The following is a 54740-nucleotide window of genomic DNA, read 5'->3' as shown; positions in this document are numbered from 1 at the left end:
CCTGCGCGATGCCATCGCCCGCGCGGAGAAGCGCATCGAACGCCTGGAGCGCAACCTGGTGCGCTGAACGGCACGGCGCCTTGGCGAAAAAAAAGCAGCTCTGACGAGCTGCTTCTTGGCTTCCGCGCGGGGGCGGAAGATCAGTGTGCGCGCTTGCGCAGCTTCTGGATCGCAGCGAGCTGGGCGATGGCTTCGGCAAGCTCGGCCTGGGCCTTGGCGTAGTCGAGTTGCGAGGTCTTGTTGGCCATGGCCTCTTCGGCCAGCTTCTTGGCTTCCAGGGCCTTCGCTTCGTCGAGGTCGCGGCCACGGATTGCGGTATCGGCAAGCACCGTCACCAGTCCGGGTTGAACCTCGAGAATGCCGCCAGCGACGAAGACCAGTTCGTCTTCGGTCTGGTTGGGCACCTTGACCCGCACCGCACCGGGCTTGATCCGGGTCATCAGCGGCATGTGCCCGGGCAGGATGCCCAGTTCACCCGCTTCGCCCGGCAACGCGACGAACTCCGCCAGCCCGGAAAAGATCTGCTCTTCCGCGCTCACGATGTCTACATGTACCGTCATTGCCATAGTGGTGTCCTCTTCATGCCTGCGCGGCGGCGAACCGCCGCGCAGTGGGCGGCATTACTGCAGCTTCTTGGCCTTCTCGATGGCCTCGTCGATGCTGCCGACCATGTAGAACGCCTGCTCGGGCAGACTGTCGAGTTCGCCGTCGACGATCATCTTGAAGCCCTTGATGGTGTCCTTCAGCGACACGTACTTGCCCGGCGAACCGGTGAACACCTCGGCAACGTGGAAGGGCTGCGACAGGAAGCGCTGGATCTTCCGTGCGCGGGCCACCGCCAGCTTGTCGTCCGGGGACAGTTCGTCCATGCCGAGAATGGCGATGATGTCGCGCAGTTCCTTGTACTTCTGCAGGGTCTGCTGCACCGCACGGGCGACGTTGTAGTGCTCTTCACCGACGATCAGCGGATCGAGCTGACGGCTGGTGGAGTCGAGCGGATCGACCGCGGGGTAGATACCCAGCGCAGCGATGTCACGCGACAGCACGACGGTGGAGTCGAGGTGGAGGAAGGTGGTCGCCGGCGACGGGTCGGTCAAGTCATCCGCGGGCACATACACGGCCTGGATGGAGGTGATCGAGCCCACCTTGGTGGAGGTGATGCGCTCCTGCAGACGGCCCATTTCTTCCGCCAGGGTCGGCTGGTAGCCCACCGCGGACGGCATACGACCCAGCAGCGCGGACACTTCGGTACCGGCCAGGGTGTAGCGGTAGATGTTATCCACGAAGAACAGGATGTCGCGGCCTTCGTCGCGGAAGCGCTCGGCCATGGTCAGGCCGGTCAGCGCCACGCGCAGACGGTTGCCCGGGGGTTCGTTCATCTGACCGAACACCATCGCGACCTTGTCGAGAACGTTGGAGTCCTTCATCTCGTGGTAGAAGTCGTTGCCCTCACGGGTACGCTCACCCACACCAGCGAACACCGACAGACCGGAGTGCTGCTTGGCGATGTTGTTGATCAGCTCCATCATGTTCACGGTCTTGCCCACGCCGGCGCCGCCGAACAGGCCGACCTTGCCGCCCTTGGCGAACGGGCAGATCAGGTCGATAACCTTGATGCCGGTTTCGAGCAGCTCCACCGAGGGGGAGAGTTCGTCGAACTTCGGGGCCTTCTGGTGGATGGCGCGCAGTTCGTCGGTCTCGATCGGACCGGCTTCGTCGATCGGACGACCCAGCACGTCCATGATGCGGCCCAGCGTACCGTGGCCGACCGGCACGGAAATCGGCTTGCCGGTACCGGAAACCTTCATGCCGCGGCGCAGGCCGTCGGAAGAACCCAGCGCGATGGTACGCACCACGCCGTCGCCGAGCTGCTGCTGGACCTCGAAGGTCAGGCCAGCTTCGGCGAAGGAGTCGGCGCTGTCCTCAAGCTTGAGCGCGTCATACACCTTGGGCATGGCTTCGCGGGGGAACTGGATATCCACCACGGCGCCGATGCACTGAACGATCGTTCCTTGACTCATCGTCGTTTCCTTAAATCAATAATCCGTTACACCGCAGCAGCGCCGCCGACGATTTCCGACAGCTCCTTGGTGATCGCAGCCTGACGGGTCTTGTTGTAGACCAGCTGCAGCTCACCAATGACGTTCTTGGCATTGTCGGAAGCGGCTTTCATCGCCACCATGCGCGCACTCTGTTCAGAAGCCATGTTCTCGGCGACGGCCTGATAGACCAGCGCTTCGACGTATCGCACCAGCATCTCGTCGATGACCACCTGCGGATCGGGTTCGTAGAGGTAATCCCACGAACCTTCCGGGGTGCCGAGGCGGTCGCCGGTCAGCGGCAACAGCTGTTCGAGCACCGGTTCCTGCTTCATCGTGTTGATGAAGCGGGTGTAGGCGATGTAGACCGCATCGATTTCGTCGTTCTGGAAGGCGTCGAGCATGATCTTCACCGGCCCGATGAGCTTTTCCAGATGGGGCGTGTCGCCCAGATGCACGACGTGCGAGATGACTTTCGCACCCACGCGCTGCATGAAGCCGAAACCCTTGTTGCCGATGCAGCAGGCACGGACTTCGGTGGCACCGGCAGCCTCCCACTCCTTCATCGCGTTGATGGCAACGCGCTGAATGTTGGTGTTGAGGCCACCGCACAGACCCTTGTCGGTGGTGACGAGGATCAGGCCGACGCGCTTGACCTGGCCCTTGCGGGCCAGGAAGGGGTGCTGGTAGTCGGTGACATTGGCCTGAGACAGGTTTGCAGCGAGCTGACGGATCTTGTCGGCATAGGGACGGGCCGAACGCATCCGATCCTGCGCCTTGCGCATCTTGGACGCGGCGACCATTTCCATCGCCTTGGTGATCTTGCGCGTGTTCTGCACGCTCTTGATCTTGGTACGGATTTCCTTACCGCTAGCCATATTCCGTCTCCGTCCGCGGCCTTAGGACCAGGTCTTCTTGAACTCGGCGATCGAGGCAGCCAGAGCCTTCTCGCCGTCGGCGTCGAGCTCCTTCTTGTCCATGATCGAAGAGACCAGGTCGGCGTTCTTGGTCTTCACGTGCGCCAGCAGCGCCCCTTCGAAGGCCAGCACGCGCGCCACATCGACGTCGTCGAAATGCCCGTTGTTCACCGCGTACAGGACGACGGCCATCTCGGCGATGGACATCGGTGCGTACTGGGCCTGCTTCATCAGCTCGGTAACACGACGGCCGCGTTCGAGCTGCTTGCGGGTGGCGTCGTCGAGGTCGGAAGCAAACTGCGCGAAGGCAGCCAGTTCGCGGTACTGCGCGAGGTCGGTACGGATACCGCCGGAGAGCTTCTTGACGACCTTGGTCTGCGCTGCACCACCGACGCGCGACACCGAGATACCGGCGTTGATCGCGGGACGGATACCGGCGTTGAAGAGGTCGGTTTCCAGGAAGATCTGACCGTCGGTGATCGAGATCACGTTGGTCGGCACGAAGGCGGAGACGTCACCAGCCTGGGTTTCGATGACCGGCAGGGCGGTCAGGGAACCGGTCTTGCCCTTCACTTCGCCGTTGGTGAACTTCTCGACGTAGTCGGCGTTCACACGAGCGGCGCGCTCGAGCAGGCGGGAGTGCAGGTAGAAAACGTCGCCCGGGTAGGCTTCACGGCCCGGCGGACGGCGCAGCAGCAGGGAAACCTGACGGTAGGCCCAGGCCTGCTTGGTGAGATCGTCATAAACGATCAGCGCGTCCATGCCGCGGTCGCGGAAGTACTCGCCCATGGTGCAGCCGGCGTAGGCGGCCAGGTACTGCATGGCGGCGGATTCCGACGCGGTGGCGGCGACGACGATGGTGTATTCCATCGCGCCGTTCTCTTCCAGCTTGCGCACGACGTTGGCGACGGTCGAGGCCTTCTGGCCGATGGCCACGTACACGCAGTACATGTCCTGGCCTTTCTGGTTGATGATCGCATCGACAGCGACGGCGGTCTTGCCGGTCTGGCGGTCGCCGATGATCAGCTCGCGCTGGCCACGGCCGATCGGCACCATGGAGTCGACCGACTTCAGACCGGTCTGCACCGGCTGGGAGACGGACTGACGGGCGATGACGCCCGGCGCGACCTTCTCGATCTTGTCGGTGAGCTTGGCGTTGATCGGGCCCTTGCCGTCGATCGGCTGACCCAGGGCGTTCACGACGCGGCCGATCAGCTCGGGGCCGACGGGCACTTCGAGAATGCGGCCGGTGGCCTTGACGCTGTCGCCTTCGGTGATGTGCTCGTATTCACCGAGCACCACGGCACCGACGGAGTCGCGCTCGAGGTTGAGCGCCATGCCGAAGGTGTTGCCGGGGAATTCCAGCATTTCGCCCTGCATGACGTCGGCCAGACCGTGGATGCGGCAGATACCGTCGGTGACGGACACTACCGTACCCTCGTTGCGCGACGTGGCGGCGAGCTGCAGGTTCTGGATCCGGCTCTTAATCAGATCACTGATTTCAGAGGGGTTGAGTTGCATGTATGTATGCTCCTAGTTCTTTAGCGCAGCGGCCATGTTCGCGAGCTTGCCGCGGACCGAGGCGTCGATCACTTCGTCGCCGACGGCGATGCGGACCCCACCGATGAGCTCGGGGTCGATACTGACCTGCACATTGAGCTTGGCCTTGAAGCGGGCTTCGAGGTCGCTCTTGAGCGTGGCCAGGGTGGCATCGTCAAGCGGGAAGGCGGAGGCGATGTAGGCCTCCAGGACACCTTCGTGTTCGTTCTTGAGATCAACGAACAGGTCACGGATCTCCGGAAGCAGCTGCAGGCGTTCGTTGGCCACGAGGACGCGAACGAAGTTCTGCAGTTCGGCGGACAGTCCGTCCCCGCCCAGTTCGAGGGTCAGCTTGATGAGCTGATCATCGGTGAGCTTGGGATCGGCGATGCATGCCCGCATCTGCGGATCGGCGACCACGACGGCCAGCCGATCCAGTGCTTCCGACCAAGGCCCCAGCGCACCTGCCCCACGGGCCAGCTCGAAGGCGGCATCCGCATAGGGGCGCGCGATGGTGACGTTCTCGGCCATGACTTATTGCAGTTCCTGTTTCAGGTTGGCAAGCAGATCGGCGTGGGCCTGGGCGTTGATTTCCTTGCGCAGGATGCGCTCGGCACCGGCCACGGCAAGTGCGGCGACGTTTTCGCGCAGCGCTTCCTTGGCGCGCTGGGCAGCGGCACCGGCTTCGGCTTCGGCATCTTCACGGGCCTTGGCGATGATGCGGGCGGCTTCGGCGCGGGCTTCCTCGACCAGGCCGGCGGCCTGACGTTCAGCCACTGCACGAGTGTCACCGGCGGATTCGCGGGCCTTGCGCAGTTCTTCGACGACCTTCTTCTCGGCGAGAGCGAGGTCGGCCTTGGCCTTGTCCGCAGCCGCGAGCCCGTCCGCGATCTTCTTCGCGCGCTCGTCGAGTGACTTCATGATCGGCGGCCACACGAATTTCATCGTGAACCAGCCGAGAATGAAGAACACAACGAGCTGAGCAATCAGGGTTGCGTTCAGATTCACTGTTCTGTTCCCTCGGTTAGGTTAAGAGGACGAACCGAACCGATCAGAGCTGGAACGGGTTGGCGAAGGCGAACATCATTGCGATACCGACACCGATCAGGAACGCGGCGTCGATCAGACCGGCGAGCAGGAACATCTTGGTTTGCAGCGCGTTCATCAGCTCAGGCTGACGGGCGGAAGCTTCGAGGTACTTGGAGCCCATGATGCCGATACCGATACAAGCACCGATAGCACCCAGACCGATGATCAGACCGGAAGCAAGCGCAACAAAACCCAGAACGTTTTCCATGACGACTCCTTGAGGTAGAGATTGAAGCTAAGTTGAAAAAACAGGTACGACTATATCGAACGACTGATTAGTGGCTCTCGTGAGCCTGGCCCACATACACCAGGGTCAGCATCATGAAGATGAAGGCCTGGAGCACGATGATCAGGATGTGGAAGATGGCCCAGATGGAGCCGGCGATCAGGTGGCCGACGAAGCCGAACACCGTGGCGGTGCCGCCGAGCAGGGCAATGAGGATGAACAGCAGTTCGCCGGCGTACAGGTTGCCGAACAGTCGCATGCCGTGGGAGACGGTCTTGGCGACGAATTCGATGATCTGCATGGCGAAGTTGACCGGCCACAGCAGCGGGTGGGCACCGAAGGGCGCGGTGAAGAGCTCATGCACCCAGCCGCCGAAACCCTTGATCTTGACGTTGTAGTACAGGCACAGCAGCAGCACGCCGGCGGACATGCCGAGGGTGATATTGAGGTCGGCGGTGGGCACCACGCGCATGTAGGCGTCGCCCGGCTGCTCGACGAAGCCCATCGCAGCCACCGACTCGCCCCACAGCATCGGGAGCAGATCCACCGGAATCAGATCCATGAAGTTCATCAGGAAGATCCAGATAAACACGGTGAGCGCGAGCGGGGCGACGAACTTGCGCGACTCGGCGCTATGGACGATGCCCTTGGCCTGGTCGGCGACCATCTCGACCATCAGCTCGACGAAGCCCTGGAAGCGCCCGGGGACGCCGGAGGTGGCCTTGCGGGCGGCAGACCACAGGATGAAGATGGTCAGCAGACCGAGAGCGATGGACCAGAACATCGAGTCGATGTTGATCACACTCCAGTCGATGACCGCCTCCTGGGCGTGACCGGTGGTATTGAAATGCGTCAGGTGGTGAATGACGTATTCGGATGCAGTGGGAGCGTTTCCAGCCATGATCAGGTCTTTACCAAAAATGCAAACAAGTTCGCCTTCAGCGTCAGTACCAGCGCGATCAACAGAGCGCCCCAGTGGGCGTCCGGATACAGCACCAGCACCAACACCAGCAATCCCACGATCGACAGAACCTTGACCAGTTCGCCGACAACAAAAGCCGTGACATGGGAAGCGGACTGCCGGCGCGCCAGGGCCGCCAGACGCAGCGCGAACAGCCAGCTCGGAACCACCACCGCGAGCCCGCCCAATGCTGCGGAAACCGCGCCGCGCACCCCGAAAAAAACGGCCGCAATGGCCGTTGCCAGAAGGGTTGCGCCCAGCTGCAGGAAAACCGCCTTGTGCATGTGAGCCGCTCCGGTGCGCCGCTGCGCCGCGCTACCGCTTCCAAAATCCCGGCAATACTAGGGGTTAACCGTAACAAAGTCAAACCGCCGATGCGGTGCAGCAAAGCACCTTCCGGCTCTCATGCGTCTTATATATGAGACACGCTTGTACACTCAGCCGCGCAGCCGCGCCAGCAGGCCATCGAGCTGGTCGAGGGTGCCGAAACGGATGCCGAGCTCACCGGCTCCCTTGCGGTTGGCACGGATCTTCACGGTGGCGCCGAGAAGGTCGGCGAGCTCTTCTTCGAGGCGCAGCAGATCGCGGTCCGGAGCCGGAGCAGCCTTGTGCTTGCGCGGATCAAGGGTCTGCTGCACGAGACGCTCGGTGTCGCGCACCGACAGGCCGCGCGCCGCCACCTGGTTGGCGAGCTGGATCTGGTTGGCACCATCGAGCGGCAGCAGCGCACGGGCGTGGCCCATGTCGATGTCGCCAGCCATCAGCAACTCCTGCACCGGGCTGGCGAGATTGAGCAGGCGCAGCAGGTTGGAGGCGGCCGGGCGCGAGCGCCCCACCGCGTCGGCCGCCTGCTGGTGGGTCATGCCGAACTCGTCGATCAGGCGCTGGATGCCACCGGCCTCTTCGAGCGGATTGAGATCCTCGCGCTGGATGTTCTCGATCAGCGACATCGCCAGCGCGGCCTCGTCGGGGATCTCGCGCACCAGGCAGGGCACTTCGTCCAGTCCGGCAATGCGCGAGGCGCGCCAGCGCCGTTCGCCGGCGATGATCTCGTAGCGCGGCGCACCGTCGAGCGGCGCCAGCGGGCGCACGAGGATGGGCTGCATCACCCCCTGGGCCTTGATCGACGCCGCCAGCTCCTCCAGCGAACCAGGATCCATGCGCGTGCGCGGCTGGTACTTGCCGGGCTGCAGCAGTTCGGCGCGCAGGGTCTGCAGTTCGCCCTGTTCGGCGTCTTCGTCGCGGTTGGCGGCCAGCAGTGCATCGAGGCCGCGGCCCAGGCCCTTGAGTTTCGGTGGCGTCATGGCGATATGGCTGTGTTGTCTAGAGCGTTCTGACGCGCTCGATCATCTCGTCGGCGAAGGCCATGTAGGCCTGCGCGCCCTTGGCGGACTTGTCGAACACCACGCCGGGAATGCCGTGGCTGGGCGCTTCGGCCAGGCGCACGTTGCGCGGCACGATGGCGCGGAAGACCTTGTCGCCGAAGTGGCCTTCGAGCTGGGCGGAGACCTGCTGCTGCAGGGTCATGCGCGGATCGAACATGACGCGCAGCAGGCCGATGATCTTGAGGTCGCGGTTGAGGTTGGCGTGCACCTTCTTGATGGTGTTCACCAGGTCGGAGAGGCCTTCCAGTGCGTAGTACTCGCACTGCATCGGGATGATCACCCCGTGCGCGGCGCACAGGCCGTTCAGGGTGAGCATGGAGAGCGAGGGCGGGCAGTCGATGAGGACGAAGTCGTAGTCGTCGTCGAAGGCCTTCAGCGCATCACGCAGGCGGTTCTCGCGGCGTTCGAGATCGACCAGTTCGACCTCGGCGCCGGCGAGGTCGCGGTTGGCGGGCAGGATGTCGAAGCCACCGCTGGGCGAGGTGGCGCGCGCCTGCTCCAGACCGGCGAGGCCCACCAGCAGGTGGTACACCGACTTCTCCAGCGCGCGCTTGTCCACCCCGCTGCCCATGGTGGCATTGCCCTGCGGATCGAGATCCACCAGCAGGGTGCGCTGCCCGGCCTGGTGCAGCGCGGCGGCCAGGTTCACGCAGGTGGTGGTCTTGCCCACCCCGCCTTTCTGGTTGGCGACACAGAAGATGCGAGCCATTCAGTCCCTTTCCACAGTGATCAGGTGGCGCTCGGCGCCCAGCCCCGGTACGTTCAGGCGATCGCTGCGCGCCACATGCCATCCGGCTGGCAGACGGGCGATCTCGTCGTCAGGATACACGCCCTTCATGGCAAACAGGCGGCCAGCGGGTGCGGCAAGGTGGCCGGCGAGCTCGACGAACAGCGCCAGCTCGGAGAAGGCGCGCGAGATCACGCCGTCGAAGGGCTGCGCGGAGTGGAGCTTTTCGACGCGCGCGTTGAGCGGCTCGAAGTTGCCCAGCGCCAGTTCGATCTTCGCCTGCTGCTGGAAGCTGGCCTTCTTGTTGACCGTCTCCACCGAAGTGACCGCCAGATCGGGGCGCGCGATGGCCAGCGGAATGCCGGGCAGGCCGCCGCCCGAGCCGATGTCCGCCAGGCTGCGCACGCCCTCCAGATGGGGCAGCACCGCCAGCGAATCGAGCAGGTGATGGGTGATCACCTCCTGCGGCGCGCGGATGGCGGTGAGGTTGTAGACCTTGTTCCACTTCAGCAGCAGCTCGCCGAAGGCGATCAGGCTGGCCTGCGTGGCCGGCGGCAGATCGAGGCCCAGCGCCTGCAGGCCGTCGCTGAGCAGGCTGCGATAGGGGGCGAGCGCGCTCATGCCGACCTGCGCCCTTCGCCAGCGCGCGCCGCCAGGTCGCGGCGCTTCAGCCACACCAGCAGCAGCGAGATCGCCGCCGGGGTCACGCCCTGGATGCGCCCCGCCTGGCCGATGGTCTCGGGCTTGTGGGCATTGAGCTTCTGCTGCACTTCCTTCGACAGGCCGCGCACCTCGGCGTAGTCGAGTCCGGCCGGCAGAAGGGTGGCTTCGGCCTGCAACTGCTTGGCCACCTCGTCCTGCTGGCGGTCGATGTAGCCCTGATACTTGGCGGCGATCTCGATCTGCTCGATGACCTGCGCATCGGTCTCCGGCGCATCCGGCGCGCCGGGCAGGCTCATCAGGCTGGCGTAGCTGGTCTGCGGGCGGCGCAGCAGCTCGAAGTAGCGCTGCTCGCGCTCCAGCGCCTTGCCCAGCACGCGCTCCTGCTCGGCGGCGGGGATCTGCTCGGGACGCGCCCAGGCGGCCTTCAGCTGCGCACTGCCGCGTTCGATGGCTGCGCGCTTGGCGCAGAAAGCCGCCCAGCGCACATCATCCACCAGGCCCAGCTCGCGGCCCTTCTCGGTCAGGCGCAGGTCGGCATTGTCCTCGCGCAGTTGCAGGCGGTACTCGGCACGCGAGGTGAACATGCGGTAGGGCTCGGCCACCCCGCGGGTGATCAGGTCATCGACGAGCACCCCCAGGTAGGCCTCGTCGCGGCGCGGGCACCAGGGTTCGCGGCCCTGCACCTGCAGCGCGGCGTTGGCACCGGCGAGCAGGCCCTGCGCGGCGGCTTCCTCGTAGCCGGTGGTGCCGTTGATCTGCCCGGCGAAGAAGAGCCCCTTGATCGACTTGGTCTCCAGCGAGCTCTTCAGGTTGCGCGGGTCGAAGTAGTCGTACTCGATGGCGTAGCCGGGGCGCAGGATGTGGGCGCTCTCCAGCCCGCGGATGGAGCGCACGATCTCCAGCTGCACGTCGAAGGGCAGCGAGGTAGAAATCCCGTTGGGGTAGATCTCGTGCGTCTCCAGGCCTTCCGGCTCGAGGAAGATGTTGTGGCTGTCCTTGTCGGCAAAGCGATGGATCTTGTCCTCGATGGACGGGCAGTAGCGCGGCCCCACGCCCTCGATCACCCCGGAGTACATCGGCGAGCGGTCGAGGTTGGCGCGGATCACGTCATGGGTGCGTTCGTTGGTCTGTGTCATCCAGCACGGCAGCTGGCGCGGGTGCTGGGCGGCCGAGCCGAGGAAGCTGAACACCGGCACCGGGTCATCGCCCGGCTGCACGGTCATCACCGAGAAGTCGATGGTGCGCGCATCCAGGCGCGGCGGCGTGCCGGTCTTCAAGCGGCCCTGCGGCAACGCCAGTTCCTTCAGGCGCGCGCCGAGCGAGATCGCCGGCGGATCGCCGGCGCGCCCGGCGGAGTAATTCTCCATGCCGACATGGATCAGGCCGTTGAGGAAGGTGCCCGCGGTCAGCACCACCGTCGGCGCCTCGAAGCGCAGGCCGATCTGGGTGACCACGCCGGTGACGCGCTCGCCGGCCACGGTGAGGTCGTCCACCGCCTGCTGGAACAGCCACAGGTTTTCCTGGTTCTCCAGACGGCGGCGGATCGCCGCCTTGTACAGCACGCGGTCGGCCTGGGCGCGGGTGGCGCGCACTGCCGGGCCCTTGGAGGCGTTGAGGATGCGGAACTGGATGCCGCCCTCGTCGGTGGCCGCGGCCATCGCGCCGCCCAGCGCATCGACTTCCTTGACCAGATGGCCCTTGCCGATGCCGCCGATCGACGGGTTGCAGCTCATCGCCCCCAGGGTCTCGATGTTGTGGGTGAGCAGCAGGGTGCGCGCGCCCATGCGCGCCGCGGCGAGCGCGGCCTCGGTCCCGGCGTGGCCGCCGCCGACCACGATGACATCGAAACGGGTGGGGTAGAGCATGGGGCGCTCCGCACTGCAGGGCTGGGGAAGGCGGGGGATTCTACGCCCTCACCGCACGAAAGCCTAGCGCGAAATCACCGTGTTCCACGAATTTCCCATTTCCAAACATCGGGTTAAGCGTTCAGCTCAAGCCGTCTCGACCACCGTCACCTCACCGTCGGCGTCGCTGATCTCGGCACGCAACAGGCTGCCGTCTTCGCTGTAGTGGTAGCGGTGGGCCAGTTCGACTTCGTCATAGACCCGCTTCTCGAAGCCCAGCAGAGTGCCGGCGGCATCGAACTCGCCGCGGAAGTAGGTGTTGCGGTTGGCGATCTCTGCGGCGCCGAGCTCGGCGGTGAGGCGGAAGGGCAGCTTCACGCCGCTGTAGGTGTTGAAGTAGCGGATGGTGACGGGGCTGGTCATCAAAGGGTCTCCGGTTGCGCTGCTGCGGTCAGTGCCGGGGCGATCTGCGCCACCCAGCGCTGCAGGCGTTCATCGGTGAGCAGGCTCTGCGAACGCTGGTCGATGATCAGGCCGACGAAGCGGCCATCGACCAGCGCCGGGCTGTGCTCGAACTGGTAGCCGTCCTGCGGCCATTGGCCGACCACGTCCGCTCCACCCGCGACTGCCCAGCGGTAGAGGTGAATCAGCGAATGAGCGAAACGGTCGGGATACTTCTCCTGGTCACCGAGGCCGAACAGGGCGATGCGCTTGCCACTAAGGCTGCGCCCGGCGACCTGAGGCATGAACTCGTGCCAGCTCGGTTCGGCGATGCGAGTGTTGAGGCCGGGCAGTTCATCGATGCCGTAGGCCGGCGTACCGAGGATCAGGGCGTCGTACTGCAGCAGCTCGTCGGCGCTGCAGCGGTTGATGTTCACCGGTTTGGCCGCGGCAGCGCCGAGCAGCTTTGCGAGCTTCTTGGCGATCAGCCGGGTGGTGCCGGAATCGGTGCCGAAGAAGATGCCGATCTGAGTCATGAAGGTTCCTGTCGTGTGTCGCCGTAGTGGCTGCATCCGGTGAAGCACGCCTCATGCCACCGCAGCAAGCGCGCTCCCGCGCGGGGTCACGGGCGTCGGCGACGGGGGAGATGCGACATGGTTGGCGCCCAGGGCGCAATCACGACAGTCCGCGGACCTTCACACCGCGGCTTGAACCGGCGCTTGCGGCTTCACCCGCAACGCGCTGATGACGCCGACCACCAGCAGGGCGATGCCGGCCAGGGTCAGCGACGCAGGCCACTGGCCGCGCAGGATGAAGGCGTAGGCCAGGGCGGCGAGAGTCTCGAAGACGATCAGTTGGCCGACCAGGGCGGTAGGCAGGCGCTGGCTGGCCTGGTTCCAGCACAGCGTGCCGAGCCAGGAGGCGAGCAGGCCGATGGCGAACATCAGACCGATGAAGAAGGCCGGCCGCGGGCCGAAGGGCATGCTGAAGTCGGCCCCGCTCACCGCCATGCCGCCCCACAGCACGCTGTAGCCGGCCAAGGCCAGCGGCAGCGTGGCCACACCCTGGGCGGTGGCCCACACCCGCGGACTGCGTCCGGGATGGGCACGCAGCCAGTCGGCGTTGCGCAGCGGATACCAGGTCCAGCACGCCACTGCGGCGACAGCGAGCACGGCGCCAAGGAGGTAGCGGCCACGGTCGGCGCTCTCGTCGGCATGCAGGGCGGCCAGTTCGACCTGGTTCACGCAGGCGATGCCGGCAGCGATGAGCACCAGCGAGGGCGCCAGGCGCAACCACGGCAGATGCCCGTCGCGACCGCCATCGCGCAGGTTGGCGCAAACCGCGATGACCACCGGCAGGGTGCCGATGATCATCGTCGGCAAGGGTCCGCCGGCCCGCTGGATGGCGCTGGCAAGGAAGAGGTAGTAAAGCAGGTTGCCGATCGCGGCCAGCTTGAGGGCCTCGATCCAGTCGGCACGGCTGAGCTGCGCCAGCCCGCGGCGGTCCATCCACGCCAGCGGCAGGGCGATGAGCCCGAAGGCGAGGTAGCGCGCGACCGATTGCAGGGCGCCGGGGTATTCCGGCAGCAGCAGGGGGCCGACGAACACCAGCCCCCACAACAGCCCGGCGGCCAGTGCGTAAAGGGTTCCGATCCACATGGTCGGCGGAGTGTCGCATGGCGCGCCGCGGGGCGCCACAGCGCAACTCAGAGGCGCCCGGCAACGGTCTCCGGCGGCGGCGTGAAGCGCAGGTGGCCGACGTATTCGAGGGCCTGGTGAATGCGCACCGAGGGTACGTCGCCCTCACGCATGTGAAGGATGTCCGCCGGACTGATCAGGCGCGGATCGGCAGCGGTAAGGGGCAGTTCGGCGCGGCGGTAGGCTTCCAGCACCAGCTGCGAGCAGAAGAAGCGGTCGTTGCGCACCGCGCCGAGCTGGATCGCCGCCAGCCCGCGGATGCAGGCGTCACGCAGGGCGGTGGGCGCGAGGGGCAGTTCGCACAGGCGCCGCTGCACGGAAAAGGGCGCCTGCAGGACCACGCCCATGGCGTTGTAGCGGCTGCCGACCTGGGCACGGGCAAAATCGCGCAGACGCGCGGCGTGATCCGCTTCGATGGCGGGGTGGCGGAAGGCCACCACCGTGGATTCCTCGTCGATGAAGCGCGCCACCGTGCGCACCTGGACCCCGGAACCAACGGCCTCGACGATCTCGCCGTCACCGATGTAGAGCGCCGCATGGCTGACCGGGGCAAGGGTGAACACGCGGATGCCGATCGACGCCGTGCCCTTGGTGGCGGAAAGGATGATGTCGCCGGGACGCAGCTCATCGGCAGCAATGCTCACCCCGCCATTGCCGGGTGCGAGCAGCAAGGCGCTCTGTATCTGCAGGCGGGGGGCGCCACCGTCGCCATCGCGTTGCACCTGGGTGGCACAGGCGCCGAGCACGAGCGCCAGGGCGGCGAGCGCCAGGCGCCAGGGACGACGGAGAGGAGAGGTGCGCAGCATCGATGCGGTCGAAAGAGAACGGACAATCCCGACATCCTACACCAGTCATGCACTTGTACTGGTCAACCACCCAGCGGCAAGGCGGTGTGGTCCACCACGCGGCGCAGCACGAAGCTGGAATGTACGCCGGTAACGCCGGGGATGCGGGTGATGCGCTGGAGCAGCAGTTCCTGGTAGGCGTCCATGTCGGCGACCACTACCTTGAGTTGGTAGTCAGCGTCCTGCCCGGTGATCAGCAGACATTCGAGCACCTCGGGGATGGCGCCCACCTCGGCCTCGAAGTGGTCGAAGCGGTCGGGCGTGTGGCGGTCCATGGAGATGTGGATCAGCGCCATCAGCGCGAGTCCGAGCTTGCGGGCATCGAGGAGGGCGCGATAGCCAGTGATGAGGCCGGACTCTTCCAGCGTGCGCACCCGCCGCAGGCAGGACGACGGCGACAGCGCGATGCGCTCGGCGAGATCCTGGTTGCTGATGCGGCCATCGTGCTGCAGCACGGCGAGGATCTGGCGGTCGTAGCGGTCGAGCTGGATGGTACTGGCCATGGCAATGGGCAATCGTGAACGAATATTGCGCCGTACTCTACATCACTGCACACATATGCCGCAATCCGTCGTATTGAACCACAATAACGCAATCATTTGCCGCACTTGGCCGCGTAACATGGCATCCATTCCCGCAGCCTTCGCGCTGCCCTGCCGAATCCCGGAGTGCCGCCATGATGTTGTCCGACCCGTCCGCCAAGTACCGCCCCTTCCCCGCCATCGCGCTCGCCGACCGCCAGTGGCCGAACAAGCTCATCGAGCGTCCGCCGGTATGGATGAGCACCGACCTGCGCGACGGCAACCAGGCGCTGTTCGAGCCGATGAACGTGGAACGCAAGATGCGCATGTTCCGCACCGTGTGCGCGATCGGCTTCAAGGAAATCGAGGTCGGCTTCCCCTCCGCCTCGCAGACCGACTTCGACTTCGTGCGCCAGCTCATCGAAGGCGGCCACGTCCCCGAAGACGTCACCATCCAGGTGCTCACCCAGGCGCGCGAGGACCTCATCCGCCGCACCATGGAATCGGTACGCGGCGCGCGGCGCGCCATCGTGCACGTCTATAACGCCACCTCGCCGACCTTCCGCGAAGTGGTGTTCAACATGGACAAGCCGCAGGTGGTCGCGCTGGCGGTGTCCGCGGTGCGCCTGATCAAGCAGATCGGCGAAGAGATGCGCGCCGAATGCGGCACCGAGATCGCCCTCGAATACAGCCCGGAGACCTTCTCCGCCACCGAGCTCGAGTTCGCCAGGGAAGTGTGCGACGCGGTGACCGCCGAATGGGGCGCCACGCCGGCCGACAAGGTCATCCTCAACCTCCCGGCCACGGTGGAAGTGTCCACCCCCAACGTCTACGCCGACCAGGTCGAGTGGATGCACCGCAATCTCGCGCGGCGCGACAGCGTGGTGCTCTCGCTCCACCCGCACAACGACCGCGGCACCGGCGTGGCTGCCGCCGAGCTCGGCATGATGGCCGGCGCCGACCGCGTGGAAGGCTGTCTGTTCGGCAACGGCGAGCGCACCGGCAACGTGGACATCGTCACCCTCGCGCTCAACCTGTACACCCAGGGCATCCACCCCGGGCTCGATTTCTCCGACATCAACGCGGTGGCGCGTACCGTCGAGTACTGCAACCAGTTGCCCATCCACCCCCGCCACCCCTATGTGGGGGATCTCGTGTTCACGGCCTTCTCCGGCTCCCACCAGGACGCCATCAAGAAGGGTTTCGCCGCTCAAAAGGCTGGCGCGCCGTGGAACGTACCCTATCTCCCGATCGACCCCGCCGACGTCGGCCGCAGCTACGATTCGGTGATCCGCGTGAACAGCCAGTCCGGCAAGGGCGGCATCGCCTACCTGCTGGAGACCGAGTACGGCATCGTCATGCCGCGCCGCCTGCAGGTGGAGTTCTCGCGCGAGGTGCAGAAGGTCACCGACGCCACCGGCACCGAGATGAGCGCGGCGGCGATCTGGGATCTGTTCAACGCCACCTATCTGGATAGCGTGGAACCGGTGCGCTACGTCGAGCACCACCTCTTCGAGCACGGCGCAGCACAGGGCATCCGCCTGGTGGTGGAGATCGACGGCACCCGCCACCTGCTGGTGGGTGAAGGCAACGGGCCGATCGACGCCGCGGTGCACGCGCTGCAGGGCGCCGGCATCCACATCACCGTGCGCAGCTACGAGGAACGCTCGCTCGCCCCCAGCCACGACGCCGGCGAGGCGCGCGCCTGCGCCTTCCTGGAGCTCACCGCGGAAGGGCGCGGCGACTGCTACGGCGTGGGGCTGGACGGCAACATCGTCACCGCGTCGATCCGCGCCATCGTCAGCGGGGTGAATCGCCTCGACCTGCAACTCGGTGCCGGCGAGCGCACGCTGGCGGCGTGAGCGGCACGCCCGCCCCGTCCCGCGGCGGGCCTCGCCGCTCAGCGCAGGTGTACGTACAGACCCGGCACCGGCCGATCCTGGTCATGGCGGATGGGCGCGGAGTACATGGCGCTGACGGTGAAGCCGTGCGCCTCGGCAAGGCTGCGCAGGTAGTCGGGGGCATGGGTGTAGCGCAGCTTGGGCAGCAGGCGCACCCCGCTGCCCGCCTCGCCGGCCTCGACGGTGAACGCAAAGCGCCCACCGGGGCGCAGGATGCGGCGCACGCCGGCAAACACCGTTGCCAGCTCACCAACGTAGATGAACACGTCTGCCGCCACCACGCAGTCGTAGTGCCGTGCGCTGGCTTCCAGATGCTCGGCAAGCTCGGCATGCCAGAGCTCACGGTAATGGCCGCTACCGCGCGCGCGCGCGATCATCTCGGCGGAAACGTCGACCCCGTCGACGGCAGTGGCCACGCCCTGCAACTGCCTGCCGCACAGTCCGGTACCGCAACCCAGGTCGAGCACTTCGCCGGGCGCGGCCTCGTCAAGCAGGGGGCGCAGCAGGGTTTCGAAGCCCTGGTAGCGCAATTGGCCAACGAGGTGATCCTCGAAATCCTCCGCGTAGGCGTCGAACAGGGATTCCACGTAACGCCGCGGCGGTGGCGCAGCCTCCTGCCCGGCGGCATCGCGCACCGCGGCCAGATAGAAGGCGTTGAGATCGGCATCGCCGCCCAGCGCGAGGGCCTTCTCGAAGGACGCCGCGGCCTCGTCGAAGCGCTGCAGTTCGCGCAGGATGCTGCCGCGCTCGGTCCACGCCGCCGCCAGTGCAGGGTCGAGTGCCAGCGCACGCTCATAGGCGGCCAACGCCGCCGGCAGATCGCCCTCGCGGTGCAGGCATTCGGCATGCAGCACACAGGGCTCGACACGCTGCGGGCTGCGCGCCAGACCTTCGCCAAGGGCCTGCGCCGCTGCCGCCCAGTGACCCAGCGCATGACGGGCGCCGCCCAGGGCGAACCAAGCATCGTCGTAGTCGGCATCGCCGGCCACCGCGGCTTCCAGTGCCGCGACGGCTTCTTCCATGCGACCAAGGCGGAACAGCGTGATGCCGAGGTTGCCGAGCACCGACGGGCGCCCCGGCGCCAGCGCCAGAGCTGCGGCGAAGCGCTCACGCGCGGCATCCAGGCGGCCGCCCTCGAAATGCTCGATGCCTTCGACGAACAGGCTGCGTGCTTGCTCCAGGCTTGCGTCCATGAACTCCTCGATCCGGTTGTCTGTGCGATGGCGCGCAAGGATAGCGCTTTTCCCGCTGTACCCTACAGATCGAGCTGCAGTGCGGCCAGGCGGGCGTAGAGGCCGCCACGGGCGCGCAGATCCGCCGGCGTGCCGGTCTCGACGATGCGCCCCTGCTCCATCACCACGATACGGTCGACCTGCTGCACGGTGGCCAGGCGGTGGGCGATGATCAGCGTGGTGCGCCCCTGCATGGCCGCCGCGAGGCCGCGCTGCACGAGGATCTCGGACTCTGCGTCGAGCGCGCTGGTGGCTTCGTCGAGCAGCAGCACGCGGGCGCGCTTGAGGATCGCGCGCGCAATGGCGATGCGCTGGCGCTGCCCGCCTGAGAGCCGCGTGCCGCGCTCGCCAAGGAAGGTGCCGTAGCCTTCCGGCAGGCGGGCGATGAACTCGTCGGCGGCCGCCGCGCGCGCCGCGGCGAACACCTCTTCATCGCTCGCCGCGGGGCGGCCATAGCGGATGTTCTCCAGCGCGCTGGCGGAGAAGATCACCGCATCCTGCGGCACGATGGCGATCTCGCCGCGCAGTTCATGCAGGGCCAGCTCGCGCACGTCCTGGCCGTTGATCAGGATACGTCCGGCGGACACGTCGTAGTAGCGCAGCAGGAGCTGGAACAGCGTGGTCTTGCCCGCCCCCGAGGGCCCCACCAGCGCCACCCGCTCGCCGGGCGCGATGTCCAGGTCGATGTCGTCCAGCGCGCGCTGCGCGGGACGCGCCGGGTAGGCGAAGCTCACCGCCTCGAAACGCAGTGCCGCCTGGTCCGCCGCGACGGCCGCCTGCGGGCGCGCCGCCTCGCGGATCGCCGGCGCGGCGTGGAGCAGCTCCAGGAGGCGCTCGCTGGCGCCGCCGGCGCGCATGATGTCGCCCCACACCTCGGCCAGCGTGCCCACCCCGCCGGCCACCAGCGCGGCGTACAGCACGAAGGCGGCCAGCTCGCCGCCGCTCAGGCTGCCGGCGCGCACCTGCTGGGCGCCCACCCAGAGCACGAAGAGGATGCTGCCCATCACCGCCGTGATCACCAGCACGGTGAGCAGCGCGCGCACGCGGGTGCGGCGGATCGCGGTGCGGAAGCCGGTTTCGCTGCGCTCGGCGAAGCGCCGCGCCTCCGCCGCCTCCTGGGTGAAGGCCTGCACCGTGGGCATGGCGTTGAGGATCTCGCCGGCCAGCGCGGAGGCGTCCGCGATGCGGTCCTGCGATTCGCGCGACAGGCGCCGCACGCGCCGCCCGATGGCCAGTATCGGCAGGGTGAGCAACACCATCAGGCCGAGGTTGAGCGCGAAGAGCTGGAAGCTGGTGAGCGCCAGCATCACCATCCCGCCCACACTCTGGAACAGGCTGCGCAGGCCCATCGACAGCGAGCTGCCGACCACCGTCTGCACCAGCGTGGTGTCACCCGACAGGCGCGACAGCACCTCGCCGGTCTGCAGGGTCTCGAAGAATTGCGGCGACTGCCCCAGCACCCGCGCATACACCGCGCTGCGCAGGTCGGCGGTGACCCGCTCGCCCACCCAGGAGACGGTGTAGAAGCGCGCCGCCACGGTCAGCGCCCAGAAGCCCGCGAGGCCGAACAGCGCAATGAAGTGGCCGTCGAGGGTGTGCGCGCCGAGCAGGCCGGCGCCGTTCGCCACGCCATCGCCGAAACCGCTGTCGATCAGGTCGCGAAAGGCCAGCGGCACTACCAGGATGGTGGCCGAAGCCACGCTGAGCAGCACGAAGGCGAGCAGCAGCTGCGCGCGGTAGGGACGCAGGAAGGGCCACAGGCCGCGCAGCGCGGAGAGCGGCGGGGGCGCGGCCGCCGCAGGTTGCCGGACGGCAGCGCTGCCGGCGCTGTCAGCCCGCCGCACGGTCCGGCGCACGCATGACCGGGGGCAAGGGACGCTGCTCGGCCATCCACAGGTCGTAGTCCATCTGCATCCTCAGCCACACTTCGGCACGCCCGCCGCGATCCACGCCCAGCCAGGCCTGGATACGCCGCGCCATCTCCGGCGAGATGCCGGCGTGCCCATGCAGCACGCGCGACAGCGCGGTACGCGTCACGCCGAGTTGCTGCGCCGCCTCGGTGACCGTCAAGCCGAGCGCGGGCAGCACATCCTCGCGCAGCGTCTCTCCGGGATGCGGGGGGTTGAACATGCGTGCCATGTCGATTTCCTAGTGATAGTCGCGGTAGTCCACCAGTACCGCATCGTCGCCATCGAATGCAAAGGTGAGGCGCCAGTTGCCATTCACCCACACCGACCAGTGGCCGTTCAGGTCATGCGCAAGAGGGTGAAGCCGCCAGCCGGGCAGATTCATGTCTTCCGCCCCCCGCGCGCAATCCAGTTGCCGCAACTGACGGGCGAGCCGCGACGCGTGATGAGACTGAATTCCCGCCCGCGAGCCCTTGCAGAAGAAGGCCTCGATACCCTTGTGCCGAAAGCTCTTGATCATTGATGTGTAGTGTAGCTTAACGCAAAACAACCGTCGAACAGATCGTACCTCAGGACACGACAGGCTCGCCCCCTGATAATGCGCTTGACATATCACCGAACCTACCACGGATCGACACCCAGGCGTCACTTCATCGCCAGCCGCAGGCGCCGCACCGCCTCCATAGCCTGGCTTTCATCCAGGGTGGCGTAGCCCAGCACCAGGCCGTTGCAGCGCAAGGGCGGCAGGGTGTAGCGCGACAACGGGCGCGGCCCCAGGCCGAGCGTGGTGGCACGCTGGGCTATGTCGACATCGGCCAGCTCGGGGGGCAGCCACAGGGTGAGGTGCAGGCCGGCCGCACCGCCGGTGACGGCCAGCTCCGCGCCCGGCTGGCGGGCGAGCGCCTCGCGCAGCGCGGCCTGGCGGCGCTCGTAGAGGCGGCGGGTGCGGCGCAGGTGGGCGGTGTAGTGACCGCGGCGGATGAAGTCCGCCAGCGCCGCCTGTTCGATGCCCTGTCCAAGCCGCGTGACTTGGCCGGCGGCGCGCACGAAGTCGTCCGCCAGGGCCTCCGGCACCACCAGGTAGCCGATGCGCAGGCCGGGGTAGAGGGTCTTGCTGAAGGTGCCGGCATACACCACCGGGGCGTCCGGCTGCAGGCCGTAGAGCGCCGGCAGGGCGGGACCGCCGCGACGGAATTCGCTGTCGTAGTCGTCTTCCACGATCCACGCCCCGGCGCGGCGGGCACCATTGAGCAGCGCGATGCGGCGCGGCAGTGACAGCACATGGCCGCTGGGGTACTGGTGCGACGGGGTGAGCAGGATCAGCCGTGGGGGGTGGGTCTGCCAGTCTCCCACGGCCGGTGCCAGGCCCTCGCCATCCACGGCCACCGCATGCAGGGCCAGTCCGGCCAGCCCCAGCGCCGCGCGCGCGTCCGGATAGCCCGGGTTCTCCACCCAGGCGGTATCGCCCTCATCGGCCAGCAGGCGGGCGCAGAGGTCGAGGCCGGCCTGGGTGCCGCTGGTGATCACCACCTGCCGCGGGCGTACCGCGAAGCCCCGCACGGTGCTCAGATGCTCGGCCAGCGCGGCGCGCAACGCCGGCTCGCCGCCATGCGGGGCGTAGCCCAGTTGCGCGGACGTCGCCGCGCGCCAGCTCCGCTCCAGGCTGGCGCGCCAAGCGCGGAAGGGGAATTGCCCCAGGTCCGGCAGGCCCGGCGCGAGCAGCAGGGCGTCATGGGCGGGGCCGGCCTGCGGCTGCAAGGCCATGCAGGCGCGCCGCGCCAGCCCCGGCAAGCGCGGCGGCGTGGCCGGTGGCGCGCTGTGCCCGCTCGCCAGGGCCGCCACCCGGGTACCGTGGCGCCCGGCCTGCAGGCAGCCCTCCGCCACCAGTTGCTCGTAGGCATGGAGCACGGTGTTGCGCGCGATCCCCAGTTCTTCGGCCAGCGCCCGGCTGGCCGGCAGCCGCGTGCCGGGCGCCAGCCGGCCTTCCAGGATGGCGGCGCGCAGGCGCTGGTAGAGCAGTTGCTGACGCGCTACGGCGTGGGGACGGGGCGCCGCCAGCAGCCAGTGGAACGCCCCGGCAGTCCCGGTGGGCGCGGCATGAGGCGGGAGGTCGGCGGGCATGGTGGCTCCATGATTGTGCATTCTGGTGGCACTACGCATGGTGCCACAGGCGACCTATGCTGGCTTTGCCTGAGCACTCACCCGACCACCGGAGCCGCATCGACATGCCTGCAAACGCCCCCCGCACCCCATCCAGTCCTGCCACCGCGCCATCCGCGCGCAGCCGTGTGCGCCGCCTGCCCGATCGCGCCCATTACGATGCGCAAACCGTCGCCGCGGTGGTCGATGCCGCCCACCTGCTGCGTGGCGTCGCCCTTGCCGCCCTGCTGTGCGTCGCGCCCTCGCCAACCTGCGCCTCGCAGCCGCCGGCGGTGATGCTGGGCGAACGCTGGCACGACGAACTCGATCCGGCGGCCTACTGGGTGAGCGAGAAGCTCGACGGCGTGCGCGCGATCTGGGACGGCCGGGTGCTGCGCCTGCGCAGCGGGCGGCCGATTGCCGCGCCGCACTGGTTCCTCGGCGGCCTGCCGGCCGAGGCGCTCGATGGCGAACTGTGGATGGGACGGCGCAGCTTCGACCGCCTCTCCGGCCTGATCCGCCGCAACGCGCCGGACGATCCGGCCTGGCAGGAGGTGCGCTACATGCTCTTCGACCTGCCCGGCGCGGACGGTCCGTTCACCGACCGCGTCGAGCACCTGCGACGCCTCGGTGCCAACCCCGCCACACCCTGGCTGCAGGCCGTTGCGCAAGTGCGCGTGGCCAACCGCAGCGCACTGCAGGCCCTGTTCGACGACGTCGTGCGGAGCGGCGGTGAAGGCCTCATGCTGCACCATGCCGACGCCCACTGGTCGCCAGGGCGCAGCGGCGCGCTGCGCAAGCTCACCCCATGGCAGGACGCCGAAGCGCGGGTGGTCGCCCACCTGCCGGGCAAAGGCCGCCTGCAGGGCCTGACCGGCTCGCTACTGGTGGAGAGCCCGGATGGGCGCCGCTTCCGCCTCGGCAGCGGACTCAGCGACGCACAACGGCGCGACCCGCCGCCACTGGGCAGCATGGTGACCTACCGCTACCGCGAACTCACCCCGTCCGGCCAGCCGCGCTTTCCGCGTTTCCTGCGCGTGCGCGATCTGCCCTGAGGGCGCAAGGGCGCAGCATCCTGCGCCAGGCCCGCATTTCTCACACTGGCACGTCACGACGTGCCAGTGTGAGCGTAACGGCACCCGCAGTAGGGACGGTGTGAGAAGCGCGGGTTATTAGCCCGGCAGTGAAACAGGCACGGCCGTTCGCCCTGAGCCCTTCGGCTACGCTCAGGAGAGCCTTGTCGAAGGACGTTGGCGGCGACCGGGCTTCGACAGGGCGAACGGAGTACCCGTTTCCTGCGTCAAGCGCTCCGGGTATCTTCAACGTGATCTGCTCGTAGCTGAGGAGGTGCCAGTCCTTGTGTTCCTGCAGATGTTCTTCGGCACCCTCGGGCGTTGCCAACGGAATGAGTATTTCTCCGATCAAACATCTTCGGCTATCCAGTTTGGCGTCCCAACGAACCCCTCTGAGGGCGACATGGTGTCGCGTCCAGGGGCAACGATGGGAACGTCGGGCTGTGATAGATTTACGCGCTGTACTGGAGAGCATGTTGTCACAAGCCCAACAAGACGCGCACAAGCTGGCGCTCAAACGAATCACCCGCGAATTTGGGCGTCATCCAGGGTGGTCCTCCTTACTGCTCGCCGCCGGCATTTTCCAGACGGTGATGACCATCCTGTTTGCTGCGCTGCTGGCACGGGTGCTGCACACCCTGATCATCGACGAACAGGCCTTCGCCGAACTCCATCAGCCCTGGCTGCTGATCCTGCTCTGCGTGGTCCTGCGGGCGCTGGCCGGCATCGTTCGCGAAGAGGCCGGAACACGCATTTCGCTTGCCGTTCGCGCCCGGCTGCGCAGCACCCTGATCGATGCGCTCTACCGTCTTGGTCCGGCCTGGCGGGAAAAACAGCAATCTGGCAGTCTGACCACGGCGCTACTGGAACAGGTCGAGGCGCTCGATGGCTACTTCGCCCGCTACCGCCCGCAGCAGTGGTTTGCCGTACTGACGCCGCTGATGATCGTCGCCGTCATCCTGCCCTCCTCCTGGGCCGCCGCATTGATCCTGTTGGCGACGGCGCCCCTGATTCCGGTCTTCATGATTCTCGTCGGCTGGGGGGCTCGCCAGCGACAGACCGAACAGTTTCAGGCGCTGCAGCGGATGAGCGGCCATTTCCTCGACCTGATCCGGGGATTGCCGACGCTGCGCCTGCTTGACGCCCAGCATCGACTCGGCGACGAAGTCGCCCAGGTCGGCGAGGAATTCCGCCAGCGGACCATGAGCGTGCTGCGGCTGGCCTTTCTTTCCGGTGCGGTGCTCGAGTTCTTTGCCTCGGTGTCGATTGCCATGACGGCTGTCTATTTTGGCATGAGCTTGCTCGGCTATCTGGATTTCGGGCTGTACGGCGAGGCGCTTGGCCTCGAACTCGCGCTTTTCGCCCTGCTGCTGGCGCCCGAGTTTTATCAACCGCTGCGCGATCTGGGCACGCATTATCACGCCCGGGCCGAAGCCCTGGCTGCTGCCGGCGAACTGCAGACCATCCTCGACGCCGAAAGTCAGCAGCCGGCCGGCGGTACTCAGCCGGTTGGCGAAGGCATGCCGGAACTGCGCCTCGAACGGGTTGGCTTTGCCCATCGCCAGGGCGAAACCGTGCTCGACGATTGCTCGCTGCGGGTCGCACCCGGTGAAGCGGTCGCCATTCAGGGCCCGAGCGGCGGTGGTAAAACCACGCTGCTGCGCCTGGTGCTCGGTCAGTTGCGGGCGGCCAGCGGCCAAGTGCTGATCAATGGCGAGCCGATCGAATCGCTGGACCTGATGGCCTGGCGCGAACGGGTAGCCTGGATGAGCCAGCATCCGCGCCTGATCTCGGACACCCTGGCCGCCAATCTGCGCGTCGCCAGACACGACGCCAGCGACGATGCGCTGCGCGAAGCCCTGCGTTTTGCTGATCTGGAAAGCTGGTTCCAGGGCCTGCCCGACGGCTTGTCCACACGCCTCGGTGAAGGTGGCCGGCAGATGTCCGGCGGACAACTGCGGCGCCTTGCCCTGGCGCGGGTTCGCCTGCGCCGTGCCGACGTCCTGCTGCTTGACGAACCGACGGCGAGCCTGGATGCCCAGACCGAACAATGGGTGATGGCGCGGATTGCTGAATTGCGCCGTGGCAAGACCCTGATCCTGCTCACCCATCGCCCGGCACCGCTATGTCTTGCCGACCGGGTATTGCGCCTGGAAAACGGTCAGCTGGTCGCCGCGGCGACGCCTTTTGAGCCGCCTCTGGCGGATCTTTGCGGGAGCCCGGCATGAGACTTCAGGAAGGTTTGCAGGCCCTGCGCCCATTTTTCGGCCGCCTCTCCGGCGCCGGCGGCTGGCTGGCCGTTGGCCTGCTGCTCGGCGTCCTGACACTGATCGGCAGCCTGGGACTGCTCAGCCTGTCCGGTGGCTTCCTCACCGCTGCGGCCATCGCCGGACTGACGCCGGCTACCGCGCTGGCCTTCAATTTCTTCACCCCCGGCGCCGGTGTCCGGAGCTTTGCGATCATGCGCACCGCCAGCCGCTGGGGCGAGCGCGTCGTCTCGCACGAGGGCACTTTCCGCCTGCTGGCCGCACTGCGCGTCTGGCTTTACCGCCACCTGGCCAGGCTCTCGCCCCGCCAGATCGGCCGTTTTCACGGGGCCGAAACCCTCAACCGGCTGGTCCGTGATATTGACGCCCTGGACAATCTCTACCCGCGCCTGATCCTCCCGACCGCCGCGGCAACGATAGTCTTCCTGCTGGTCACGCTGATGTTTGCCGTGGTCGCGCCCAGCCTGCTCTGGCTGCCGCTACTGCTGCTGGCGATGACCCTGGTCGTCCTGCCCTTGCTCGGCTGGCGCCTGGGCAGCGTCCTGCAGCCAAGGCTGATCCGCGAGCGGGCAACGCTGCGCATCCATTTGCTCGACTGCAGCGAAGGGCTGGAAGATCTTTCGCTGCACGCGCCAGCTTGGGAGCAGCAACGCCAGCGGGTGCTGAGCACCTCGGCGCAGTGGCTGCAGGTGCAGGCCGGCAGCGGTCGCCGCGCGGCCACGCTGCGGGCGCTGGTGACGATGTTGGTCGGCCTGCTGGCCTGGCTCGCCCTCGGCCTGCTCCCGGAAATGGCCGGCAGCGAACCCCTGTCCGGCCCCTGGATAGCCGCCCTGGTGCTGCTTCTGCTCGGTTGCAGCGAAGCCCTGCTGCCGCTGGCCAATGCGGCGCTCGACCTGCCGGGGACAGCCGCCGCGGCACAGCGGATTGACGCGATTGCCGGACAAATGCCAGCCCAGACCTTCGTCGATCAAGGCCGGCAACCGGTCGATGCCAGTATCGAAATCCGCGGACTGAGCTTTGCCTGGGACGCTCACACCCCGGTATTTTCGGCGCTGAACCTCGACCTTGCCGCCGGTGAGCACCTTTGCCTGCAAGGCGCCAGCGGCTGCGGCAAGAGCACCCTGATCCACCTGCTGACCCGTTTCGAGACGCCGGCCAGTGGCAGCATCCGCATCGGCGGCGTCGACATCACCGAACTGGACGAAACCACGCTGCGCAAGCACGTGGCCTGCGCCGGTCAAGACGCCTGGGCCAAGACCGGCACACTGGCCGACAACCTGCGCCTGGCCGACCCGACGGTTTCGGAGGCGCAGATGCGCGCAGTGCTCGAGGTGGTCGACCTCGATCCTGACAAGCTCGGCTGGCAAGATGGTTTGAACACCTGGATCGAGGAAGGCGGCACCAGCCTTTCCGGTGGTCAGCGCCGACGCCTGGGGATTGCCCGGGCCCTGCTGCGCGACGCCCCGATCATGCTCTTCGATGAACCCAGCGAAGGTCTCGACCCAGCGGCAGAAGCCCTGCTGATCAGCCGCCTGCGGGCCCACCTGCAGGGGCGGACCGTGCTCTGGATCAGCCACCGCGATGGCGTCGAAACAGCGTTCGACCGGGTGCTCTGCCTTGATTCGTAATTATTTCGCGCTAACACCGACGGCTATGCGGATATCTATGCAACGAACCGCTTCCCCAACGCTCAGTGAGAGCCAAATAGCAAAACACCTGCGTTAGTCGCCGCCCTGGCCAGACCGGCATCAAGGGTTGCCAACGGCAGGCCGGTGCGCAGTGCCAGTTCCAGATAAGCCGCGTCGTAGGCCGACAGCTTGTAACGCCGGGCGAGATTCAGGGTGGCGCCCATGGCATGGGCTGCCGTTGCCTGATCGACGGTGATATTCAGGCGCCCAAGGAGGGTGAGATAGCGCTGCGATTCTGCTTCAGTCACGCCTCCTCTGGCTTCGAGCTTGGCCACGACATTGGCAATTTCAAGCGCCAACAGTGAGGGTACGACGGCTTGTGCCTCTTTGAGACCGGTCAATACGTCGGTAGCGTAATCGACACCCGCCGGGTTGGTTTCGGGTGCCAGCCAGAGAAGTGCTACCGACACATCGAGAACGAAATTCATGCACGTCCCTCGTTGATCAGTGCTTTCAGATCAACATCCCCCACCGACTTGTGCGTCCGCATGAACGACAGCATGTCATCGACGGCAGCCACGGCATCCGAGTTCTTGTTGCCTTCTGCCGGCACAAGATCGGCTACAGCTTCGCCACGCAGGGTGATGGTGTAGCGGTTGCCGGCCTGAATGCCTCGCAACAGCTCCGGCAACTTGGTCTTTGCTTCGTATGATCCAACTTTAATGTTCATGATCATCCCCTTGCTGTGCGCATAGACCAGCTTAAAGACCAGTCGACAAATATCAAGGCTGAGCCACGCCCCTCGCCAAAGCGTTAACCCGCATTTCTCACAGCCCCATGTTTCACCGTGGTTACCAGTTGAAAGCCGGCGCTCCAGCGCCTTGTCGTCGGGTTTCGAATTCAAGGGCGACCGCTGGATGGCCGGGAGACAGGGACTTTGGCGCGTTCAGGCCGCCACGGTGAAGCGCCTGCGCAGATGCTGCGGATGCTCGATCTCGTCCGCGATCGCCACCGCCAGATCGGCCACCGAGATGCTGGCCGGACGCTCGCCGTCCATCAGCAGTTCCTCACTGCCCAGCCGGTAGCGCCCGCTGCGCGCCCCGGGCACGAGCAGCGCAGGCGGCGACAGGAAGGTCCACTCCAGCGTGCGCTCCGTGCGGATGCGCTCGAGCGCTTCGCGTGCCGCCAGTGCACCCTGCTTGTACTCCGCCGGGAAGCCCGCGGTATCGACCAGCTGGACGCCGGGCGCGACATACAGGCTGCCGGCCCCGCCCACCACCAGCAGGCGCTGCACGCCGGCCGCCTTCACGCCGTCGACGATCGCGGCGCTGCCGCGCAGGAAGAGCGCATGGATGTCCGCCTCGCCCCAGCCGGGGTTGTAGGCGCTGACCACGGCATCGTGGCCGCGCACCGCCACAGCCACCTGCGCCGCGTCCAGCACATCGGCGTGCACCACTGCAAGCCCCGGACGGGCGACGTACTTGCCAGGATTGCGCGCCAGCGCGGTCACTGCATGGCCGCGCTGCAGGAGTTCTTCGAGCACGACGCTACCGACGAAACCGGTACCGCCGATCAGTGCGATCTTCATGGGTTGCTCCATCTGCGTTGAAGTAAGAGGTGGCGCAACGATATCGACTTCACAATCCGATGTGCAGTCGGCAAAATCGGACAACACCTTGAAGCAGAACTTAAGAATGACCGACTTTCGCCGCATGGCCGTGTTCGCCGCCCTGGTGCGCCACGGCTCGCTCAGCCAGGCCGCCCGCCATCTGGGCATCAGCACCTCGGCGGTCAGCCAGCACCTGCGCGCCCTGGAGCAGGGCTTCGGCGTCACCCTGGTCCACCGCAGCACGCGCAAGCTCACCCTCACCGACGCCGGCGAACGCTTCGCCGTGCACTGCCAGGCGATGGTCAACGCCGCCGAAAACGCCGAAGCCCATCTGCAACTGGCGCACGACGCCCCCGTGGGCCAGTTGCGCATCTCCGCCCCGGTCGGCTTCGCGCGCCATGTCGCGCCGGCCCTCGCACCGCTGCTCGAACGCCACCCCGCGCTGGCCCTGCACCTGCAGGTGGACGACGCCCTGATCGACCTGGTCGAAGCACGCATCGACCTCGCCCTGCGCGCCGGGCGGCTGCCGGATTCGGGCTGGAGCGCGCGCCGGCTGTGCGTGTTCGACATGGTGCTGTGTGCCGCACCGGCCTATCTCGCCGCCCACGGTACGCCGCACACGCCCGCCGCCCTGCGCGAACACCGCTGGATGGGCGCACCGCACGAGTCGGGCACGCTGGCGCTCAGCGGCCCGACCGGCGAGCAGGTCGTGCTGCACATCGCCCCCCAGGTCACCAGCAACAATCAACTCAGCCTGCAGCAGATGTGCGCGGCCGGACTGGGCATCGGCATGATGGTGCGCCCCGACGTCGAAGCCGAGTTGCGCAGCGGCCGCCTGGTGCCGGTGCTGCCCGACTGGACGCTGCCCGGCATGCCGATTCTCGCCGTCACGCCGCAGCGCGACGCCCAGCCGGCCAAGGTGCGCCACGCCATCGCCGCACTGGAGGACTATCTGCGCACCACGCCGGGCACGCGTTACTGAGCGCCGCCGCTCACGGCAGAAAGCGCTCGACGACCTCGATGGCGTCATCCGGCCCCGTGTGCGTAAGGCGCAGCAAGGCCACGCCACGCCCGAAGGCCCCGCGCACACGCCACCCCACGCTGAGCAGGATGTCCTCGTGGCCATCACTATCCACGTCGGTACGCGCCAGCAAGGTCAGGACAACATCGCTGGCCGCCGTCCGGATGGCCATACGACCACCGCCGGCGGCCTCGATGGCGAGGACCAGCGGCGAATCGCCGAGAGTGCCGCTTGCTCCGCCGTCCTGCCCTTCCGGGAGCACGGCCGCGGGCAAGCGGGCAACAAAGGCGGCGTCGAAGTCCGCCGGCAAGCTTGAATGCAGTGCCGGCCCGCCGGCGAGGAACTGCCGGTAGGCCTCGCAGTTGATGCGCAGGACATCGACCAGGCCCTGCTGCGCGTCGACGACGCGCGCCCGCGGCAGGCGTTCGACCTGCTTACAGTCACTGATCCGCAGCTCCCCGCCATCAACCCCGTCAAGGACGATATCGAGTGCTGCCGGCTCACCCTGAGCCGGCGCCGAAACCATGCCGGCAAACGCACGGGCGTTGAACCAAGGCTGCGCCTGCGGCGGCGTCGCGCAGGCAGACAGGATCACGAGCAGCGCAAGGTTCGGCAGGCGGGCGTACATGCAGGGGTGACTCCAGCGGCGCTGTGGCAGAAATCATCGCCGGCCGCGGTTCAGGACGGAACACTGCAGCCGGTGGGCAAACGGGAGTTGCCTCCCGGCGGCCGGTGCCCATTTGCCCCCTCGTCAGCAGTGGACGAGGTGATGATTCTTGCATAACGCGGTTGCCAGGGTAAGGTCAACCCGTTCATCCGCAGCCGGATGATCAGGAGCCGTCGCCGTCAGACCGCTGCGCCGCCGCCCAGCGCGCCGGATCCTTGCGCTCGAAGCGGTAGAACAGGTTGGGCTCGGAGAGCACGTACAGGGTGCCGTCCGGGCCGATCGCCAGTCCCTCGGCCTGCGGCACACTGCGGCGCAGGCCGTGGAGGCCGCGCCACATCGGCAGCATGCTCACCGGCGTGCCGTCGGGCGCGTACTCGACGATCAGCGCGCTCTCGTCGCTGAGCAGCAGGATGTTGCCGGTGGCCTCGTGGGCACTGAGCGAAGACAGATCGCGCATGAACAGGGTGCGCGCCCGCGGCGGCTTCCATTCGCCGATCTGCAGGTCGATGCGTTGGCCATTGACCAGGGTTTCCAGCCCATCGACGGTCAGCACGCGCATCGGCGATCTTTCCTTGCCGACGTACAGGCGGCGGTTGGCGGCGTCCCAGGACACGCCCTCGAAACCGAGGTTGCGCGTCAGGTCGATGGCCAGCCCGACAGTGGGCGCCTCACCGACATCGACCTCGGTGACATCCTCGCCGATACGCACGAAGTGGAGTTGATGGCGATGTTCATCGGCGATCACGAAGAGATCGTCGACGATATGGCTGATCCCCTCGGTATCGGAGGCCCCGCGGACGGCGATGCGGCGCAGCACCGCCCCGGCGGTGCTCAGCTCGACGATCTCGGCAGGGCGGTTGATGATTGCGAACAGCGTGCCGCTGCGCTCGTTGAAGGTCAGCCCGGAAAGGTTGCCGCCGACTCCTTCCACCGCCAGCCCTTCCACGGTCACGCGGTAGGCTGGCAGCCACAATCCTTCGTGGCGCCACTGCGACGCGCCGTGCTGCATGCTCAACCAGTAGCAGGCCAGGGCGGGCAGGCGGTAGTAGGTGGCAAAGACGATGGCCAGCAGCGACAGTGCGGCGGCCAGGTAGTGGCGCAGGCGGAGACGGGGCATTGGTAGGAGGCGGCGTGGAAAGCGTCATCCTGCCTGTACCGGCGTCGGAGGGCCGTCAAGGAGATGTCAAGAAAACGTCAAAGTGGCAGCGGGGTGGCCACTCAGCCCCCGTCCTGGCCGATCATCCGGGCAAGATGGTAGCGAAAGCGTGCATCGAGGTGCTGGGCCAGCAGACGGTGCTGGGACTCGTCGATGTTGAGGAACTGTACGCCGGTGCGGAAGGCGCCGGTCTCGCCGGCCAGCACGGTCTGCCCGGTGCGCCCCCTGAGCACCAGCTTGTGGGCTTGCCCGCCGGAATGCAGGGGTGGAATGAGCAGGATGACGTCCACCTTGCGCGAGGTGCACAGGTTGTGGTCGCAATGCACGCAGAAACCACCCAGCGAGACGTCGGCCGTCGTCCCGTCGAAGATTCTGCGCTCGCGGTCGTGATAGCAGTGGCAATGTATCAGCACGCGCCAGCACGCCGGATAGCGGGGATGTTTGCGCCGTTCTTCCATATATGGCAACGCCTCCGGACCGCAGCGCAGCAGGTGACCCGGGATCGGGCAGGCGTTTGTCATCCAAATGAGCGGGATTCATTATTGCACCTCAATCCATATTGGGTAGCGACTTTTTTGCTCCAAACCGTGCACCGGATGACGCCGCGACGACGCCGGGCATATACTCGTAGTACTAATCGGCCATGCTCTGCACGCAGCTGACCACCGGTGCAGTGCCGGGTAAACAGCTGGCATGATCGGCGACCTTTATCACCTCCGTTTAATCCCTTACCGGGAGCGGTGTCTTGGCAAGCGCGCAAAGGCAGTTCGAGCATTCGCTGATCGAGGCCATCCACGAGGCTTCGCCCGACGGCATTCTGGTGGTCGACCAGGCGGGCACCGTGGTGTCCTTCAACCAGCGCTTTCTGGACATCTTCCGGCTCACCCTGGGGGCGCCAGAGGTCGCCACCGGGGCCATCCACGACCGCCTGCTGCTTGATCAGGCCCTGCGCCTGATCAAGGACCCCGAGGCCTTTCTCGCTCGCGTCGAGGCGCTCTATGCCGACCCCACGCTCCACGACGTAAGCGAGATCGCGCTCAACGACGACCGTACCCTGGAGCGCCATTCCACTGCGCTGTGGGACGAGCAGCAGCGCTACCTCGGGCGGGTGTGGTTCTTCCGCGACATTTCCGAGCGCAAGCGCTACGAACACCTGCTGGAAGCGCAATCCAACCGCGATCCGCTGACCGGCGTCGCCAACCGCCGCTGCTTCTTCAAACGCGCGCAGGAAGAGTTTGCCCGCGCCCGCCGCACCGGCATGGCGCTGTCGGTGATCATGATCGACATCGACCGCTTCAAGCGCATCAATGACCGCCGGGGGCACGCCAGCGGCGACGAGGTGCTCAGGCATCTGTGCGACTCGGCGCGCGTGCTGATGCGCGAGTCGGACCTGCTCGCGCGCCTGGGTGGCGAGGAGTTCGCCATCCTCGCCCCCGACACCACCGTTGACGGCGCCGTGCTGCTCGCCGAGCGCCTGCGCCAGCACATCACTGCACAACCTGTGGTCTGCGGCGACGGGCCAGTCAGCTATACCATCAGTGCCGGCATTGGCATGCTCGACGCCACCGACGCCAGCATCGAGGGGGTGCTCAGGCGCGCCGACAACGCGCTGTACGCCGCCAAACGTGCCGGCCGCAACCGCGCCATGGCGGAACAGGGCAGCAGCTTCAGCATTCCGCCAGCCACACGCTGACCCGCGCCCCACCCAGCGGGCTGCGTGCAAAGCTCAGCTCTCCGCCATAGGCCAGGGCAATGTCGTGCGCCATCGCCAGGCCGATGCCATGGCCGGGGGTGCGTTCGTCGCCGCGCAGGCCACGCTGGGGCAGGGCCACGCCATCGGGAAAACCGGGGCCGTCGTCGTCGACACTGAGGCGCAGGCCGCCGCCCTGGCGTACGGCACTCACCACTACACGGCCGGCCGCCCACTTGCAGGCGTTATCGGCAAGGTTGCCGAGCAGTTCGAGGGCGTCGCCCTCGTCGATGCGCGCGCCCAGATCCACCGGCACCGCATTGACCAGCTCCAGCCGGCGTTGGCCATGCACCTTGCCCAGACTGGCCAGCAGGCGGTCGACCAGCGGCGCAAGCGGGCGTGCCGCGGCAAGGCGGCTCGCCCCCGCGGTGGCGGCACGCTGCAGCTGGTAGTGGACGATGTCTTCCATGCGCCGTGCCTGCTCCCCCACCACTGCCGGCAGGCTGTCGTCAGGTGCCGCATTGCGCAGGATCGCCAGCGGCGTCTTGAGGCTGTGGGCGAGGTCGGCGAGCGCCTTGCGCTGACGCTCGACCAGCGCATGCTCGCGGGCCAGCAGGCGATCGAGATTGTCGACCAGCGGCGCCAGCTCGCGCGGCTGCGCACCAGCGCCCGGACGCCGCGCCTCACCCGCCTCCATCGCCGCGATGTCGCGCGCCAGACGGCGCAAGGGGCGCAAGCCCCAGCGCTGCACCAGCACCAGGGCAAACAGCAGGGCGACGGCCATCGCCGCCAGCGCCGTCCACAGGCTGTGGCGATAGCTCGCCACGTCGGCGCCGCGCGCGGCGAGTGGCGCGGCGACGCTGAAGGTGATCCGCGACGGGCGCTCGCCGATCTCCCAGCGCACCCCCTGGGTGAGTACGCGGAAGACCATGCCGTCGCCACCGGTGCGCACCTCGTTGCGGCGTTCACCGGCCTCCAGCAGCGCCTCCAGGGCGAGGTCGACGCCGATCGCCGAAGGCGAGCGCCAGCGCGTCGGTGCGCGCACCGCGGCGCCGTCGTCGGCATCGACGCGGCGGATTGCTGCGTAGAGGCCGGAAGCGGGCAGCGCCAGACGGGCCTCCGGCAGCTGCGCGGGAAGATGCAGCGTGCCATCGGCATCCACTTCCAGACTGCCCATCAGCAGATACAGCAGCGCCTCCAGGCGGGCCTGCTGGGCGGTATCGGCACTGTCGCGGAAGGCGCGATCGAGCACCAGACCGGTAAGCACGACGAAGGCGATCAGCACCGCCACCGATACCGCCAGCAGGCGGCTGCGCAGCGACAGCGCCACCGTCAGCCGCCCTCCACGGGGGCAAAGCGGTAGCCGCGTCCGCGCACCGTGAGCACGGGCTGATGGCACCCGGCGGGGTCGAGCTTGCGGCGCAGGCGGCCGATCAGCACCTCCAGCACGTTGCTGTCGCGGTCCTCGTCGAGCGGGTAGAGATAGTCGGTCAGTTCGCGCCGGCTGACCACGCGCTCGCGATTGCGGGCAAGATATTCGAGCAGGCGGAACTCGAAGGCGGTGAGCGCCACCGGGTTTCCGGCGCAGCTCACCTGCTGGGCGTCGAGATCGATGCGGTAGGCCCCGGCCACCACCACGGTGCCCGCAGCCCCTGCCGCGCGGCGCCACAGCGCGCGCACGCGGGCGAGCAGTTCGGGCATCTCGAAGGGCTTGGCGAGGTAATCGTCGGCGCCGCTCTCCAGCCCTTCCACCTTCTCCTGCCAGCGCGCCCGCGCGGTGAGGATGAGGATGGGCAGACGCGAGCCGGCCGCGCGCAGACGGCGGATCAGCTCCAGCCCGGGCAGTCCGGGCAGGCCCAGGTCGATGACTGCAACGTCAAAGGGGTACTCGCTGGCGAGGTAGTGCCCGACCACGCCGTCGGCAGCCTCCTGCACCTGTGCGCCGGCCGCGGCCAGCGCCGCCACCACGCCCTGGCGCAGTGCAGCTTCGTCCTCGACGACCAGCACCCGCATCAGCGCACCGCGCCGCTGCGGGCATCGACCACGACCACGCGCACCTCACCGGAAGGGGTCAGCACGCGCACCACGAACACCGCATCGCCGTTGCGCCGCCCCGCCTCCACCGCCAGCACACGCCCGCCGGTGGTCTGGCGGGCAATCGCGGCGGCTTCGTCGCGGTCCACCGCGTGCGCCGGCGCGGCCAGCAGGGTGCCGGCGCAGAGCAGGGCGAGAAGGGCGGAACGGATACGCATGCGCGGCACCTCGGGCAACAGACGCTTCAGGCCGGCGACACCGACACATTGACCCGCAGGCGGCGACCGGGGTCGTGGGTCATGAAGCGCGTGTAGTGGCGGCCATTGTACTCGTAGCTGACGCGGTAGCCGGTGAGCTGCTGCTCCCAGTGCTCGACCGTGCGGCACTGCTGCCGCGGACGGCCATGGGCCTGCGGCGGCACGGCGTGGGCGCTGTTGTTCTGGATGCGGTCGCCGACGATCGCCCCCACCGCCGCACCTGCGGCAGTGGCCACATGACGGCCGTTGCCCTTGCCGACCTGATTGCCGATGATGCCGCCGGCAATACCGCCGATGATCGCCCCGCCGAGCTGGCGCTCGCCGCCGCCATGGACGGGGTGATCGTCGTAGTACACATGCGCCGGCCCACACTCCTGGCGGGTCACCCGCACACGCTCATACTGGGGTTGTACCTGGGTCACCCGCGCCCAGTCCTGATAGCTGCCGTCGTGGTGCTGGCCGCGCATCGGGCCGCTGGCGCAGGCTGCCGAAGCCAGGCCGGCCAGTGACAGCGCAAGGGCGAGTCTGATTCTGTTCATGATGGTCCTCCGTCTTGTCACCGCCCCGCACGATGCGGCGCGTTGGTGCAAGACTAGGCCCCTGTCGATGAACGGATGCTGAACCGCGGCGGATCAGCGCAGGCCTGCCCCATGCCCGCCGCAGCGGGCATGTTCACCCGGGCAGCGCTATCAGTGATGCAGCAGGTGATGGGCGCGCAACTGCACGCTGACGGCGTGAACAGTGCGTGCGGGCAGGGTACGCAGGGTGCGCCAGAGAACGGTGAAGAACTCTGCAACTGCGGCGTCGCGCAGACGATGGGCTGCGCGGATGCGCTCGTCGATGTCGATGTCGATGTGCTCGTGATCCATTGTGTGGCTCCTTGAGGTTGATGCCCCGTTGTGCGGGGCGGGAGCAACTGTAGATCCACTTGCTGCGGCGCAACAAACGATCTATTGTCAGGTAACGACTTAGAAAAATTCATTCATATGCCCTACCGCCTGCCACCGCTCAACGCCCTGCGTGCTTTCGAAGCCGCAGCGCGCCACCTCAGCTTCAAGCTCGCCGCCGAGGAGCTGTCGGTGACCCCTGCGGCGATCAGCCACCAGATCCGCGGGCTGGAGGAGCACCTGGGCTGCGCGCTGTTCCGCCGCCTCACCCGCGCGCTGGAACTCACTGCCGCCGGCGCAGCGCTGCTGCCCGGGCTGCGCGAGGGCATGGACTGCTTCGCCGCGGCAGTGGCGCAGGTGTACGCACTGAATCCCAAGGCCCGCCTGCAGGTGGTCGCCCCGCCTTCATTCGCCTCGCGCTGGCTGGTGCCGCGCCTGCACGTCTTCGCACAGCGCGAGCCGCTGATCGAGCTGCACCTCTCCGGCTCGGCGCGCATGATCGACGGCGCCGAGGCGCCCGGTGCCCCGCCGATGGAGATCCGCGCCCCGCGCGGCGAAGGGCCGGAGGCCTGGATCCGCTACGGCAGCGGGCACTACCCGGGGTTTCGCGTCGAACGCCTGTTCATGCCCGAATACACCGCGGTGTGCAGCCCCGCCCTGCTGCACGCGAAGCGCCCGCTGCGCACCCCCGACGACCTGCGCTACCACCTGCTGATCCACGACGACACCATCCCGCTGGCGCGCGAGCGCCCGAGCTGGAAGGACTGGCTGCGCAGCGCCGGGGTCAGCGGCGTGGATGCCGACGCCGGCCCTCACTTCACCGACTCCGGCCTCGCCATCGCCGCCGCCGCCGACGGCCTCGGCATCGCCCTGCTGTCGCGCCCCCTGGTTGCCGGCGAAATCGCCGCCAGCCGCCTCGCCGCCCCCTTCGACATCACCATCAACCGCAACTTCGCCTACTACCTGCTGACCCGCCCGGAACATGCCGGGCAGGCGGCCATCCAGGCATTCCGGGGGTGGTTGCTGGAAGAGGTCGGGGAAGGACGGCGCTGAACGGAGCTTGACCGGGTCGCAGCGCGACGCCGCGCGCTACTGCGCCGCGCCCGCCCGCAGATCGTCGATCGAGCGTGCCGCCACGCCGAGGTCGCGCCAGTTGGCGGGGTGGCAGGTGAACAGCAGGATCTGGTGACGGGTGGCGGCATCGAAGAGCACACGCTTCATCTGCGCGAGGCGCTCGGCGTCGCTGTGCACCAGGGCATCGTCGAGGATGATCAGGGTGGGCCGGCCGGCTTCGGCGAGCAGGTCGGCGTAGGCCAGCCGGCTGATCACCCCCATCTGCTCGCGCGCGCCGAAACTGAGCTGCTCGAAATCGCCACTTTCCACCCCGCGGGTGAGCGGGCCGGGGGTGAGGTTCTCGTCGATCTCCAGGCTGGCCTGCGGGAAGAGCAGCTGCAGGTAGCGGTTGAGGTGCTTCTGCAGCGGCGCCTGCAGGCGGCGGGTGAGCGCACGGCGCTTGTCCTGCAGCAGGCCGAGGAGGAGATCGAGGGCCGCGGCGCGGCGGCGCAGCTCGCCGGCCCGGCGGGCGGCCTGGGCGTGATCGCGGGCGCATTCGGCACGGCGCTCTTCGAGGCCCTGCGCGCCCTCGGTCTGCAGTTCCACCTCCAGGCGCATGAGCTGGTCGCGGCGCACGCGGTGCTGGGTTTCGAGCTCTTCGGCGGTAGCGCGGAAGCGCTCGACGTCCTGCTGCAGGATGTCCGGGCGGGCAGCGGCGATGTGCTGCTGCAGCGCCTCGATGCGCGCGCCGAGCGCCTTGCGTTCGGCCAGCGCGTCGGTGAGCTCGGCGCTGCTCTGGGCGATGCGCGCGGCGCGCACCGGGTCGGCGCACAGGGCACGGGCGGCGGCAAGTTCGCGGGTGGCGGCGTCGAGCCGGCTGGCGGCATCGGCGGCGGCGAGCTGGGCGCGGTGGCGTTCGCCCTGGATGGCGGCGAGGGTGTGGGCGGCAGCCTGCTCGGCGGCTTCGGCCTGATCGACGGACAGTGGCGGTGTGTCGCCAGCCGTTGGCGCGGGGCCTGCGGCGGACACCTTGTCACCCCCATCGCCCGCCCCCTCGCCGCCGGCGTCGGCCAGCGCGCGGGCGAGTTCGTCGGCGCGCGCCTGCAGGGCGGCGTGCTCGGCGCCGAGCGCATCGACACCCTGCGGGGCGAGGGCCTGCAGGGTGGCCTGGGCGGCGGCCAGTTGTTGTTGCAGACGGCTGTGTTCGAGCTCGCGCGCCTCGGCTGCGGCCAGGTCGGGCAGGCCGAGGCGGGCAAGCAGGGTGCGCCGGCGGTCGGCGAGCTCGTCGCCGCGGGCGTCCAGGGTGGCGAGGTCGCTGCCGCCGCCGGGGGCGATCTCCAGGCGGCCGAGGCCAGGCAGCTCAAGGCTGGCCGGCGCCGTCAGGCGGATCTCGCCGCTGCCGCTGAGCGTGGCTTCGCCGAGACGGAGCGCGCAATCGGCTTGCAGCACCCACGCCAGGCGGGTGGCGGCGGCGTCGCGCTGGATGTGCACTTCGGCGAGCTGGCGCTCCAGCGTGCGCAGGGTCTTCAGCTCGGCTGCGGGAATGGCGCTGGCAGCCGCCGCGCGCTGCACGGCGAGGAGCGCTTCGCGCGCGCCTGCGGCCTCGGCGAGCTGGCGGGCGCAGGCCTGCGCGCGCGCCGCGGCGGCCGCGGCATCGCGTGCGAGTTGGGCGCGTGCATGCTGCTGACGGGCCTGCCGCAGGGCGGCGCGGGCGGCGTCGAGTTCGCGCGCGGCGCCTTCCTGGCGCGCCTGCCAGTGGGCCAGCGGGGCGGCGGCGGCGTCCCGCGCGGCGAGCGCTTCGGCTTGCGCGGCGGCACGCGCGGCCAAGGCCTGATCCTCGCGCGCCCAGGCCTCGAGCTGGCTGCGCAGCAGTGCCGCACGGCGTTCGGCAGCCTCGGCGCGCTGGCCTTCGGCAGCCAGGCTGTCCTGCTGCGCCTGGATGGCCTGCAGGCGCTCGGCGGCCTCGTGCTGGCGGCGACGGCAATCCACCCAGGGCTGTTCGAGCTCGTCCGCGGCGTGCGCGCGGCGCAGGCTGGCGAGGGCGTCGACACGCTGACGGTAGTGGGCGATGGCGGCGTCGAGTCCGCCAAGGGTCGCGGCCAGTGCGGCCTCGCGCTCCAGCGCGTCCTTGTAGGGACCACGCGGGCGGCCGCCGGCCTCGGTGAGCAGCTCGCTGCGCTGCGCCTGCACGCTGGCCAGCAGGTCGTCGCCGCCGCTCGCGGCGACTTCGCCGAGCGAGGCTTCGAGTGCGCTGCGCAGATGGTCGGTGGCATGGCCGACGGCCTCACGCAATTCCTGCGCAGCCCCCTGCTGGATCCACAGCAGGCCGGGAATGCCCCAGTGCTCTGCCTTGCTGGCGCCCTTGCCGGCGTGCTGGAAGCCGAGCAGTTCGGCGAGGCGGTCCTCGGCCTCGGCACCGTCCAGGCCTTGCGTGCCGATGCGCAGCTCGCAGCGCTTGCGCGCCAGGAAGCTCTTCACCAGGCGGCAGGGCTGGCCACCGAGCTCGAAGTCCAGTTCCACGGTCGGTGCGGCGGCCGAATCGCCCCAGGGGCGCAGGTCGTCCACCGCGCCGGAGCGGTGGCGTTCGAAGAAGGCGGCGCGGATGGCGGCGACGAGGGTGCTCTTGCCGGCCTCGTTGGGGCCGCTGAACAGGTTCAGTCCGGGCGCGAAATCGCGGATCTCGAACGGCGCCCGGAACTGGCGCAGCTGTTCGATGCGCAAGCGGGTGAGTTTCATTGCCCGCCTCCTGCGCTACCCGGGTGGCGCGCGCCGCGCCTGCTGTCGAGCAGCCCGGCGAGCAGCGCGAGGGCGTCGCGCGCGGCCTCGGCGCGGGCAAGGTCGGCGCCATGCTGCGCGGCCTGCAGTTCGCCGATGACCTCGTTGATGTAGCCGTCGGCGGCCAGCGCCTCGATGTCGTCCAGGGTGGGCTCGAGTTGCAGCGCGGAGAGATCGGCAAGCAGGCTGCGTGCGCGCCCGCGCGCCTGCTCGACGGCCTGCTGCAGGCGGCGATGGCCGGCCAGATCGCAGCGTCCGGACACCGCGAGCTGCACCACGTCGTCGGCGCCGTAGCCGGCGAGCTGCGCCAGCAGCAGGTCGAGGTCGCTGGCCACCTGCAGGGTGGCGGCGCTGTCGTGCCAGCGGTAGCGCCCGCTGGCGAGTGCGCTGACCTGCGGCGGCGTGCCGGGGGCGCCGAGCACCACGCGCAGCACCTGGCCGGAGGCATTGGCGCGGAAGCGGTCGCTTTCCGGCGTGCCGGCGTACCAGGTATGCGCGTCGATCTGGCGCGTACCGTGCCAGTCGCCCAGCGCCAGATAGTCGAGGTGCGCGCGTGCGGCACGCCCGGCGGCGATGGGGTTGGCGGAATCGATGTCCTCGGCGAGGATGCCCTGCACGCTGCCGTGCGCCAGCCCCACGCGCAGCCAGCCGGGCGGGGTGTCGGCGGCGTCGAACCACTCGGTGAGGTCGGCGTGGGTGTTGCGCTGGGTGAGCGGCGCCGGCAACACGGCGACGCGCAGCGCATCCAGCCGCAGCACTTCGGCACGCAGGCAGAGGTGGACGTTGGACGGCACCGCGGCCAGCCGCTCGGCGCGCGTCCACACCGATTCGGCGAGCGCCGCATCGTGGTTGCCGGGCAGCAGCAGCCACGGCCCGGAGTAGCCGCGCAGGGCGTGGAAGAGGCGGTGGATGCAGCGTTCGGTGACGGTCTGCGCATCGAACACGTCGCCGGCCACCAGCACCGCATCGACGGCGTGCGCGGTGGCCAGCGCGGCGATGTGCTCCACCGCGGCGAAGCGCTCTTCGGCCAGCAGGGCGGCCTCGTCGGCATCGAACTGGCCGAACAGCTTGCCGATCTGCCAGTCGGCGGTGTGCAGGAAGACGGGCATGGGTTCTCCACGGCGTGGCGGCAGGACGCGCGCACCGGCGCGATGATACGGCCGCGGCCGGCAGCTGCACAGCGGCACCTGGCCGGACCCGGACTCCATACGCACTGGTATAGTGCGGCCCACCACCCCCAGGCCAGCGGAGACCCGCTCATGAGCACGCTGCACAGCGACATCGACATCGCCACCCTCAACGCCCGTGGCGCCGAGTACCTGCCCGGCTATCTGGGCATCGAGATCCTCAGCATGGAACAGGGCCGCCTCACCAGCCGCATGCCGGTGAAGCGCCTGCACATCGCCCCCAACGAATTCCTTCACGCCGCCAGCATCGTCGCGCTGGCCGACACCACCTGCGGCTACGGCACCATCGTGCACCTGCCTGCCGGCGCGCAGTCCTTCACCACCGTCGAGCTGAAGAGCAACCACCTCGGCACCGTGCGCGAAGGCAGCATTGCCTGCGTGGCCACCGCCCAGCACCTCGGGCGCACCACCCAGGTATGGGACGCCGAAGTCACCGACGTCGCCAGCGGGCGCAAGCTCGCATTGTTCCGCTGCACGCAGATGATCCTCTGGCCGAAGGCCTGAGCACGGCCCATACTGGAACATCACCCGCAACGGAGAACCCCATGCGCAGCCCCGCAGCGCAGCGCCTGGCCATCACCGCCCTGTGTGCCTGCCTCACCGTCGGCGCCCCCGGCGTGCGCGCCCAGCACGACGAGGCGGTGACCGGCGACCGCGCCACCGACATGGCCGTCGACCTGGTGGTGGTGCGTCCGCTGGGCCTGCTCGGTGCCGTGGTCGGCGGCGCCGGCTTCCTCATCGCCCTGCCCTTCACCCTGCCCACCGGCACCGCCGGGCAGACTGCGCGCGAGTGGGTGGGCGCGCCGCTGGAGTACACCTTCAACCGTCCGCTCGGCGACTTCCGGCACTGTGGCGCCGAACGCCGCCCCTGCGGCGCGGGGCGTTAAGCGCATCAGGGTTCCGCCGCGAGTACGCCGACGCGCCAGGCTGGCAGCAGACCGTCAGCGTAGCTGGAGTGCGGACGGCCGCGAGTCTTGGTGTGATAGGCCTCACTGGCCTCCTTCCCGCACCACGCGGCCATCACGCGCGGGCTTGTGGGGTGCTCGGGCAGGTAGGCAGTGAAATCGTAGACCACCCCGTCGATGGCCATCCAGCAATCATCCACACTGCCGTGCTGCGCAATGTCGGCCAGCACGTAGCGCGGCTCCGCGGACACATCGGACGGTGCGGGAGCCAGGGGCCGCAACGCACTGACCCACGCCGCCGCCACGACGATCCAGAACAGAACGGTGGAAACGAGAAACAGGGCGCGCATCAGCGGAAGTCGAAGCGTTCGAAATGGATGGCCGCTGCCGGCATGCCATGGCTCAGCAAGGCACCGCGGGCAGCTTCGACCAGCGCTGCGGGCCCGCACAATTGCGCCTGGCGCGCGCCGAGTCCGGGTACCTCTGACAGTCTCACATCCAGCGTCGGCGGCGGGCCCGCGGCGGCCTCGGCCACCAGGGTGAGGCATGCATCGGCCGCAGCGATGGAACGCAGCTCCTCAAGGTAGGCCGCATCCTGGGCACTGCGGTAGAAGTACAGCAAGGTCGTCGGTTGCTGCAGCGGGCCGGCACGCAGGGCGGCGATGAAAGGGGTGATGCCCACCCCACCGGCCAGCCAGAACTGCGGACCGTCGGCACGGTCGGCGAGAAAACGGCCAAAAGGCCCTTCCAGACGCACCGCAACGCCCGGCGTCAGCCCCTGCACATGGCGCGAACACGGCCCCAGCGCCTTGATGCCCACCGCCAGCGCACCGTCGTCTCCGATGCTGCTCACGGTGAAGGGGTGAAACTCGCCGCAGCCGCGAAAACCGGGCCCATCGCCAAACGCGGCGAAAACAAACTGACCCGGAGAAACTGCCATGCGAGGCCCGCAGGGCTCCAGCACCGCTTCTATCATCCCTGCCGCACGCGCTGCCACACTGCGTACGCGGTAGGGGCGCGCCGCGAGGCCCAGATCGCTGCCGATCAACCGCCAGCAGAGCGCCAGCGCCGCCAGCGGCAAGAGCAAGGCCAGCGGGCCGGGTTGGGCAAGCAGTGTCCAGGCGTGAATCAAGCCGGCAACCACCCCCGCACCTGCCAGGTAATGCAGCGCCCGCCAACGGCGGTATGGCAGATGCAGGCTGAATGTCGCCGCCAGTCCCACCATCAGCAAACCGAGTGCTGCCCAGCCCAGCCACACCGTCCAGTGTTGCGCCCAGGGAGAAAGCACTTCCCAGGCCAGGCGGGGGGATTCCTGCCAAGCCGCAGCAGCCAGGGCCAGCGGATGGGCCAGCAGCAAGGCATAGGCAACGGTGCCGCCAAGATGGTGCCAGCGGTACTGCGCATCCAGTCCACCGAACAAGGCAGCCAGTCGCGCCGCGCGCACCATCAGCAGGGTGCTGCCAACCAGCAGCGCGGTTCCTGCCCAAGCGCTGACGATGGCAACGGCGCGCCAGCCGTGCAGTTCGACCGGCCAGGCCCAGATCAGGCATGCCGCCGGCAGGGCGAGCAGCAGGCCGGGCGCCGCCAGGCCGCGCAGGGCGGAGAGCGCTGCGCTCACTTCAGCCTCCCGCGCGCGCGCAACTGGTCGCAGGCCGTTTGTGCGCGTGGGGTCAGCACCACCCCCGCGGCCCCGGCGCGCGCCGCCATCTCCGCGTGATGGGCTTCCTGATAGGCACGACAGTCCTCGTAGCGGGTGAAACCGCGCAGCCGGCGCTGGTGCTCCACGCGCTCGGCCGGACTCATCAGCTGCCAGCCGGACACGTTGCCCTCCTCCGCGCGCCAGGGTCCGGCCGCGGCGGAAGGGGCCAGCAGCGCCAGGATCAACAGCAGCGCAGCGCGCTTCATGCTGCCCCCTGACGGTTTGAAACAGCAGGCTCACTCACTCGGCCCGCCCTCCGGCAACAGCACCGCGGCACCCTGGATGCGCCCGCTGCGCAGGGCGGCAAGGGCCTCGTTGGCGGCTTCCAGCGGCCACGGGCGGACACTGGTGTCGATGGGCGTGTGCGCGGCGAGCTCGAAGAAGCGCATGCCATCGCTGCGGGTAAGATTGGCCACCGAGCGCAGCGTGCGCTCGCCCCACAGGATGTCGTAGGGAAAGGTCGGGATGGGGCTCATGTGGATGCCTGCGCACACCACCGTGCCGCCCTTGCGCACCGCACGCAACGCCGCCGGCACCAGTTCGCCGGCCGGGGCGAAGATCAGTGCGGCGTCGAGGGCCTGCGGCGGCGCAGTACTGTCGCCGCACCATGTCGCCCCCAGCTGGCGGGCAAAGCGCTGGCTGTCGTCGTCGCCACTGCGGGTGAAGGCGTAGAACGGCCGCCCCTGATGGCGCAGCACCTGGGCAACGATGTGGGCGGCCGCGCCGAAGCCGTAGATGCCCACCCGCTGGGCATCGCCAGCCATGGCAAGGGCACGGTGGCCGATCAGCCCGGCACACAGCAGGGGGGGCGAGCGCAGCTGCGGATGGCGCCTCCGGGAGGGCGAAGCAGTAGCGCTGGTCGGCAACGGTGTATTCGGCGTAGCCGCCGTCGATCGTGTAGCCGGTGAAGCGCGCGGCATCGCAGAGGTTCTCCTGCCCGCGGCGGCAGTAGTCGCAGCTGCCGCAGGTCCATCCCAGCCACGGCACGCCGACGCGCTGGCCGATGGCAAAACCGTCCACCCCGGCGCCCACGGCCCGCACCCGACCGACGATCTCATGCCCGGGGATGACCGGCAGCAGCGGCGCGGGCAGCTCGCCATCGACCAGATGGAGGTCGGTGCGGCACACCCCGCAGGCCTCGACCTGCAGCAGCACCTGCCCCGCCCCCGGCCGTGGCCGCGGACGCTCGACCAGACGCAGCTGCGCCGCCCCTTCATAGACCATCGCACGCATTGCCGACCTCGCTCGCCGGCCATTGCGGGAACACCGGCACGTCCAACGCTACGCCGGTGACAAGGGGCTGGCAAGGGGTTCATAATCCGCGCATTCATCACCCCTGCGGAGTGCCCGACCGATGCGCCTGTAAATGCCCCGTGGCCGCCACAGCCACCTTTTTCCGCTTCCGTTGCCGCAACGGAAGCCGTGTCGGCATTTTCCGGAGCACTCATGTCAGGTTCGCACTCGCGCACGGCGATCACGCTCGATCGCGTCTCCTTCCTGCTGCCCGACGGCAGCCCCCTGTTTTCCGGCCTCGACGGCCATTTCGACGATCGCCGCAGCGGCCTGGTCGGGCGCAATGGGGTCGGCAAGTCGGTGCTCGCACGCATCATCGCCGGCGAGCTGGCCCCCACTGCCGGGCAGGTGATGCGCCACGGCCGGGTGCGCTACGTGGCCCAGTTCATCGACCCCGCGCGGCATCGCCGGGTGGCCGACGTCGCCGGGATCGGCGCGGTGGTGGATGCGCTCGCGCGCATCGAGCGGGGCAGTACCAGCGCAGCGGATTTCGACATCGTCGGCGAACGCTGGGATCTGCGCCGGCGCCTGGAAGCCGCGCTCGCCGCCGAAGGTCTCGGCCATCTCGACGCCGAGACCCCGGCCGCCGGGCTGAGCGGCGGGGAATGCACGCGGGTAGCGCTGCTGGGCGCATTTGTCGACGACGCCGAAGTACTGATCCTCGACGAACCGAGCAACCACCTCGACGCCTCGGCGCGTGACGCGCTCTACCGGCGCCTTACGGCGTGGCGGCGCGCCCTGATCGTGATCAGCCACGACCGTGCCGTGCTCGACCGCATGGAGGCCATCGTCGAGCTGGGCCGCCATGGCCTGCAGCGCCACGGCGGCGACTACGGCTGCTACGCCGCCGCCAAGGCCCGCGCGACGGACGCCGCGGCGCAGGCGCTGGCCCACGCCCGCACCGAGAGGCGCCGCGGCGAGGTCGAACTGCGCCGCCAGCAGGAACGCCTCGCACAGCGCGCGGCGCAGGGGCAGCGCAGCGCGCGCGACGCCAACCAGGCGCAGATCCTCCTCGACCGCGCCAAGGAGCGCAGCGAACACAGCAGCGCCCGCCTGCGGGCGAGCCGTGAGAACACCCGCAAGGGGCTCGATGCGGCGGTCCACGCCGCCGCTGCGGCGATTGACGACAGCCCCCCGACGGTACTGCTGTCGCCCGCCGGCACGGTTGCGGCCGGCAAGCAGGTGGCGGTGCTGGCAGGCGTGCGCCTGCCATACGGACGCGCCACCGCGCAGGCACTCGACCTGGTGGTGAGCGGACCGCGCCGCATTGCGCTGTGCGGCCCCAACGGCTGCGGCAAGAGCACGCTGCTGAAGCTGCTCGCCGGACAGCTCGCTCCCGCTCAGGGGCGGTGCACGGTGACGGTGCCCAGCACCTGGGTAGACCAGGCGCTCGCCGGGGTGGAGGGCGGGCGCCCCGCGCTCACCGCCCTGCTGGCCGCCAACCCCGCTCTCGGCGAAGCGCAGGCGCGCACCCGGCTGGCGCTGCTGGGCCTCGACGCACGTCGCGCACTGGCGCCCGCCACCACCCTGTCGGGCGGCGAACGGCTGAAGGCAGCGCTGGCCTGCGCGCTGTATGCCGAACCGCCGGCGCGCCTGCTGCTGCTCGACGAACCCACCAACCACATCGACCTGCCCTCGCTGCAGGCCGTCGAGGAAATGCTGCGCGCCTACCGCGGCGCCCTGCTGGTGGTCTCGCACGACCACCACTTCCTCGACGCACTGGCGCTCACCGACGTCCTGCAATGGACGCCGCAGGGATGGCAGCTGCGCCCGCGCGCGGCAGGAGCTCAGCGCGTGTAGTAGCCCACCCCGACGAGCATGCCGTCGACGCGGCGGAAGAACGAGGTCTTGCTCTCCGTCTTCGCGGTCAGCGGATTGCGCCACAGGTATTCGAGCTGCCCGTGGCCGCGGCTGCGGGCGATGGCGATCATGTCGCTGATCACGGCCTTGCCGCGCGGGTCGCGCAGCTCGCGGCCGTCACGGCCGCGCAGCGCCGGGCTGGCGCCATTGGCAAGGAAGCGACCGTCTTCAAGATCGACGACGAAGACGTAGAGATCGTCCTGCATGTAACCGCCATCGAGCTCCTGGAACGCCGCCAGCGCACCGTCGGCATCGGCGCCGAGGGCCAGCGCGGCACGCTCCAGCAACTCGCGCGCCTGCGCCGCAGTGGCGCGCGGCGAATAGAAGCCGACGGCGACGATGTAGCTGCCGATACGGCGGAACAGGGCCACCTTGGGCTCATCGCGGTTGCTCACCGGATTCAGCCAGCGGTAGTCGATGCGGCCGCTGCCGGCGCTGCGGGCGAGATCGAGCATGTCGCGGAAGAAGGGCTTGCCGGCCGAATCGGTGCGTGTGCTGACGTCCTGGCCGATCAGTGCCGACGAGGAACCGCCGCTGGCGAGGAAGCGCCCTTCGGTATCGAGCACATAGACGTAGAGGTCGCGGTCGACGAACTCGCCCTGGCGCGCGAAGTCGCCCAGGGCCGCCTCGCCGCGGGACTGCAGGTGGGCGGCCGCGCGCTCCAGCAGCAAGACCGCGCGGCGCTCGTCCCAGCGCTCGGAGAGGCGTTCGGTGGCCGCTGCCAGACCGGCCGCACAACTCAGCAGGGTCGCCAGCAGGGACGCGTACACGGTGCGCGGCAGGACATTCATGGCCTACTCCTTTGGTGACAGCCTAGTGTAGTGTTTCATTCTTGCGGGAACTTAAGTTTGCACAACGAAGCTCCCTCCCCTTCAAGGGGGCGGAGCAGGGGTTTCGGCGAGCACCGCTCGCCGCCTGCGTAGCGGCGTAGCGTAGCGGAGACTCCCGGGTTGGGGTGGGGATGGGTAGACTCCGAAGCGCCTGCAAGAAACCCATCCCCATCCTGCCCTTCCCCTTGAAGGGGAAGGAACCTGCTAATTCGCTCCGCGGCACACGAGGAGGAGGCCGCTGCAACGTGAATTGCTACGCTTCAGATAAGTTCCATCAAGAACGCACCACTACACTAGGGCCTGTTCTCATTCGCCACGGCGGTCGCCAAGCGAATGAGAACAGGCCCCAAGCATCACCTGTCGAGTGCGCTATTTCACAGTGCCCGTTCAGAAACTCAGGGTGCGCCAGCCGGCGTCCAGCGTGCGCCCGATGAAGGCCGCCGCTCCGGCCTGGCCGCTGACCTCGGTGCGCAGCGTCGCTGCGTTCACGCCATGAGCCTGCAGTGCCGCCGGGCAGGCATACATGCGCACGCCGAAGCGATGCGCCTCGCGCAGGAAGCCGGCCACCGTGCGCCGCTCCGTCTCGGCGACGCCACCACCGTCGGCGTACAGGGTTTCCGCCACGCCGTCGACGAGCAGCTCCACCGAGCGCGCGGTGAAGTACATCTCCACCTCGACGTCCATTGCAGCCGCCGCGGCGGCAAAATAGAAGGGCGTGGCGCACAGGTGCGGGGCGGCGGGATCGGCCGCCCACACCAGGATGGCGAGACGCTCGGCCATCAGATCTCGCGCGCCCCGGCGCCCACCAGCGGGGCCTGGAAGGAGGCCAGCTCGTCGAAGCGCCACAGCTCCATCTGTGCCTCGATGCCGGCACGCGCCGCCGCCCATGGCAGCAACACGCCGGGTTCCGGCGCCGCCACGCGCAGGCGGACCAGCCAGGAGGCGTAGGCATCCACGTTCATCGCCGCGGCCGAGTCGGCAAGCGCGGGATTGCCGCCGAGCAGCTCGGCGGCCACCGGGGTCTTCACCGGGAACACCGTCTTGCCCGCCTCAAGCAGCCCGAATGCGCGCCCGGCAGTCAGTTGCAGCCCTTCCGGCTTGGCCGTGAACAGCAGGATCTCGCCGGCGATGGCAACCCCGAACGGTGTCACGCCGACGCGATAACAGCCCTCGCCCTCGGGCGCGAACCAGAGATGGGTTTCGGGATGGTAGAGGAGGTCTTCGGGGAAGACGCAGCCACGCAGTTCGGCCATGTCGGCAGGTCATCGGCAAGGGAAGCAAATGGCGGAAGAGAATGGGAGTCGAACCCACCTGGGACCGGCTGACGGCCCCACCCGGTTTTGAAGACCGGTCGCCCCACCGGGGAACGCCTCTCTTCCGCAGTGCCCGCGGCAACGCCGGTCCGCCCCCGCAGGTCGGGGCCGTGCCGGGCATTCTGGCGGCAGCTGATTGTAACCCGGCGATCGCCGCCGGCAAGGCTTACTGGCCGAGGTTGAGATTGCCCCCGGGGCTGCCCTGCGGGCGCATCTCGCCCGCCTTCAGCGCCTTGCAGGGCGCCAGCCGCCGGCCATCGACCACCAGCGTGCGCGGCGCCGTGCCGGCCACCTGCAGCTCGCCCTGGAAGTTGTACTGGAAGTCGCCGGAGAAGCGGCCGCTGCGCTCGTACCCGCCCTGGGCACCGCTGCAGCGGTCGGCCATGTGCACATAGGCACCGTCGCGCCGCCACTGCGCGGGTTCGCATTGCGTGGCCGCCGCGTCGAGGTGGGCGAGGACGTCATCGCCGGCACCGACGCAGAGATGGAAGCTGCGTTCGCCGCCGGCTTCGAGGACGTTGATCTGCCACAGGCCGTGCATGCGCTGCGGCCCGCCAACTGGCTGGGCAGCCGCCGCAGTGGCGGTGACGAGGATGAAGGCGAGGCTGACGGGCAGGCGCATGGTATGGTCGCTCCAGGTTGGACAGACGCGCATTGCAGCACTTCCATGTCCGTACCAGAATGCGCCGGATCAATTCCGCCCCGCCACACCTCAGAACCCCCCGACATGATCGAACCGCTCCTGCTCGCCGCCACCCATCTCACCACCCTGGCCGGCGACCGCGTCCTCAGCAACGCCAGCGGCTTCTTCTTCGAAGCACGCGGCCGCCTCTTCGTGGTCAGCAGCCGCCATGTCTTCCGCGACGAGGACAGCGCCCACCTGCCCGACCGCATCGTCATCGAGGTGCACACCGACGCCAGCGACGTCGCCCGCGCCACCGGCTTTTCGCTGCCCCTCTACGACGACAGCGGCGCCCCGCTGTGGCGCCAGGCCGCCGATGCTGCGGGCGCCATCGACGTGGCGCTGATCGAGATCGACCGCAGCGCCCTGCCACCATCGGCAAGCTGGCGGGCGTTCACCCCGCAGCATCTGCTCGGGCGCTTCGATCAGGTCGAGGTCGGCACCTCGCTGCTCATCGTCGGCTTTCCGCTCGGCTTTCACGACACCCTGCACCACCTGCCGGTGGTGCGCCAGGCGGTCATCGCCTCCTCCTTCGGGCTGCGCTTCCAGGGCCAGGGCTACTTTCTCACCGACGGCCGCACCCACCGCGGCACCAGCGGCGCCCCGGTGGTGATGCGCATCGGCGCTGCGGACGCCACCCACGGCGACCTGCCGTGGATGCTGCTCGGCGTGCATTCGGCGCGGCTCGACGTCGGCGGGCGCGATGTCACCATCGACGAAGCCCTCGGGCTCAACTGCGCCTGGTACGCGGACTGCCTGCTGGCCCTTACCGAGTAGCACCGCCCCAGTAGTGCCGCCCCTTCAGCACGCCGCCGCCACCGGCGGCTCGCCACGCAGCAGGTCGGCGCGCTGGTTGCCCTCGCCAACGCGGCGGGTGTAGCCGACGCGGTCGAAGAACTCGAGGATCTGGATGGCGCGCTTGCGGCCACCACCGATGCGGTCGCGGAAGGCCGCGGCGCGGATGCGCCCGCCTTCGTCCGCAGCCGCAAGCTCCGCCGCAATGGCCACCAGCACCGCCACCGTGGCGGCGGGGTAGAAAAGGTCACGGACGACCTGGAAGGTCTCGCCACGCGCCGCCAACTGGCGCAGCAGGCGGCGCACGTCGGCTTCGGCAAACCCGGTGGCGGCGGCCAGATCGCGCACCCAGGGAGGATCGAAACTGCCCTCGCCGAGGCGCTCCAGCAGACCGTCGGCGCGTTCGCGCTCGGCCGGCGAAAGCTCCACCGTGTGGCCGGGCAGGTGCCACGCCGAACCCGCGCGCGCCAGCCGCCCTTCGCCCAGCAGGGCTTCGAGCAGGGCCAGGAAGGTGGGCGCGGCAAGCTGCGGCAGCGCCATCCGGCGCAGGCGCTCGCGCTCCACCCCGGGCTCGTCGGCGAACTGCTCATGGTGCGCGGCCAGGCGGCTCAGCACACGCTCGCCCAGCGCCGCCCACACCGCCGGGTCGAAGAGTTGCGCGCCGCGCGCGGTGTCCACCCGCTGCACCGCGCCGGCACGCAGCGCGGCCAGCCAGGCGTGCGCATCAAGGTTGTGCGCCGCGGCCAGCTCCGCCGCGTCCAGACCATAAGGCGCTGCAGCCAGCAGTGCGCCCAGGCGCTGCGCCGGATCGTTATTCTCCAGCGCCGCAAGCAGCGCCAGGCGGGCCGGACGGCGGCGGTGGCGGGCCGGCGGGAAGGGGTCAAGCACCCGCCCGCCGCCAAGGGTGACCCGCCCGGCAGCATCGCGGATCACCACGCGGTCGCCCCAGCAGGCAAGGATGGGGCGATCCAGCACCGCCTGCACCAGGGCACTGCCGCCGGGCGCCAGGCCACCGGCCTCGAGCGCCCCGTCGAGCAAGGCCAGACGTGCCTGGGCCTGTCCGGCAGCATGGTGCAGGCTCACCGCACTCCACTGCCCCAACGTACGCGGCGCCTCTGCGAGCAGGCTGAGGCGCAGGTCCACGCGGTCGCTGGGGCGGGCCAGCGCCGGTACGCACAACCAGTCGCCGCGCTCGACCTCGCGGTGCTCGACGCCGGCAAGGTTCACCGCGCAACGCTGACCGGCACAGCCCTCGTCGGCGGCGCGGTTGTTCACATGCAGGCCGCGCACCCGCACTTCGCGCACGAAACCATCACCACGCGCCAGCACCAGCCGCTCGCCCACGCGCACCCGCCCCGCGTAGGCGGTGCCGGTGACCACGGTACCCGCCCCGGCCACGGCAAAATGGCGATCCACCGCCAGCCGGAAGCCGACACCGGGCGGCGGCGCCTGCACCGCGTCGCCGCGCGCCGTGGCAACCAGATGATCCCGCAAGGCATCAAGCTGGAAGCGCTCGCCAACGCCCGCCGCCACCGCAAAGACCGGCACCCCGGCCAGCGCCGTGCGCGCCAGCAGCGCCTGCACCTCGGCCTCCACCGCAGCGATGCGTGATGCGTCGACGCGGTCGCACTTGGTAATCGCCACCGCCCCGCGCGCCACCCCAAGGATCTGCAGGATGGCCAGATGCTCGCGCGTCTGCGGCATCACACCGTCGTCGGCAGCCACCACCAGGAGCGCGAAATCAATCCCCGCCGCGCCGGTGAGCATGGTGGGCACAAACTTCTCGTGCCCCGGCACATCGATGAAGGCCAGCACCCCCGCCGGCTCGCCCGCCACCGCCGGCAAGGGCGCATAGGCATAGCCCAGCTCGATGGTAATGCCGCGCTTCTTCTCCTCCGGCAGGCGGTCGGTATCCACCCCGGTGAGCGCGCGCACCAGCGTGGTCTTGCCGTGGTCGATGTGGCCGGCGGTGCCGATCAGCATGGGTTGCTCCAGGGAATGCGGTCGGCGGAGTTTACCCGTTGCGCTTGCGGACCGGGCCCGGATGACGTGCAGCATGGCCTGCCACACCGCCGCCGAATCAAATGGCCGCGCCGATGGTGCATCCCTTGCTGCGGGAGAAACGCACGGACCCAATGGACATACGCCTTCCGGGTTCGTATGCTGGAGTCCTTGTAACGAATGCAGCCAGTTACTGATTGAGCAAGCTCGGCGGTCAAGCGCAGGTGCAGCTTCGGGGGTGCCCGGTTTGGCTGGGTTCTGAGGGCGGTGGGTACTTACAGCGCAGGAGGCTAGACCGTTGATTGAAATGACAAATCGACATGCAGAGTCCGTTGGGATTATCCGGCAGATGCCGGAATATCCGTCAGATTTGATGTATACAACACGTTATGTCTCTTTGGATTTCACGCAATGACTAGGAAACTAACCGCTCTTGTTGTTGGTATATCTAACTACCCAAATGGCGGCGCATTAAAAAATCCTGCACATGATGCGGAGGACATATCGAAGGCCCTTCTTGATTTGGGCTTTTCGGTAATCAGCCAGATCGACTGCACGGTAGAGGATATCGATCGAGCTCTAGAGTCATTTAAAGACAACCTGAATAGTAACGAGGTAGGTCTGTTCTATTTCGCCGGACACGGGATGCAAATTAAAGGGGAGAACTATCTCAATGCAATCGATACAAACTTCATCGATGAGATAAGTGCAAAACACTCATCGTTTCCCCTAAACCAAGTAATCGAGGTGATGGATTCCTGCGCCAATAGCACAAATTTAATCATTCTGGATGCGTGTCGAAACAATCCGTTTGTTCGTGCTTGGAATAGAGGGCCGGAGCAACGAGGTCTAGCATCTATCTACACCCCAAAGGGAACACTTATTGCCTTCGCAACCTCGCCAGGGGAGGTTGCAGGAGATGGGGCGGGCAGGAATGGGAGCTACACAGAGGCTTTGCTACGCCACATAAATACACCCGACATTCCCGTTGAAGACCTATTTAAGCGAGTGCGTAACACATTAAGTATGCTTACCTCAGAGAAGCAAACGTCGTGGGAACACACATCTCTTTCAGGTGATTTTTATTTCAACATTAGCATTGGTCGAAGCATCACAATTTATGGAGCTGATGCAATTGCAGATGCCCAATTCGTTCTAAAACCTGCAACACCGGTCAAGGATGCCATCTCTGGACTGAAATCGAGTAACTGGTACACGCAAAATCCGGCTCTCTTAAAATTAACCACTGCGGATCTGACATCAGCCGATATCGACTCCCTGTTTGTCCTCGGTCGCAACGTCTATCAAGCAGCTTGCGGGGGCGCCAATGCGTCGATTTCATTCATCCACGATTTTCACAACAAAATAGCGGAAGTGCCACCTGAGAAATATAAGCCCATACTTGATGGAATGCTTTTTGAGGTGTTTTTTAACTCCAAGGGTGAGCTCAGAAAAGGATTCAAAGTATCAAGATTCAATGATCTCTTTGAGCTAAAGAAGATTCAAGAGTTTGCACCGAGTTTCGACTTCATCTCTGAGCTACTTCTTTCACACCAGAATCGTTTCTATGTGATTCCTGGGAAGCATCGGTCCGTTAGCGTCGATGTAGTTACCGAGACAGTTGAAACTGGAGAGCATCTTGTTACCGGAGTATTTTTTGAGGGAATTAACGTGCTCCGAAGGACGGGGTCGAATACTGGTTATGACCTAGGGGCTTATCCGATTAGGTACGACAGCCTCATCCAAACCATTTCAAATGAAATGGTAATTCCTGTAGCTCAATTAACAGTAAATAGCAATGTTGCCCCCAAAGCTACAAAGATACTTTACCCGTATGGATCGACACTAGAAAAATAGACATAACGATTAAGGTTATGTCGTGATCGCGAAGCGAGCCACGACATGAACCGATTGTTGAACAAGCCCGGTTCGTTTCCCTGGAAATAGCTTCAAGTGCCCCGACCCGGAATGGGCCGAGGTGGCCA

58 protein-coding genes, 1 tRNA gene and 1 pseudogene (1 of these 60 running past the window's edge) are annotated in these 54740 nt (G+C 67.9%); 13 read left to right on the top strand and 47 right to left on the bottom strand.

Annotated features, from left to right (window positions below; all coding sequences use genetic code 11):
• Window positions 1-67, top strand: the 3' end of a protein-coding gene (locus tag C8261_RS12405) for a ubiquinone biosynthesis accessory factor UbiJ (RefSeq protein WP_107494039.1). It extends 518 nt beyond the left edge of the window; only the last 67 of its 585 coding nucleotides appear in the window; its start codon lies off the left edge, out of view; the stop codon is at window positions 65-67.
• A 73-nt stretch (window positions 68-140) separates the two neighbouring features.
• Here C8261_RS12405 and C8261_RS12400 read toward each other — a convergent pair whose 3' ends face one another.
• The 18 genes from C8261_RS12400 to C8261_RS12315 all read right to left on the bottom strand — a co-directional run bounded on the left by C8261_RS12400 (window position 141) and on the right by C8261_RS12315 (window position 14864).
• A complete protein-coding gene (locus C8261_RS12400; protein WP_107494038.1) occupies window positions 141-566 on the bottom strand; it encodes a F0F1 ATP synthase subunit epsilon in 426 nt (141 codons plus the stop codon).
• A 54-nt stretch (window positions 567-620) separates the two neighbouring features.
• Complete coding sequence (atpD, locus tag C8261_RS12395) at window positions 621-2021, bottom strand: F0F1 ATP synthase subunit beta (RefSeq protein ID WP_107494037.1); 1401 nt, start codon at window positions 2019-2021, stop codon at window positions 621-623.
• Between the two features lie 26 nt (window positions 2022-2047).
• Window positions 2048-2917: a F0F1 ATP synthase subunit gamma gene (gene atpG, locus C8261_RS12390; protein WP_107494036.1), complete on the bottom strand. Its 870-nt coding sequence runs from the start codon at window positions 2915-2917 to the stop codon at window positions 2048-2050.
• 21 nt (window positions 2918-2938) lie between these two features.
• Window positions 2939-4477 carry a F0F1 ATP synthase subunit alpha gene (atpA, locus tag C8261_RS12385; protein ID WP_107494035.1) on the bottom strand — a complete coding sequence of 513 codons (1539 nt, stop codon included), beginning with the start codon at window positions 4475-4477 and terminating at the stop codon, window positions 2939-2941.
• Between the two features lie 12 nt (window positions 4478-4489).
• Window positions 4490-5026, bottom strand: coding sequence for a F0F1 ATP synthase subunit delta (locus tag C8261_RS12380; protein ID WP_107494034.1), 537 nt, complete (start codon window positions 5024-5026; stop codon window positions 4490-4492).
• 3 nt (window positions 5027-5029) lie between these two features.
• Window positions 5030-5503: a F0F1 ATP synthase subunit B gene (locus C8261_RS12375; RefSeq protein ID WP_107494033.1), complete on the bottom strand. Its 474-nt coding sequence runs from the start codon at window positions 5501-5503 to the stop codon at window positions 5030-5032.
• Window positions 5504-5546: 43 nt separating this feature from the next.
• Window positions 5547-5792, bottom strand: a complete 246-nt coding sequence (atpE, locus tag C8261_RS12370; protein ID WP_107494032.1) for a F0F1 ATP synthase subunit C — start codon at window positions 5790-5792, stop codon at window positions 5547-5549.
• A gap of 67 nt (window positions 5793-5859) precedes the next feature.
• Window positions 5860-6711, bottom strand: coding sequence for a F0F1 ATP synthase subunit A (atpB, locus tag C8261_RS12365; protein ID WP_107494031.1), 852 nt, complete (start codon window positions 6709-6711; stop codon window positions 5860-5862).
• A gap of 2 nt (window positions 6712-6713) precedes the next feature.
• Window positions 6714-7055, bottom strand: coding sequence for an ATP synthase subunit I (locus tag C8261_RS12360; protein ID WP_107494030.1), 342 nt, complete (start codon window positions 7053-7055; stop codon window positions 6714-6716).
• Window positions 7056-7208: 153 nt separating this feature from the next.
• On the bottom strand, window positions 7209-8075 hold the full coding sequence (locus C8261_RS12355) for a ParB/RepB/Spo0J family partition protein (protein ID WP_107494029.1): 867 nt from the start codon (window positions 8073-8075) through the stop codon (window positions 7209-7211).
• A 19-nt stretch (window positions 8076-8094) separates the two neighbouring features.
• On the bottom strand, window positions 8095-8865 hold the full coding sequence (locus C8261_RS12350; RefSeq protein WP_107494028.1) for a ParA family protein: 771 nt from the start codon (window positions 8863-8865) through the stop codon (window positions 8095-8097).
• Window positions 8866-9504, bottom strand: a complete 639-nt coding sequence (rsmG, locus tag C8261_RS12345) for a 16S rRNA (guanine(527)-N(7))-methyltransferase RsmG (RefSeq protein WP_107494027.1) — start codon at window positions 9502-9504, stop codon at window positions 8866-8868.
• Entirely contained in the window at window positions 9501-11411 is a 1911-nt protein-coding gene (gene mnmG / locus C8261_RS12340) for a tRNA uridine-5-carboxymethylaminomethyl(34) synthesis enzyme MnmG (RefSeq protein WP_107494026.1), read from the bottom strand. Before mnmG ends, rsmG begins: the two co-directional genes overlap by 4 nt.
• A gap of 126 nt (window positions 11412-11537) precedes the next feature.
• The gene (locus C8261_RS12335; RefSeq protein ID WP_107494025.1) at window positions 11538-11813 is read right to left on the bottom strand and encodes a DUF6156 family protein; all 276 of its coding nucleotides are present in this window, start codon (window positions 11811-11813) and stop codon (window positions 11538-11540) included.
• Window positions 11813-12367, bottom strand: coding sequence for a flavodoxin (locus C8261_RS12330; protein WP_107494024.1), 555 nt, complete (start codon window positions 12365-12367; stop codon window positions 11813-11815). Before C8261_RS12330 ends, C8261_RS12335 begins: the two co-directional genes overlap by 1 nt.
• 159 nt (window positions 12368-12526) lie before the next feature.
• A complete protein-coding gene (locus C8261_RS12325) occupies window positions 12527-13489 on the bottom strand; it encodes a DMT family transporter (RefSeq protein ID WP_107494023.1) in 963 nt (320 codons plus the stop codon).
• 47 nt (window positions 13490-13536) lie between these two features.
• On the bottom strand, window positions 13537-14334 hold the full coding sequence (locus C8261_RS12320) for a YiiX/YebB-like N1pC/P60 family cysteine hydrolase (protein WP_107494022.1): 798 nt from the start codon (window positions 14332-14334) through the stop codon (window positions 13537-13539).
• Window positions 14335-14396: 62 nt separating this feature from the next.
• Window positions 14397-14864 carry an Lrp/AsnC family transcriptional regulator gene (locus C8261_RS12315; protein WP_181358944.1) on the bottom strand — a complete coding sequence of 156 codons (468 nt, stop codon included), beginning with the start codon at window positions 14862-14864 and terminating at the stop codon, window positions 14397-14399.
• A 185-nt stretch (window positions 14865-15049) separates the two neighbouring features.
• On the opposite strand from C8261_RS12315, the gene leuA reads away from it, so the two are divergent.
• Complete coding sequence (gene leuA, locus C8261_RS12310) at window positions 15050-16756, top strand: 2-isopropylmalate synthase (RefSeq protein WP_107494020.1); 1707 nt, start codon at window positions 15050-15052, stop codon at window positions 16754-16756.
• Window positions 16757-16794: 38 nt separating this feature from the next.
• On the opposite strand, the gene C8261_RS12305 is transcribed toward leuA, so the two are convergent.
• The 5 genes from C8261_RS12305 to pdxR form a co-directional block, all read right to left on the bottom strand.
• The gene (locus C8261_RS12305) at window positions 16795-17988 is read right to left on the bottom strand and encodes a tetratricopeptide repeat protein (protein ID WP_107494019.1); all 1194 of its coding nucleotides are present in this window, start codon (window positions 17986-17988) and stop codon (window positions 16795-16797) included.
• A 62-nt stretch (window positions 17989-18050) separates the two neighbouring features.
• The gene (locus C8261_RS12300) at window positions 18051-19871 is read right to left on the bottom strand and encodes an ABC transporter transmembrane domain-containing protein (protein WP_107494123.1); all 1821 of its coding nucleotides are present in this window, start codon (window positions 19869-19871) and stop codon (window positions 18051-18053) included.
• The gene (locus tag C8261_RS12295) at window positions 19858-20166 is read right to left on the bottom strand and encodes a HigA family addiction module antitoxin (protein ID WP_107494018.1); all 309 of its coding nucleotides are present in this window, start codon (window positions 20164-20166) and stop codon (window positions 19858-19860) included. The genes C8261_RS12300 and C8261_RS12295 overlap by 14 nt, the downstream gene beginning before the upstream one ends.
• 9 nt (window positions 20167-20175) lie before the next feature.
• Window positions 20176-20454 carry a type II toxin-antitoxin system RelE/ParE family toxin gene (locus C8261_RS12290; RefSeq protein ID WP_107494017.1) on the bottom strand — a complete coding sequence of 93 codons (279 nt, stop codon included), beginning with the start codon at window positions 20452-20454 and terminating at the stop codon, window positions 20176-20178.
• A 125-nt stretch (window positions 20455-20579) separates the two neighbouring features.
• Complete coding sequence (gene pdxR / locus C8261_RS12285; protein WP_107494016.1) at window positions 20580-22055, bottom strand: MocR-like pyridoxine biosynthesis transcription factor PdxR; 1476 nt, start codon at window positions 22053-22055, stop codon at window positions 20580-20582.
• Window positions 22056-22159: 104 nt separating this feature from the next.
• Here pdxR and C8261_RS12280 point away from each other — a divergent pair, with 104 nt between their 5' ends.
• From C8261_RS12280 to cydC, 3 genes are all read left to right on the top strand, one after another.
• Window positions 22160-23128, top strand: coding sequence for a DNA ligase (locus C8261_RS12280; protein ID WP_107494015.1), 969 nt, complete (start codon window positions 22160-22162; stop codon window positions 23126-23128).
• Window positions 23129-23619: 491 nt separating this feature from the next.
• On the top strand, window positions 23620-25374 hold the full coding sequence (cydD, locus tag C8261_RS12275; protein ID WP_181358941.1) for a thiol reductant ABC exporter subunit CydD: 1755 nt from the start codon (window positions 23620-23622) through the stop codon (window positions 25372-25374).
• Window positions 25371-27041, top strand: coding sequence for a thiol reductant ABC exporter subunit CydC (cydC, locus tag C8261_RS12270; RefSeq protein WP_107494013.1), 1671 nt, complete (start codon window positions 25371-25373; stop codon window positions 27039-27041). The genes cydD and cydC overlap by 4 nt, the downstream gene beginning before the upstream one ends.
• Before the next feature lie 62 nt (window positions 27042-27103).
• Here the strand turns inward: cydC and C8261_RS12265 are convergent, their stop codons facing one another.
• From C8261_RS12265 to C8261_RS12255, 3 genes are read right to left on the bottom strand one after another with little or no spacing between them, the layout of a single operon-like run.
• The gene (locus C8261_RS12265) at window positions 27104-27529 is read right to left on the bottom strand and encodes a type II toxin-antitoxin system VapC family toxin (RefSeq protein WP_107494012.1); all 426 of its coding nucleotides are present in this window, start codon (window positions 27527-27529) and stop codon (window positions 27104-27106) included.
• The gene (locus tag C8261_RS17665; protein ID WP_235864914.1) at window positions 27526-27945 is read right to left on the bottom strand and encodes a type II toxin-antitoxin system Phd/YefM family antitoxin; all 420 of its coding nucleotides are present in this window, start codon (window positions 27943-27945) and stop codon (window positions 27526-27528) included. Before C8261_RS17665 ends, C8261_RS12265 begins: the two co-directional genes overlap by 4 nt.
• Window positions 27946-27987: 42 nt before the next feature.
• A complete protein-coding gene (locus tag C8261_RS12255) occupies window positions 27988-28629 on the bottom strand; it encodes an NAD(P)-dependent oxidoreductase (RefSeq protein ID WP_107494011.1) in 642 nt (213 codons plus the stop codon).
• A gap of 106 nt (window positions 28630-28735) precedes the next feature.
• On the opposite strand from C8261_RS12255, the gene C8261_RS12250 reads away from it, so the two are divergent.
• Window positions 28736-29632, top strand: coding sequence for a LysR family transcriptional regulator (locus C8261_RS12250; RefSeq protein WP_107494010.1), 897 nt, complete (start codon window positions 28736-28738; stop codon window positions 29630-29632).
• 10 nt (window positions 29633-29642) lie between these two features.
• Here C8261_RS12250 and C8261_RS12245 read toward each other — a convergent pair whose 3' ends face one another.
• The 3 genes from C8261_RS12245 to C8261_RS12235 form a co-directional block, all read right to left on the bottom strand.
• Entirely contained in the window at window positions 29643-30299 is a 657-nt protein-coding gene (locus C8261_RS12245) for a hypothetical protein (protein ID WP_107494009.1), read from the bottom strand.
• A 202-nt stretch (window positions 30300-30501) separates the two neighbouring features.
• Window positions 30502-31455, bottom strand: a complete 954-nt coding sequence (locus C8261_RS12240) for an SdiA-regulated domain-containing protein (RefSeq protein WP_107494008.1) — start codon at window positions 31453-31455, stop codon at window positions 30502-30504.
• A 101-nt stretch (window positions 31456-31556) separates the two neighbouring features.
• Window positions 31557-31952, bottom strand: a complete 396-nt coding sequence (locus C8261_RS12235; protein ID WP_181358940.1) for a PilZ domain-containing protein — start codon at window positions 31950-31952, stop codon at window positions 31557-31559.
• A gap of 287 nt (window positions 31953-32239) precedes the next feature.
• Between C8261_RS12235 and C8261_RS12230 the strand changes: the two genes are divergently transcribed.
• Window positions 32240-33187, top strand: coding sequence for a sensor domain-containing diguanylate cyclase (locus C8261_RS12230; RefSeq protein WP_107494006.1), 948 nt, complete (start codon window positions 32240-32242; stop codon window positions 33185-33187).
• Here C8261_RS12230 and C8261_RS12225 read toward each other — a convergent pair.
• The 5 genes from C8261_RS12225 to C8261_RS12205 all read right to left on the bottom strand — a co-directional run bounded on the left by C8261_RS12225 (window position 33162) and on the right by C8261_RS12205 (window position 36344).
• On the bottom strand, window positions 33162-34514 hold the full coding sequence (locus C8261_RS12225; protein WP_219905200.1) for an ATP-binding protein: 1353 nt from the start codon (window positions 34512-34514) through the stop codon (window positions 33162-33164). The two genes, C8261_RS12230 and C8261_RS12225, sit on opposite strands and share 26 nt — an antisense overlap.
• A gap of 2 nt (window positions 34515-34516) precedes the next feature.
• On the bottom strand, window positions 34517-35197 hold the full coding sequence (locus C8261_RS12220) for a response regulator transcription factor (RefSeq protein ID WP_107494004.1): 681 nt from the start codon (window positions 35195-35197) through the stop codon (window positions 34517-34519).
• Window positions 35197-35436, bottom strand: coding sequence for a PepSY domain-containing protein (locus C8261_RS12215; protein WP_107494121.1), 240 nt, complete (start codon window positions 35434-35436; stop codon window positions 35197-35199). Before C8261_RS12215 ends, C8261_RS12220 begins: the two co-directional genes overlap by 1 nt.
• 26 nt (window positions 35437-35462) lie before the next feature.
• On the bottom strand, window positions 35463-36014 hold the full coding sequence (locus C8261_RS12210; RefSeq protein ID WP_107494003.1) for a glycine zipper 2TM domain-containing protein: 552 nt from the start codon (window positions 36012-36014) through the stop codon (window positions 35463-35465).
• Between the two features lie 150 nt (window positions 36015-36164).
• A complete protein-coding gene (locus C8261_RS12205) occupies window positions 36165-36344 on the bottom strand; it encodes an RSP_7527 family protein (RefSeq protein WP_107494002.1) in 180 nt (59 codons plus the stop codon).
• 117 nt (window positions 36345-36461) lie between these two features.
• Between C8261_RS12205 and gcvA the strand changes: the two genes are divergently transcribed.
• On the top strand, window positions 36462-37415 hold the full coding sequence (gene gcvA / locus C8261_RS12200) for a transcriptional regulator GcvA (protein ID WP_107494001.1): 954 nt from the start codon (window positions 36462-36464) through the stop codon (window positions 37413-37415).
• Window positions 37416-37451: 36 nt separating this feature from the next.
• Here gcvA and C8261_RS12195 read toward each other — a convergent pair whose 3' ends face one another.
• On the bottom strand, window positions 37452-40151 hold the full coding sequence (locus C8261_RS12195; protein WP_107494000.1) for an AAA family ATPase: 2700 nt from the start codon (window positions 40149-40151) through the stop codon (window positions 37452-37454).
• Window positions 40148-41299 carry a metallophosphoesterase family protein gene (locus tag C8261_RS12190; protein ID WP_107493999.1) on the bottom strand — a complete coding sequence of 384 codons (1152 nt, stop codon included), beginning with the start codon at window positions 41297-41299 and terminating at the stop codon, window positions 40148-40150. The genes C8261_RS12195 and C8261_RS12190 overlap by 4 nt, the downstream gene beginning before the upstream one ends.
• Before the next feature lie 150 nt (window positions 41300-41449).
• On the opposite strand from C8261_RS12190, the gene C8261_RS12185 reads away from it, so the two are divergent.
• Both C8261_RS12185 and C8261_RS12180 read left to right on the top strand, forming a co-directional pair.
• Complete coding sequence (locus C8261_RS12185; RefSeq protein WP_107493998.1) at window positions 41450-41881, top strand: PaaI family thioesterase; 432 nt, start codon at window positions 41450-41452, stop codon at window positions 41879-41881.
• Between the two features lie 41 nt (window positions 41882-41922).
• Window positions 41923-42264: a hypothetical protein gene (locus C8261_RS12180; RefSeq protein WP_235864913.1), complete on the top strand. Its 342-nt coding sequence runs from the start codon at window positions 41923-41925 to the stop codon at window positions 42262-42264.
• Window positions 42265-42269: 5 nt separating this feature from the next.
• Here the strand turns inward: C8261_RS12180 and C8261_RS12175 are convergent, their stop codons facing one another.
• From C8261_RS12175 to C8261_RS17655, 5 genes and pseudogenes are all read right to left on the bottom strand, one after another.
• Window positions 42270-42632 (bottom strand): cytochrome b5 domain-containing protein, encoded by a 363-nt coding sequence (locus tag C8261_RS12175; protein ID WP_219905199.1) that lies wholly within the window; start codon window positions 42630-42632, stop codon window positions 42270-42272.
• Window positions 42632-43900: a ferric reductase-like transmembrane domain-containing protein gene (locus tag C8261_RS12170; protein ID WP_107493997.1), complete on the bottom strand. Its 1269-nt coding sequence runs from the start codon at window positions 43898-43900 to the stop codon at window positions 42632-42634. The genes C8261_RS12175 and C8261_RS12170 overlap by 1 nt, the downstream gene beginning before the upstream one ends.
• Window positions 43897-44187 carry a hypothetical protein gene (locus C8261_RS12165; RefSeq protein ID WP_107493996.1) on the bottom strand — a complete coding sequence of 97 codons (291 nt, stop codon included), beginning with the start codon at window positions 44185-44187 and terminating at the stop codon, window positions 43897-43899. The genes C8261_RS12170 and C8261_RS12165 overlap by 4 nt, the downstream gene beginning before the upstream one ends.
• A 30-nt stretch (window positions 44188-44217) precedes the next feature.
• Window positions 44218-44847 carry an MDR/zinc-dependent alcohol dehydrogenase-like family protein gene (locus C8261_RS17660; protein ID WP_235864912.1) on the bottom strand — a complete coding sequence of 210 codons (630 nt, stop codon included), beginning with the start codon at window positions 44845-44847 and terminating at the stop codon, window positions 44218-44220.
• 25 nt (window positions 44848-44872) lie between these two features.
• A pseudogene (locus C8261_RS17655) lies at window positions 44873-45205 on the bottom strand (alcohol dehydrogenase catalytic domain-containing protein); the annotation flags it as partial.
• A 222-nt stretch (window positions 45206-45427) separates the two neighbouring features.
• Here C8261_RS17655 and C8261_RS12155 point away from each other — a divergent pair.
• Window positions 45428-47074 (top strand): ATP-binding cassette domain-containing protein, encoded by a 1647-nt coding sequence (locus C8261_RS12155; RefSeq protein ID WP_107493995.1) that lies wholly within the window; start codon window positions 45428-45430, stop codon window positions 47072-47074.
• Here C8261_RS12155 and C8261_RS12150 read toward each other — a convergent pair.
• From C8261_RS12150 to C8261_RS12135, 5 genes are all read right to left on the bottom strand, one after another.
• A complete protein-coding gene (locus tag C8261_RS12150) occupies window positions 47062-47925 on the bottom strand; it encodes a cache domain-containing protein (protein WP_107493994.1) in 864 nt (287 codons plus the stop codon). The two genes, C8261_RS12155 and C8261_RS12150, sit on opposite strands and share 13 nt — an antisense overlap.
• Window positions 47926-48351: 426 nt before the next feature.
• Window positions 48352-48744 (bottom strand): DsrE family protein, encoded by a 393-nt coding sequence (locus C8261_RS12145; RefSeq protein WP_107493993.1) that lies wholly within the window; start codon window positions 48742-48744, stop codon window positions 48352-48354.
• Complete coding sequence (locus C8261_RS12140; RefSeq protein WP_107493992.1) at window positions 48744-49217, bottom strand: glycine cleavage system protein H; 474 nt, start codon at window positions 49215-49217, stop codon at window positions 48744-48746. The genes C8261_RS12145 and C8261_RS12140 overlap by 1 nt, the downstream gene beginning before the upstream one ends.
• Window positions 49218-49246: 29 nt before the next feature.
• Window positions 49247-49343, bottom strand: a tRNA-Sec gene (locus C8261_RS17350).
• Window positions 49344-49443: 100 nt separating this feature from the next.
• Window positions 49444-49899 (bottom strand): DUF3617 domain-containing protein, encoded by a 456-nt coding sequence (locus C8261_RS12135; protein ID WP_146161679.1) that lies wholly within the window; start codon window positions 49897-49899, stop codon window positions 49444-49446.
• 105 nt (window positions 49900-50004) lie between these two features.
• Between C8261_RS12135 and C8261_RS12130 the strand changes: the two genes are divergently transcribed.
• The gene (locus tag C8261_RS12130; protein WP_107493990.1) at window positions 50005-50736 is read left to right on the top strand and encodes a S1 family peptidase; all 732 of its coding nucleotides are present in this window, start codon (window positions 50005-50007) and stop codon (window positions 50734-50736) included.
• A gap of 24 nt (window positions 50737-50760) precedes the next feature.
• Here the strand turns inward: C8261_RS12130 and selB are convergent, their stop codons facing one another.
• Complete coding sequence (gene selB, locus C8261_RS12125; protein ID WP_107493989.1) at window positions 50761-52737, bottom strand: selenocysteine-specific translation elongation factor; 1977 nt, start codon at window positions 52735-52737, stop codon at window positions 50761-50763.
• A 429-nt stretch (window positions 52738-53166) separates the two neighbouring features.
• Here selB and C8261_RS12120 point away from each other — a divergent pair, with 429 nt between their 5' ends.
• A complete protein-coding gene (locus C8261_RS12120) occupies window positions 53167-54612 on the top strand; it encodes a caspase family protein (protein WP_107493988.1) in 1446 nt (481 codons plus the stop codon).
• The last annotated feature ends 128 nt before the right edge of the window (window positions 54613-54740 follow it).

The organism is Pseudothauera lacus (genome assembly GCF_003034845.1).
Lineage (GTDB): Bacteria > Pseudomonadota > Gammaproteobacteria > Burkholderiales > Rhodocyclaceae > Pseudothauera > Pseudothauera lacus.
This window is presented reverse-complemented; position numbering and strand designations above follow the sequence as displayed.

Coding starts and splice junctions, on each gene's coding strand:
- atpE (WP_107494032.1), bottom strand. CDS start 5,792: ATGGAAAACGTTCTGGGTTTTGTTGCGCTTGCTTCCGGTCTGATCATC.
- C8261_RS12360 (WP_107494030.1), bottom strand. CDS start 7,055: ATGCACAAGGCGGTTTTCCTGCAGCTGGGCGCAACCCTTCTGGCAACG.
- C8261_RS12195 (WP_107494000.1), bottom strand. CDS start 40,151: ATGAAACTCACCCGCTTGCGCATCGAACAGCTGCGCCAGTTCCGGGCG.
- C8261_RS12265 (WP_107494012.1), bottom strand. CDS start 27,529: ATGAATTTCGTTCTCGATGTGTCGGTAGCACTTCTCTGGCTGGCACCC.
- C8261_RS12250 (WP_107494010.1), top strand. CDS start 28,736: ATGACCGACTTTCGCCGCATGGCCGTGTTCGCCGCCCTGGTGCGCCAC.
- C8261_RS12305 (WP_107494019.1), bottom strand. CDS start 17,988: ATGGACGCAAGCCTGGAGCAAGCACGCAGCCTGTTCGTCGAAGGCATC.
- C8261_RS12280 (WP_107494015.1), top strand. CDS start 22,160: ATGCCTGCAAACGCCCCCCGCACCCCATCCAGTCCTGCCACCGCGCCA.
- C8261_RS12120 (WP_107493988.1), top strand. CDS start 53,167: ATGACTAGGAAACTAACCGCTCTTGTTGTTGGTATATCTAACTACCCA.
- C8261_RS12295 (WP_107494018.1), bottom strand. CDS start 20,166: ATGGCACGCATGTTCAACCCCCCGCATCCCGGAGAGACGCTGCGCGAG.
- cydC (WP_107494013.1), top strand. CDS start 25,371: ATGAGACTTCAGGAAGGTTTGCAGGCCCTGCGCCCATTTTTCGGCCGC.
- C8261_RS12350 (WP_107494028.1), bottom strand. CDS start 8,865: ATGGCTCGCATCTTCTGTGTCGCCAACCAGAAAGGCGGGGTGGGCAAG.
- C8261_RS12335 (WP_107494025.1), bottom strand. CDS start 11,813: ATGACCAGCCCCGTCACCATCCGCTACTTCAACACCTACAGCGGCGTG.
- C8261_RS12240 (WP_107494008.1), bottom strand. CDS start 31,455: ATGCCCCGTCTCCGCCTGCGCCACTACCTGGCCGCCGCACTGTCGCTG.
- C8261_RS12155 (WP_107493995.1), top strand. CDS start 45,428: ATGTCAGGTTCGCACTCGCGCACGGCGATCACGCTCGATCGCGTCTCC.
- C8261_RS12150 (WP_107493994.1), bottom strand. CDS start 47,925: ATGAATGTCCTGCCGCGCACCGTGTACGCGTCCCTGCTGGCGACCCTG.
- C8261_RS12355 (WP_107494029.1), bottom strand. CDS start 8,075: ATGACGCCACCGAAACTCAAGGGCCTGGGCCGCGGCCTCGATGCACTG.
- C8261_RS12290 (WP_107494017.1), bottom strand. CDS start 20,454: ATGATCAAGAGCTTTCGGCACAAGGGTATCGAGGCCTTCTTCTGCAAG.
- selB (WP_107493989.1), bottom strand. CDS start 52,737: ATGCTGATCGGCACCGCCGGCCACATCGACCACGGCAAGACCACGCTG.
- C8261_RS12130 (WP_107493990.1), top strand. CDS start 50,005: ATGATCGAACCGCTCCTGCTCGCCGCCACCCATCTCACCACCCTGGCC.
- atpG (WP_107494036.1), bottom strand. CDS start 2,917: ATGGCTAGCGGTAAGGAAATCCGTACCAAGATCAAGAGCGTGCAGAAC.
- C8261_RS12330 (WP_107494024.1), bottom strand. CDS start 12,367: ATGACTCAGATCGGCATCTTCTTCGGCACCGATTCCGGCACCACCCGG.
- C8261_RS12135 (WP_146161679.1), bottom strand. CDS start 49,899: ATGCGCCTGCCCGTCAGCCTCGCCTTCATCCTCGTCACCGCCACTGCG.
- leuA (WP_107494020.1), top strand. CDS start 15,050: ATGATGTTGTCCGACCCGTCCGCCAAGTACCGCCCCTTCCCCGCCATC.
- gcvA (WP_107494001.1), top strand. CDS start 36,462: ATGCCCTACCGCCTGCCACCGCTCAACGCCCTGCGTGCTTTCGAAGCC.
- C8261_RS12175 (WP_219905199.1), bottom strand. CDS start 42,632: ATGCGCGCCCTGTTTCTCGTTTCCACCGTTCTGTTCTGGATCGTCGTG.
- C8261_RS12320 (WP_107494022.1), bottom strand. CDS start 14,334: ATGCTGCGCACCTCTCCTCTCCGTCGTCCCTGGCGCCTGGCGCTCGCC.
- C8261_RS12220 (WP_107494004.1), bottom strand. CDS start 35,197: ATGCGGGTGCTGGTCGTCGAGGACGAAGCTGCACTGCGCCAGGGCGTG.
- C8261_RS12205 (WP_107494002.1), bottom strand. CDS start 36,344: ATGGATCACGAGCACATCGACATCGACATCGACGAGCGCATCCGCGCA.
- C8261_RS12380 (WP_107494034.1), bottom strand. CDS start 5,026: ATGGCCGAGAACGTCACCATCGCGCGCCCCTATGCGGATGCCGCCTTC.
- C8261_RS12165 (WP_107493996.1), bottom strand. CDS start 44,187: ATGAAGCGCGCTGCGCTGCTGTTGATCCTGGCGCTGCTGGCCCCTTCC.
- C8261_RS12180 (WP_235864913.1), top strand. CDS start 41,923: ATGCGCAGCCCCGCAGCGCAGCGCCTGGCCATCACCGCCCTGTGTGCC.
- C8261_RS12185 (WP_107493998.1), top strand. CDS start 41,450: ATGAGCACGCTGCACAGCGACATCGACATCGCCACCCTCAACGCCCGT.
- atpD (WP_107494037.1), bottom strand. CDS start 2,021: ATGAGTCAAGGAACGATCGTTCAGTGCATCGGCGCCGTGGTGGATATC.
- rsmG (WP_107494027.1), bottom strand. CDS start 9,504: ATGAGCGCGCTCGCCCCCTATCGCAGCCTGCTCAGCGACGGCCTGCAG.
- mnmG (WP_107494026.1), bottom strand. CDS start 11,411: ATGCTCTACCCCACCCGTTTCGATGTCATCGTGGTCGGCGGCGGCCAC.
- C8261_RS12140 (WP_107493992.1), bottom strand. CDS start 49,217: ATGGCCGAACTGCGTGGCTGCGTCTTCCCCGAAGACCTCCTCTACCAT.
- C8261_RS12215 (WP_107494121.1), bottom strand. CDS start 35,436: ATGCGTATCCGTTCCGCCCTTCTCGCCCTGCTCTGCGCCGGCACCCTG.
- C8261_RS12210 (WP_107494003.1), bottom strand. CDS start 36,014: ATGAACAGAATCAGACTCGCCCTTGCGCTGTCACTGGCCGGCCTGGCT.
- C8261_RS12245 (WP_107494009.1), bottom strand. CDS start 30,299: ATGTACGCCCGCCTGCCGAACCTTGCGCTGCTCGTGATCCTGTCTGCC.
- C8261_RS12255 (WP_107494011.1), bottom strand. CDS start 28,629: ATGAAGATCGCACTGATCGGCGGTACCGGTTTCGTCGGTAGCGTCGTG.
- cydD (WP_181358941.1), top strand. CDS start 23,620: ATGTTGTCACAAGCCCAACAAGACGCGCACAAGCTGGCGCTCAAACGA.
- atpA (WP_107494035.1), bottom strand. CDS start 4,477: ATGCAACTCAACCCCTCTGAAATCAGTGATCTGATTAAGAGCCGGATC.
- C8261_RS12325 (WP_107494023.1), bottom strand. CDS start 13,489: ATGTGGATCGGAACCCTTTACGCACTGGCCGCCGGGCTGTTGTGGGGG.
- C8261_RS12145 (WP_107493993.1), bottom strand. CDS start 48,744: ATGGCCGAGCGTCTCGCCATCCTGGTGTGGGCGGCCGATCCCGCCGCC.
- C8261_RS12190 (WP_107493999.1), bottom strand. CDS start 41,299: ATGCCCGTCTTCCTGCACACCGCCGACTGGCAGATCGGCAAGCTGTTC.
- pdxR (WP_107494016.1), bottom strand. CDS start 22,055: ATGCCCGCCGACCTCCCGCCTCATGCCGCGCCCACCGGGACTGCCGGG.
- C8261_RS12400 (WP_107494038.1), bottom strand. CDS start 566: ATGGCAATGACGGTACATGTAGACATCGTGAGCGCGGAAGAGCAGATC.
- atpB (WP_107494031.1), bottom strand. CDS start 6,711: ATGGCTGGAAACGCTCCCACTGCATCCGAATACGTCATTCACCACCTG.
- C8261_RS12235 (WP_181358940.1), bottom strand. CDS start 31,952: ATGGAAGAACGGCGCAAACATCCCCGCTATCCGGCGTGCTGGCGCGTG.